Genomic DNA, 53153 nt, shown 5'->3' with positions numbered 1-53153 from the left:
TCGGCCAGCGACAGCGCGGGCGCGACCCTCACCTACAGCGCGAGCGGTCTGCCGACCGGCCTGTCGATCAGCAGCTCCACCGGTCTGATCTCCGGCACCGCGAGCACGGCGGGTACCTACAGCGTCACCGTCTCCGCCTCCGACAGCACGGGCGCCTCCGGCTCCGCCTCCTTCACCTGGACCGTCAGCACCTCCGGCGGCGGCACCTGCACCTCGGCGCAGCTGCTCGGCAACCCGGGCTTCGAGTCGGGCAACACGACCTGGAGCGCCAGCAGTGGCGTCATCACCAACTCCAGCAGTGAGGCCGCGCACGCCGGTTCGTACAAGGCCTGGCTGGACGGCTACGGCTCGACGCACACCGACACGCTCTCCCAGTCGGTGACGATCCCGTCCGGCTGCAAGGCCAGCTTCACCTTCTACCTGCACATCGACACCGCGGAGACCACCACCAGCAGCCAGTACGACAAGCTGACGGTCACCGCGGGATCGACCACCCTGGCGACGTACTCGAACCTCAACGCCGCCTCCGGCTACAGCCAGAAGACCTTCGACCTGTCCTCGTTCGCCGGGTCCACCGTCACCCTGAAGTTCAGCGGTGTCGAGGACTCCTCGCTCCAGACCAGCTTCGTCGTGGACGACACCGCCGTCACGACCAGCTGACCAGTGGGGCCCTGGCCGGCGTCGCGGTCAGGGCCCTGTGTGGATCCTGATGCGGGGGTGGCACGTCCAAGCGACAAGGAGGTGCCACCCCATGCGCCGTACGACCCACCATCGGATCCTCGCCCTCACGGCCCTGACGCTGCTCCTCGCCGGCTGCGGCACACAGGGCGGCGGTGACGCGGGCGGCAGCCGCACCGTGTCGCCGTCCCCCACGACGAGCCACCAGAGCTGCGACAAGGCTCCCGCGGAGCTCGGCGCCGCCGACACCGGCCATACGTACTGCCTCACGGCCGGCGGCGTACTCCGCCTCACCCTGGACGGCACCACCAGTCGGCCGTGGACCCCTGTCAAGGTCAGCGGCGCCGGGCTAGAGGCCACCAACAGCGGCGTCGTCCTCCAGGCGGGCGACGCGAGCTCCGCCTTCAAGGCGGTCTCGGCGGGAACCGTCCACCTCACCTCGTCCCGGCCGCTGTGCGCGACCGCCCCGGGCAAGGTGTCGTGCAAGGGCATTCAGGAGTGGACGGTCACGGTGCTGATCACGAAGTCCTAGCTGACGGTCGATGCGCCGCTCGTGGGCCGCGCCGATCAGCGCGGGCAGGGCCAGGACCACGAAGATCGCGAGGACGGTCAGGATTCCGGCGGTGGTGTCCATGAATGTCTTCATGAACACCACTGTCGTACCGCTCGCTCCTCGGCGTCAGTGGCAGGACTGCCGTAGACCCTCGATTTCCTGCCACTGACGAGGCACACTGGCGGGCATGCTGAAAAACGTGGCCGCGGTCCTGCTCGACGGTGTGCACCCCTTCGAACTCGGGGTCGTCTGCGAGGTGTTCGGCATCGACCGCAGCGACGACGGCCTGCCCGTCTACGACTTCGCGGTCGCCTCCGCCGAGGGCCCGACCCTGACCACCCACGCGGGGTTCTCGCTGACCATCGAGCACGGCCTGGAGCGCCTGGAGAGCGCCGACCTCATCGCTCTTCCCGCCGGGAACTCCTATGTGTCCCGGTCCTATCCGCCCGAACTGCTCGACGCCCTGCACCGCGCCACGGACCGCGGCGCCCGGGTGCTCAGCGTCTGCTCCGGCGTCTTCGTGCTCGGCGCGGCCGGGCTCCTCGACGGGCGGCGCTGCGCCGTGCACTGGCACCACGCCGAGGAGCTCACCCGGCAGTACCCGAAGGCGATCGTCGAACCGGACGTGCTGTACGTGGACGAGGACCCGGTGATCACCTCGGCCGGCACCGCCGCCGGAATCGACGCCTGTCTGCACATCGTCCGCAAGGAACAGGGCCCCGAGGTCGCCAACGCCATCGCCCGCCGCATGGTGGTGCCCCCGCACCGCGACGGCGGGCAGGCCCAGTACATCGAGCGCCCGCTGCCCCGCTCCACCTGCGACACGGTCGGCGAGGTACTGGTGTGGATGGAGCGCCACCTCGACCGGGAGGTGACCGTCGAGCAGCTCGCGGCCCGCGCCCACATGTCCCCGCGCACCTTCGCACGCCGCTTCCAGCAGGAGACCGGCACCACCCCGTACCGCTGGATCCTGCGCCAAAGGGTGCTGCTGGCACAGGAGTTGCTGGAGGCGTCGGACGAGACGATGGACGCGATCGCGGGACGCACCGGGTTCGGCACCGCGGCCGCGCTGCGCCACCAGTTCGTCCGGAGCCTGGGGACGACCCCGCAGGCCTACCGGCGCACGTTCAGGGGCCCGCGGGCCGCCTGAACGCGCACCGGTACGGACACCGGGTCACCGCGGACGACACCGCGCGGTCACCGCGGCAGGGCCCTCAGCAGCAGCCGGTACGGACGCAGCGTGATGCCGACGCGGGTCGCGTCATTGGACTCGGAGACCTGCTCGAACCGCCACCGGGACGCAACCGTCGCCGTGATCAGGCTGAGCTGCGCCATCGAGAAGTGATCGCTCGGGCACTTCCGGTTGCCCACACTGAAGGGGCTCATGGCGTACTTCGGGACGTCCTTGGCACGTTCCGGGAGCCAGCGGTCGGGGTCGAAATCCAGATGCCCGTCGTACGAGCGCGGATCACGCTGGATGGCGAACGGACTGTAGACGATGTCGGCACCGGCCGGAATCCGATAGCCGCCGAGTTCGGTTTCGGTCACCGCCCGCCGGGTCAAAATCCATACGGCGGGGCGCAGCCGCATCGACTCGACGACGACATTGTTGGTGTACGACAGCTTCCGGACGTCGTCGAATGCGACGGGTCGGTCCCCTACGACGGATTTGACCTCCTCGGCCACCCGTGCGGCGTGTTCCGGGTGTTCGGTGAGGACTTGCAGCAGCCACATGATCGTGGACGCCACGGTTTCACTGCCGGGCGTGAGTATCGCTACGACTTGGTCGTGGATCTCCTGTTCGCCGATCGGCTCGCCGTTCTCGTCCTTCGCTTCCAGCAATGCCGTCAGCAAATCGTCCGGCTTTTGACCGGATGCGCGGCGCTCGGCGACGATCTCGTCGACGAGGAGATGCAAATCGGCCAATGCGCGGTCGAATTTGCGGTTGGCCGGAAGCGGCAGCCGATAGAGCGGGCCCGCCGGGATCACCATGCGCCGGTACATGCCGCGGAACACGGTGGCGAGCGCCATGCTGAGGCGCTCGGCGCGCTCGTCCATGAACTCGCCGCGCAGCAGACAGCGGGCCGCGATACGCACGGCGACGCGGAACGACTCGGAGGTGCAGTCGACGGGCTCGCCCGACCCCATGCGCTCGGCGAGCGCCCGCGCCTCCTCCTCCATGATCGGTCCGTACTCGGGGATGATGTCGAGCCGGAACGCCGGCTGGATGGTGCGACGCTGGCGACGGTGCCTGGGGCCGTTCGCGGTGGCGACGCCCTCCTTGCCGAGCAGGCCTTCCAGGGACTCCCAGAGGGGTCCGTCGATCTTGAAGTCGGTGCTGAGCGCCATCGCTCCGGTGAGGGCCGGCGAGGTGAGCGCGTACACCGTCTTGGGGCCCAGCCTGAGCCGTACGACGTCGCCGTGGTCGCGGAGCCGGGCAAGGAAGCCCAGCGGGTCGCGGACCAGTTTCCAGCCGTGACCCAGGACCGGCAGGCCGCCTCCGGCGAGGGGTGGAACGGGCAGCTGCGGTGCCGCGGGTTGCGCGGGCTTCACTGACTCGACGGTCATGACTCACCTGCCGCTTCGTTGTTGACGTACGGGGGTGTGGAGCGGTCGTCCCAGCTGTCGACGGTGTACCGGCCGGACTCGTGGTGGAACCAGTACACGGAGCTGAACCAGTTCCGCATATTGCCGAGGCACGCTTTCACGGCGAGGCTCAATTCCTTGCCGTGCACGGTGCCGTCCGCGAGGGTGTCGGCGAACCGGTTGAGGTCCTTTTCCGCGTCGAGGAATTCGGCGATGCATTCCTCGATCCGCCGCCGGATGTCCTGGACCGCTTCTTCGAGTATCAGCCCCTCGTGGCGGATGAGGCTGATTCCGAGATTGTGGACCTCGTCGCCCGCGATTTCTTTCGGGAGCGAACAGAGGTCGTTGTACCAGGCGGCGAATTCCTGGCTCAGCAGAGCGGCCCGGCGATATGCGAAATGGTTCCGCACGGCGGTGGGAAGTTCACTGCCCGCGCTCGGCTCCAGAAGGTCGGTCCAGATCCAGTGCGCGAAGGTGAGCCGCCGCAGTTCCAGATATTCCTCGACCGTGGGCACGGTGACGTTGACACGGTTGCGGAATTCCCGGTCGTACGCCTCGATCACCGCGTGGAAATGCCGGGCGAAGCGTGCGTTCCACTTCTTGGTCAGGAACGAGTACAGGCGCACCATGCTGTCCGCGAACCCCGCGACCAGGGGATCCTGGTGGTGCAGATACTCCCTCGGGGAGTCGAGAGCCGCGTGCAGCTGGAACCTGAGGCTACGCCAGGCGCCGGGCCTGCCGTGGACGACATCGCGGTCGTGGCGGTCGTCCCAGACGAAGAACCACGCGCTGTAGTCGGCTATCGCCTGCATGACCTCGTCGGGGGCGCCAATGTAGTAGCCCGCCATCAGGTCCGTATAGCAAAGGCCGTCGGCATATTCGTCGACCTTGTCCGCCGGCATGAGGCGTTTTTCCCTCAGCCACGAACGTGTGTTCTCCTGGAGTCTCGGCCAATACGGGTGCAGTTGGCGGGGAAACGCGGACTCGATCACCGGGAGAGAGAGCGCCGGTGGAACCGCGACCACGGTCGGTGTCGATGAAGTGCCGTGTGAGAATGCATGCACGAACAAACCCCTCTCAGCCTGCAGTTGACGCTGCGCCCCTCCCGCTGTGCCGGGCGTGCGCCGTTGCGTATCCCCGCACTTCCCATTCAGCACCACAACTGACCGTTCTGGGAACGGATTTGCTCCACTCACTACCCCACAGTGCTGAGAATGTCCCCTTGTGTGACTGGATATGGATCACTAAGGGAGCACAAGGGATCGAACGTGCGACGCACATGCGAACGGCGCCTGGTCAGGGGATTCCCCTTGACCAGACGCCGCTCGGGCAGGCCCGCGAGTGCGCGCGAGCCCCAACTGTCCTGCCGCGACTCAGCCGTTCAAGTCGCTCACCAGATCCTGTCCCGGTGTCCTAGTCGTTCGCGACGATCGGGTAGCGGGGCTCGTTCTCGGCCATCTGCCGCAGGGCCTCCTTGCGCTCGCGCTTGGAGAGCCGGTCGATGTAGAGGTAGCCGTACAGGTGGTCGGTCTCGTGCTGGAGGCAGCGCGCGAAGTAGCCGGTGCCGCGCACCTTGATCGGGTTGCCCTTCCCGTCCTGCCCGGTGACCTCCGCGTAGTCGGGGCGGGCCAGCGGCGCGTACGCGGTCGGCACGGAGAGGCAGCCCTCGTTGCTGTCGTCGAGGCGGCGCTGCTCGGCGGGCAGTTCGACGAGGACAGGGTTGCAGACGACACCGACGTGCCGCTTGCCCTCGTCGTCCTGGCAGTCGTAGACGAAGACCTTGAGATCGACGCCGATCTGGTTGGCCGCCAGGCCCACGCCCTCGGCGGTGCGCTGGCTGGCGAACATGTCGGCGATCAGCTCGTCGAGCTCGGGCCCGAACTCGGTGACGTCCTTGCACTCCTTGTGCAGCACCGGGTTGCCGACGACCGTGATCGGCCGCGAGGTACCGCGCTCACGGTAGGCCGCCTCACGCTCCTCACCGTCCTCGGTGTCGATGACGAAGCCCTCGTCGTCCACGGGGAGCACTCCAGAGTGCTGCTGCTCGGTGTCCTGCTGCGCCATGACCGACGTACGCCTTCCTCGAAACCAGGGGTGTGGTGCTCTTACAGGGTACGGGGGTGGCGCCCCGCGAGAGCGCGGGACTGTGTTGATCTGCGGCTCCGCCGCGTGGGCGCGACAAGCCCCCGCCGGCCGGCAGCGCTCAGCACACCTCTTCGAGATCCCGCCAGTCCCGGGAGTCTGGGCTGTCCGCGACCCATCCGTCGAGCAACCCCCTGACCAGCGAAGCCGGCGCAGCGAGACCGCACTCCCGCTCCGGCACCCACAGCTGCCCGTCGGTGCGGTGACCGAGCGGTCCGGGATGCCCGGGCTCGCTGTGGTCGTGCGGGTCGAGGTGCTCACCGTCGCCCTCGTCGGACGGCATCCGCGACTCGGAACACATCCGGCACAGCAGCCGTACGGACGAGGACCAGTCCTCCGCGGCGAAGCCGGCGTCCGCCGCGAGCTGCTCCAGGGCGTCCCGGTCCTCCTCGGTGGCGGCCTCCAGGAGAACCACCCAGGTGGGTACCGGGGAGGGCGCCCACAGCTCGATCTCGTCGAAGACGGGATAGGCGTGCCCGGCGGCGGTCGTCCGCTCCCCGTGCGGGACACCGTCGTGCAGGACGACCTCGCCCCAGCGCCGCCCCGAGGACGGCAGCGGAATGGACAGGACCTCCACCCGGGCCGGATCGAGCCTGCGCCCCCACACGACCTCGGCCTCGCCCTCCGGCGACAGCCGTACGGCCGCGCTGCCGAGGTCCATGCCCACCGGTTCCCCGGAGACGGCGGCCCCGCCGGGCACCCGCAGCCCGTACGCCTGCCAGGCGCGGCGGGCCAGCGGCCAGTCCTGCAGGGCGGTGGCGGCGATCCCGACGTTCCACCAGTCGGGGGCGCCCGCCTCCCGTTCGAGGAGTGCGACGGCCCTGAGACCCGCGGCCCGTGCCTGCTCCCAGTCGTGCCGGAACTTGTGCAGCAGGGCCAGGTTGAACCAGGACTCCGACAGCCAGGGTTCCAGGTCCGCGGCGCGCGTCAGCAGCGCTCCCGCGTCCTCGTACCGGCCGTCGCCGATCAGCGTGAACGCGCGATCGGTGGCCTGCCGCCATGAGGCGGAGGGCCGGTGCCGTCCCTTGCCGAAGATCCTCACGATTCCCGCCTGCCAGTTCCTTGCGTTTCCCGCCTGCCGGTCCCTGAAGAGTTTCTTGAAGACAGCGCAGCCCCGGGCTGGCCCGTGCCCCCGAACACCCTCTTCCTCGCATCCAACCACGGACCGTTGGACGGGCGCTCATTACCCATGGGTTACCCAGCCTGGGGCAGGGTAAGGCTGCCTCGCAACAGGACCCTGGCCAGCGACTCCACGACCTCGGGCTGATAGTCGCGGGCGGTGGCCAGGCGCAGCTTCTCCAGGGCGGTGAGGGGCCCGCCCGGGCCTGCTTCCCTGGCCATCTCCTCGTACGCGTTGACGGCCCGCACGATCCGTGCCGTGACCGGCTGCTCCCGGTACGGATCGGCCTGCCGTTCCACGACCACGGCGACCTCGGCGTCCACGCCGGTCTGGCGCACGACGGCGCCGCCGAGGAGGGCGATGCGCCGCTGCTCGTCGGCCGAGAGCGCGGAGGTGGCTCCGGCGGGCACCGGGTCGACGAGGCTGAGCTGTCCGATGTCGTGCATGAGGGCCGCGTACTCCAGGATGGTCAGATCGGGCTCGGACAGCCCCAGCTCACGGCCGACGGCCCGGCTGAGCGCGGCGACCCGCCGGGCGTGCCCGGCGGGGGTGTACCCGGCGATCTCGGTCGCCCGCGCGAGTGAGGCGATCGTCTGCCGATAGGTGACGCGCACGGCGGCGAACCGCCGGACGGAGAGCTGGGTGAGCAGCAGGGGCAGTGAGAACACGGGCAGCGCCCACAGCCCGACGACCGCCACCGCGAGCGACATCACGGCCCCGGTCGCGCAGACCGCCGACCCGATGCCGAGCGTGGCCCGCAGCTCGTCCCTCAGCAGCGGTCCGAAGGGCCAGCGGGTCCGGGCGTGCGCCATCGCCGCCGCGAGCACGGCGTCGCACAGCGCGGTGAGCACCAGCAGGGAGACCAGCAGCAGGGCGTAGGAGGGACCGCTCCAGCCCGTCAACCTTCTCTGGTTGTAGAGGGGTTGGAAGCAGACGGCGGCGAAGGCGACGGTGAGGACGCGCCGGGTGAGGTGGTCGGCGGTGGGCCCGCGACCCCGGGCGACGTGCGGTACGCAGCCGATGAGGGCCGCGGCCACGACGACCGCGACGATCTCGAGGACGCCGTGGTCGGTATGGTGTCCGGCGTTCTCGCCGAGCAGCGCGTACGCGAGGGCTCCGGCGGCGGCGAGGGGCGCCGACTCCCGCTCCTCGGCCCCGCTCCAGCGGGTGAGCTCCCCCAGGGCGATGAGGATCCCGAAGGCGAGCGCGACTCCTCGTTCCTCGAGACCCTGCCACAAGACGACGGCCAGCGAGACGACCACGAGGAGCAGGGCGACCGCGTGAACGAGGGTGAGGGTGACCGGGGCTCGCCCGACGATCCCGTACCCGGGAATCTCCGCCCCGACGACACTCATGGACGCCTCCGCCCGACGGCGCCGCTCGACGGCGGGTCGCCACCCGCCGGGTCACGGTCCATGCGATGCCCGCCGGCGCCCGCCGGGGTCGGGTCTTTGTCTGTCGGGTTCGCTTCCGTCCGACTGGAAACGGGCGGAGCAGGCGGGTAAACCCCCGCGGTCACCGCAGGATGCCACCCGTGTCGGTCCAGCGCTCGTACCAGGGCCCGTACCATCCCGGGATCGAACTGCGCCCCCGCACACCGTTCCAGTTCCTCCAGCGCCACCGGCACCGGCCGGGCCCGCCGGTAGGACCGGGTCGACGTCATCGCGTCGAACGCGTCGGCGACGGCCACCACGCGCGCGAACTCCGGGATCTGGCGCCCCACCAGCCCGTACGGGTACCCGCTCCCGTCGATCCGCTCATGGTGGTGCAGGATCGCCGACCGCGCCTCTCCGAGGAAGCCGATGCCGCGCACCATCTCGTGCCCGTACTCGGGATGCAGCTCGATGATCCGCCGTTCCTCCGGCGTCAGCGGCCCGTCCTTGCGCAGGAGCCGGGTGGGCACGCCCAGCTTCCCCACGTCGTGCAGGATCCCGGCGAACCGCAGCACTTCGACGCGCTCGTCGTCCATGCCCAGCTCACGGGCGATCATCATGGACGCCTGCCCGACCCGCTCACTGTGCCCGCGCGTGTACCCGTCCTTGATGTCGACGGCCTGCACGAGGGCCCGGATGGTGGCCTGGTGGGCGGCCCGCTCCCGGTGGTACTGGGCGAACGCCCAGCAGGACACGTACATCGGCAGCAGGACGAGCAGCGCGGCGACAGGACCGTACGGACTGCGCCACAGCACCGCCATCATCAGCCCGGCGAGCCCGTGCACGGCGACGGAGGCGAGGGAGCGCGAGAAGAGCCCGCGCCAGGCGCCCCGCACCGGCACCCGCTCGGCGAGCGCCAGGATCCCGCCGTCGAGGGCAGTCAGCACCAGGCAGAAGGTGAGCACCGCGGCCCCGGCGGGTACGAGCGCGTACGGGAAGTGGGGCAGCGCGACCGCGTCCCCGCCACCCAGCGCCCAGTGCACCCGGGACGCCGCCCATACCGCGACGGCGAGCTGGGCCGCGCGCCAGACCCGGCGCAGCCACCGCGGCCGCTGTTCGACACGGGCGAGCAGCGCGCCCGGCAGCGCCACGAGCGCGGCGGCCGGCGGCGGCAGCAGAAAGGCCCCGGCGAGCAGCACGGGCAGGAAGGTGCCCAGCCCTCTGGGCGCGCCCCGCTCGGCGACGCGGGCGGCGGCACCCTTGGGGCCCTGCGGGAAGGGGATGCGCTCGCAGCCGGCGTACAGCGCGGCCAGCAGGGCGACGATCCACCAGGGTGCGTGAACGGCGGGCAGCGGAGCCAGGCAGGCCAGGGCGGCGGCGACGACACAGACGACGTAGAAACGCGCCCACGTCGGAATCGACCCCATCGCCTCGTTCCCTCCCCCGGACGTCCCCCGCCCCGGTCAGGCTCCGGAGCCTAGGACGATGGGAACGGCACGGGGGCGGCAATGGCCGAATCCGCGGGCTCGAAGCCCGCGGATTAGCACGTTCGGGTGATAACCGGACGATCTCCCCGGGGAGTTCAGGACTCCTGGGGTGTCGCGGTGACGTCGTGCTCGGGCACGGTCTGACCGGACCGGATCAGGTCGATGCGGCCCATGACCTTGGCGCGCAGATCGGTCGGCACGTCGTCCTGGCCGCAGCACCGCTTGACCAGCTTCTTCACGGCCTGCTCGAGTCCGTACTTCTCGAGACACGGGGAGCACTCCTCGAAGTGCACCTCGAACTTGGTGCAGTCCGAGTCCGGCATCTCATGATCGAGGAACTCGTACAGGTGATCGAGTACCTCACTGCAATCCGTCTCGTGCGGCTCTCCGCAGCTCATGAGCCCGAGCCTTTCGCTTCGTTCGACTCTCCGGCACCGGCTGGGACCAGCCCGCGGTCACGGGCGTAGTCCTCGAGCATGCCGCGCAGTTGGCGACGGCCCCGGTGCAGCCGGGACATCACCGTACCGATGGGTGTCCCCATGATGTCCGCGATCTCCTTGTACGCAAAGCCCTCTACATCAGCGAGATAGACCGCGATGCGGAATTCCTCGGGGATCGCCTGCAGCGCAGCCTTGACGTCCGAGTCGGGCAGGTGGTCGAGCGCCTGCGACTCCGCGGAGCGCAGACCGGTCGACATGTGCGACTCGGCACGCGCGAGCTGCCAGTCCTCGATCTCCTCGGCCGCACTGCGCTGGGGTTCGCGCTGCTTCTTGCGGTACGAGTTGATGAAGGTGTTGGTGAGAATGCGATACAGCCAAGCCTTGAGGTTGGTGCCCTCGCGGAACTGATGGAAGGACGCGTACGCCTTCGCGTACGTCTCCTGCACCAGGTCCTCGGCGTCGGCCGGGTTGCGCGTCATGCGCAGGGCGGCCGAGTACATCTGGTCGAGGAATTCGAGCGCGTCCCGCTCGAAGCGCGCGGTGCGCTCGGCGGACGATTCCGTGCTCGTGCCCTGGCCCTCGGGCTGCTCCGCCTGGCCGTGATCGGTCCCTGCGTCGGTCCCAGTGACCGGACCCACCTCCTCCAGCGACGTGGCAGGACCGAAACCGGTCCCACTCGAATCGGAGGATAGACGAACATCCACACCCGCCGCCGCTCGAACGGGGGCGGTCTTCGCCGCGTGCAGCACCGTCCAGTCCAGCTCAGGCCTACTGCTGCGGTTCGGGCAGATGGTCGAACCCATGCGGCGGACTTCCTCTCGTTCGAACGGTTCAGCACGCTCCGTGCTGTCTGCTCGGCACAACAGTGGTCCGCCGCCCGACATTCCCGTGCGTCACCCGAGTGACGCGATCCACCTCACGACGCCGTCGGTGATGATCTCCAGGGCCGCATCCTGGTCGATCGGTGCCCGTTTCGGCTCGGCGAAGCCATGATCGCCGTACGGCACCTCGATCAGCTCATACGAGCCCTGCGGGAACTCCGCCGGCTTGCCGAACGGATCGTTGCCTCCCTGGACCACGAGGGTGGGCACCCCGGCGCCGAGGAGTTCGTCGGCGCGGGACTTCTCGGGCTTGCCGGGTGGGTGCAGCGGGAAACTGAGGGCGAGGACGGCGGTGGCGCCGAGTTCCGTCGCCGTACGGCAGGCGACGCGGGCTCCGGCGCTGCGCCCGCCCGCGACCACCGGCAGTCCGGACTTCGCGACCGTGGGCCACAGGCCCCGCCATCCCACGTCCAGGGTCTTCGGCGCGGGCGCCACCTTCTTCCCGGCCACCCGCCAGGGCTGCTCGACGAGCGCGACGCTCACGCCGTGCCCGGGCAGCACCGCGGCCAGCGCCTGGAGATCGCGCGCCTCGATTCCGCCACCCGCGCCGTGACTCACGGCGAGCACGAGGCGTGGCTTCCCGGCCCTGTGCCAGGTGACGCGGGCGGTACCGGCGTCCGTCTCGATCGTCTCGATCGCGTCCATGATCTCCGTCACGTCAGGCTTGCAGGAGGTCCGTCACATCGGACTCCCATGAGCTCCGTCACGTCAGGCTTGCAGGAGGTCCGTCACATCGGACCCCCATGAGCTCCGTCACGCCAGGCTTGCAGAAGGTCCGTCACATCGGACCCCCATGAGCTCCGTCACGTCAGAAAAGTGTGCCCTCTTCGGGGCCCTCCAGCTCCTTCAGCAGCTCCGGCCCGTTGTTGCGGACGTTGCTGACGGCCGTGGAGACGGGATAGGCGCGCATCAGCCCGGCAGGCGGCGGCGCGAGCAGCTCGCGCAGGCCGTCGACATCCGTACGGGCCGGGTCGAGCCAGGTGTCCCAGCGGTCCGGGGTGAGCATCAGGGGCATCCGCGGGTGGATGTCGGCGAGAGCGTACGGCCCCTCGGCGGGCGCCACCGCGAGCGGCGAGGTCTCCGCCTCGGTCGTGATCACCGAGCAGGTCACCCACCAGGCCCGGGGGTGGTCGTCGGGGAGCGTCCTGTCGCGCCAGAACTCGTACAGCCCGGCCATCGCGAAGACCGAGCCGTCCGCGGGGAGCACGAAGTACGGCTGCTTGCGCGGCCGCTTCTTCTTGCCCTCGACCTCGAGATCGCGCTCGGCGGACCCGGTGACCCACTCGTAGTAGCCGTCGGCGGGGATGACGCAGCGCCGGGCGGCGAAGGCACGGCGGTACGAGGGCTTCTCGTGCACGGTCTCCGCGCGGGCGTTGATCATCCGGGCGCCGCCCTCGGGCGTCTTGGCCCAGGACGGGACGAGCCCCCACTTGAGTCTGCGCAGCTGGCGAACCGGCTTCGGGCTCTGCGCGTCCTTAAGTGGGCGGTCGAGGACGGCATAGACCTCCTTGGTCGGAGCCACGTTGTAGTCGGGGTCCAAGGTCTCCTCGGGCTCCCACTTCTCGACCTCAAAGATTCCTGCGAGATCCTCGGGCCTACGACTCGCTGCATACCGTCCGCACATACGTGCCACACTGCCAGATTCCGCGACACCAGAGGGAGCCACCGCAGACAATGGACAGCACCGCATCCACCTCGCTGGCCTCGCTCTGGGACCAGGTCTCCGGCACCCAGCCGGACCCCGATCTGTGGGTGGTGATAGCCACCATGGTCGCCGCCCTGGCGGTGATCGTCCCGCACGGCGTCTGGCGTGTCTCCCGCAACGCCATCACCATCGCGCACGAGGGCGGCCACGGGCTGGTGGCGCTGCTGACCGGGCGGAGCCTCAGTGGTATCCGGCTGCACTCCGACACCAGCGGCCTCACCGTCAGCCGCGGCAAGCCCACCGGCCTCGGCATGATCCTCACCGCGGCGGCCGGCTACGCGGCTCCCCCGCTGCTCGGCCTCGGCGGCGCCGCGCTGCTGGGCGTGGGCCGCATCACTCTGCTCCTGTGGCTGGCCACGGCCCTGCTCGTCGCGATGCTGGCGATGATCCGCAACGCCTACGGGGCACTCACGGTGGTCCTCACCGGCGGCACGTTCCTGGTGGTGTCCTGGCTCGCCGGACCCCAGGTGCAGGCGGCGTTCGCGTACGCCGTGGTGTGGTTCCTGCTGCTCGGCGGCGTCCGTCCGGCCTTCGAGCTCCAGGCCAAGCGCAGCCGGGGCGGCGCCGGCGACTCCGACGCCGACCAGCTCTCCCGCCTCACCCACGTCCCGGCGGGGCTGTGGCTGTTCCTGTTCCACGCGGTGTCCCTGTGCTCCCTGCTGGGCGGCGGCCGCTGGCTGCTGGGGCGTTGAGTGCCAGGGCATTGAGGTACCCCTGCAACTATCGCTCACATTCCGTCACTTTTGATCAAGATCTACCCCCACCCCCACCCACTAAAGTGGGCGCATGACCGCGAACCCCGCCCACACCGCCCTCTGGCCCGCCCCGCACGCGAGCGGAGCCGTCGACGCGACGGTCCACGTGCCGGGGTCCAAGTCGGTCACCAACCGCGCCCTGGTCCTCGCCGCGCTCGCCTCGGAGCCGGGCTGGCTGCGCCGCCCGCTGCGCTCCCGCGACACGCTGCTGATGGCGGGCGCGCTGCGCGCGATGGGCGTCGGCATCGAGGAGACGGTGGCGTCCAGCTCCACGGTCGCCGCGGGCCCGGACGCCTCCGGCGAGGCCTGGCGGGTCATCCCCTCGGGTCTTCAGGGCCCGGCCACGGTCGACGTCGGCAACGCCGGCACCGTGATGCGCTTCCTGCCCCCGGTCGCCGCCCTCGCGGACGGCCCCATCCGCTTCGACGGCGACCCGCGGTCGTACGAGCGCCCGTTGAACGGGGTGATCGACGCGCTGCGCCTGCTCGGCGCCCGCATCGACGACGACGGCCGCGGCGCGCTGCCGCTGACCGTGCACGGCGGCGGCGCTCTGGACGGCGGCCCGGTGGAGATCGACGCGTCCTCGTCGTCCCAGTTCGTGAGCGCCCTCCTCCTGTCCGGCCATCGCTTCAACCAGGGCGTCGAGGTCCGGCACACCGGCTCGACGCTGCCCTCGATGCCGCACATCCGGATGACGGTCGACATGCTGCGCGCGGTCGGCGCGCAGGTGGACACCCCGGAGTCGGGCGGCGAGCCCAACGTCTGGCGGGTCACGCCCGGCGCGCTGCTCGGCCGCGACCTGATCATCGAGCCGGACCTGTCGAACGCCCAGCCGTTCCTGGCGGCGGCCCTGGTGACCGGCGGCACGGTCGTCGTCCCCGACTGGCCCGCGCACACCACCCAGCCCGGTGACCGGCTGCGGGAGATCTTCACCGAGATGGGCGGTTCCTGCGAACTGACCGACAGCGGTCTGGAGTTCACCGGTTCGGGTGCGATCCGCGGCATCGACGTGGACCTGAGCGAGGTCGGCGAACTGACCCCGGGCATCGCGGCGGTCGCGGCCCTCGCCGACTCCCCGTCCACCCTGCGGGGCGTGGCCCATCTGCGCCTGCACGAGACGGACCGGCTGGCCGCGCTCACCAAGGAGATCAACGAACTCGGCGGTGACGTCACCGAGACCGCAGACGGCCTGCACATCCGCCCGCGCCGACTGCACGGCGGAATCTTCCACACCTACGACGACCACCGCATGGCGACCGCCGGCGCGATCATCGGGCTGGTGGTGGAGGGGGTGCAGATCGAGAACGTGGCGACGACGGCGAAGACCCTGCCGGACTTCCCCGATCTGTGGACCGGAATGCTCGGGAACTGACGGGCGGACCGGGATCATGCGCCGCTACGGCAAGCACACCGACGAGGACGACATCCGCCAGCGCCCCAACCGCAAGGGCAACCGTCCGCGTACGAACATCCGCCCCAAGCACGAGGAGGCGGTCGAGGGCATGGTCGTCACCGTCGACCGGGGCCGCCTGACCTGCCTCGTCGAGGACCGCCTCGTGACGGCGATGAAGGCCCGCGAGCTGGGCCGCAAGGCCGCCGTCGTCGGTGACCGTGTCGCGATCGTCGGCGATCTGTCCGGCGAGAAGGACACCCTTGCCCGCATCGTCCGCATCGAGCCGCGCAGCTCCGTACTGCGCCGCACGGCCGACGACGACGATCCCTACGAGCGCGTGGTCGTCGCCAACGCCGATCAGCTCGCCATCGTCACCGCCCTCGCCGACCCCGAGCCGCGCCCGCGCCTGATCGACCGCTGCCTGGTCGCGGCGTACGACGCCGGCCTGGAGCCTCTGCTGGTGCTGACCAAGTCGGACCTCGCGTCGCCCGACGATCTCCTCGCGCTGTACGGGGCGTTGGGCGTCCCCTACGTCGTGACGAGCCGTGAGGAGCTGGAGAGCGGCGCGGCGGTGGACCGGGTGCGCAAGCAGCTGGACGGCAAGATCACGGCGTTCGTCGGGCACTCCGGCGTCGGCAAGACGACCCTGGTGAACGCGCTGGTCTCGCAGGAGCGGCGGCGCAGCACCGGCCACGTGAACGCCGTCACGGGCCGCGGCCGGCACACCACGACCTCGGCGCGCGCGATCCCGCTGCCGGGCAGTGAGGGCTGGGTCATCGACACTCCGGGCGTCCGCTCCTTCGGCCTGCACCACGTCGACCCGTCCCGGGTCATCCACGCCTTCCCCGACCTCGAACCCGGTACCGAAGGCTGTCCGCGCGCGTGCAGCCACGACGAACCGGACTGCGCGCTGGACCAGTGGGTGGCGGACGGCCACGCGGACCCTCAGCGGCTCTACTCCCTGCGCCGGCTGCTGGCGACGCGCGAGCGCACGGAGGGTGACTGAGTCCCCTGAGCCCCCTTGTGACCTCCGCGTTGTTTGCGTGGGCGGCCCGTCGGTAAGTGCTTAGCCGGTCGGCAAATGCATAATCGCACCAAGCCGGACCCAGGCCAGACGAAGCAGTCGACGTGCGGACACGGGAGGACGAAACATGGCGTGGCTGCTGGTCGTTGTGGCGGGACTGCTCGAAACCGGCTTCGCCGTCTGTCTGAAACTCTCGCACGGCTTCACGAGACTGTGGCCGACGGTCGCCTTCTGCGTCTTCGCGCTCGGCAGCTTCGGTCTGCTGACCCTCTCCCTGCGGAAGCTCGACGTCGGCCCGGCGTACGCGGTGTGGACCGGCATCGGCGCGGCGGGCACCGCCATCTACGGAATGATCTTCCTCGGCGACCTGGTGTCGACCCTCAAGATCGTCTCCATCAGCTTCGTCATCATCGGCGTCATCGGCCTGCAGCTCTCGGGCTCCGCTCACTGAGGCGCCCCGTCAGGGGTGCGGGGAAGTCTTCTCGGGAGCGCGGGGAACTGCGCGGCCAGCCGTAACGACGTCGCACCCGCCCGCCCGGCGCCGAGGCACCCCGGAAGGCGTCACCTCAACTGCCGAGGCAACGCACTGCGCACCAGCTCCGTCACTTCCCCCTCCCCCGGCGGAGCCGCCACACACGACAACGACAGCCGCACCACCAACTCACACGCCCCGGCCAACTCCCCCACGTCCCCCCTCATCGCCCCGGGCCCGGACAATGCCGCGACGGCCCGGTCCCGTACGAGCGCCACGAAGTCCGCAGGCGAGGGCAACGGCCCGTCCGCCCTCCGCTGCGCGGGCACCGCGGACGACGATGGCACCGCCGAGAGCGTCGGCGACGGCAGCCGCTCACTCCAGCACCCGGTCAGCATGGCCCGTACGAGCGCGTTGGCCCGGGCCGCCGACGTGGTCCACTCGGCGGTCGCGACCAGCCGCTCGCGCGCGTCCGCGTGGGCGGCCAGCGCGCGCTCGACCCCGGCGAGATAGCCGTCGGCCTCCCGCCGTACGAGGGCGCGTGCGAGCCCTTCCTTGCTTCCGAACTCGTTGTACAGCGTCTGGCGGGACACACCGGCCACGGCGGCGACGTCGACCATCCGCACCGTGGACCACGGGCGGTGTGCGAGCGCCGTATAGGCGGCATCCAGAAGGGATTCCCGCGCTGCAGGCATCTTTCGCCTCCCTGGGGGCGAGCGGGCGGCACTGCAGCTCAGATTTGACGCGCACAGGGGCACTGTCAAGGGTTCGCGGCGGCGTCGAGGGGCGTACGCCGACCCCCGCGCGCCGAGGTGATCAGCCAGGCCGTGCGGCCCGCGCCCCGAGGCGCCCCGAGCCCCACGACCGTGCCCGATGATCCCCCGGGCCGTATGGCTGTGGCCCGAGTGGGCCATATACGGTGCAGTCATGCCCGACTATCGCGATGACCTGCGCCTGGCCCATGTCCTGGCGGACGCCGCCGACGCGGCGACGATGGACCGGTTCAAGGCGCTCGACCTCAAGGTCGAGACCAAGCCGGACATGACGCCGGTGAGCGAGGCGGACAAGGCCGCCGAGGAGCTGATCCGCGGCCACCTCCAGCGGGCACGGCCGCGCGACGCGATCCTCGGCGAGGAGTACGGCATCGAGGGCACCGGCCCGCGCCGCTGGGTGATCGACCCGATCGACGGCACCAAGAACTACGTCCGCGGGGTGCCCGTCTGGGCCACGCTGATCTCCCTGATGGAAGCGGGCGAGGGCGGCTACCAACCGGTGGTCGGGGTGGTCTCCGCGCCCGCGCTGGGCCGCCGCTGGTGGGCGGCGAAGGGGCACGGCGCGTTCACCGGCCGCAGCCTGTCCTCGGCCACGCGCCTGAAGGTCTCCCAGGTCTCGCGGATGGCCGACGCGTCCTTCGCGTACTCCTCGCTGTCAGGCTGGGAGGACCAGGGCCGCCTCGACGGCTTCCTTGACCTGACGAAGGCGGTCTGGCGCACGCGCGGGTACGGCGACTTCTGGCCGTACATGATGGTCGCGGAGGGTTCGGTGGACATCTGCGCGGAGCCCGAGCTGTCGCTGTGGGACATGGCGGCGAACGCGATCGTGGTGACCGAGGCGGGCGGATCCTTCACGGGCCTCGACGGCCGCCCGGGCCCGCACAGCGGCAACGCGGCCGCGTCGAACGGCATCCTCCACGACGAGCTGCTGGGTTATCTGAACCAGCGGTACTGAACCCAGCGGTACTGAGCCGACGAGCTGCCGGGATCCGAACCAGCGGTACTGAAGAGCCGGTGGCGCGCCCTTGTGACTCATGGGCGCCCCCGAAACTCACCGCACGCCCTCTTGTTGACCCTCCCTTTAACTGCGACTCTGAGAGTCCCCCCACTTGTGAACTTGTGAATCGCTTCTCTTGGCGCTTCACCAAGGAGGTGGCTCCAGCCCATGCTCGTCCGCGACGCCATGAGCACGGTGGTCCTGACCATCGGCCCGGCACACACTCTCCGTCAGGCGGCCTGCCTGATGTCCTCCCGCCGCGTAGGCGCGGCCGTCGTCCACGACGAGGACTCCTCCGGCCTCGGCATCCTCACCGAACGCGACATCCTCAACTCGATCGCCCTCGGACAGAACCCGGACACCGAGACCGCGGGCACCCACACCACGACCGACGTCGTCTTCGCCGCCCCCGTCTGGACCCTGGAGGAGGCCGCGGCGGCGATGGCACACGGCGGCTTCCGACACCTGATCGTGCTCGACGACAACGGCCCGGTCGGCATCGTCTCGGTCCGCGACATCATCCGCTGCTGGGCACCGAAGCGGCAGCGGGTACCCGCGTAGACGCCCGGAAGCCGCCGGGCCCGCACATGCCGACGGGCCGGACCCCCTCATCACTCAGGAGGATCCGGCCCACCGCCCACGACAAGCGATCCAGTGCTGGTTGTCAGCCGCGCAGGGCCTGGACCGCGGCCTCCAGCCGCTTGCCGAAGTCTTCGTCAGCCTGACGGAAGTTGTCGATCGCGCGCTCGGCGATGTCGTCACGGGAGACCTTGGCGATGAAACCCGCCAGGTTCGCGATCAGACGCCCCTGCTCGTCCTCCGACATCAGGCGGTACAGATTCCCCGCCTGCACGAAGTCGTCGTCCTCGGAGTGGGACGGCGCCTCGGTCTCACCGGTGTGGCCGGTCACCGCGATCGGCTGCCACAGCGGCCGGTCCGTCTGGAACGGACCGCCGAAGCTGTTCGGCTCGTAGTTCTTCGCGCCCCTGTGACGGCCGTCGTACAGGAAGCCGTCACGGGAGTTCGTGCGCGCCTCGGCGGCGTGCGGGCGGTTCACCGGCAGGTGGTCGGCGTTGATGCCGACGCGGTAGCGGTGCGCGTCGCCATAGGCGAAGAGCCGCCCCTGAAGCATCTTGTCGGGTGAAGGCCCGATGCCCGGCACGAAGTGCGCCGGCGAGAAGATGGACTGCTCGACCTCGGCGAAGATGTTCTCCGGGTTGCGGTTGAGCTCCAGCCTGCCGATCTCGATCGGCGGGTAGTCCTCGTGCGGCCACACCTTGGTGAGGTCGAACGGGTTGAACCGGTAGGTCGCCGCGTCGGCCGCCGGCATGATCTGCACCTGCACGGTCCAGGACGGGAACTCACCGCGCTCGATGGCCTCGCGCAGGTCGCGCTGGTGGGAGTCGGGGTCCTCACCGGCGAGCTTGTCGGCCTGTGCCTGGGTGAGGTTCTTGATGCCCTGGTCGGTCTTGAAGTGGTACTTCACCCAGAAGACCTCGCCGGCCTCGTTGTTCCACTGGTACGTGTGCGAGCCGTACCCGTTGAGATGCCGGTAGGAGGCCGGGATCCCCCGGTCACCGAAGAGCCAGGTCACCTGATGCGTGCTCTCGGGGCTGAGGCCCCAGAAATCCCACACATTGTCGGCCTCCTGCGAACCGGTGTACGGGTCGCGCTTCTGCGTGTGGATGAAGTCGGGGAACTTGATGGCGTCCTTGATGAAGAACACCGGGGTGTTGTTGCCGACGAGGTCGTAGTTGCCCTCTTCGGTGTAGAACTTCAGCGCGAAGCCGCGGGGGTCACGGACCGCGTCCGCGGAGCCGAGGTTGCCGGCCACCGTCGAGAACCGCAGAAAGGTCTCGGTCCGCTTGCCGACCTCGGAGAGGAACGTGGCGCGGGTGTACCGGGTGACATCCGCGGTGACCGTGAAGGTGCCGTAGGCGGCGGCGCCACGGGCGTGCACGACACGCTCCGGGATGCGCTCACGGTTGAAGTGGGCGAGCTTCTCGAGAAGCAGCTGGTCCTGAACGAGCACCGGCCCACCGACGCCCGCGCTCTCGCTGTTCTGGTTGTCGGCCACCGGCGCGCCGGCCTCCGTCGTAAGCGGTCCCTGCGTCACGTGCGCCTCCTGCGTCATTCCGGACCAGTCCTGCCCGGTCCCACCCAATGGCCAATGCCGAACCGATCCTACATTAGACAATATCTAAGTCAATCACTCGTCCAAATTCACACCTATTCAGAATCTGGTCACCTTGCTGTTAAGCTGGCCTGTATGAGTGACCTGTTGGAACGACTGCGCGGACGCGGATGGCGAATGACCGCGCAGCGGCGTGTCGTGGCCGAGGTCCTCGACGGCGATCACGTTCATCTGACGGCCGACGAGGTGCATGCCCGAGCCGTCGCCAAGCTGCCCGAGATCTCCCGGGCGACCGTCTACAACACGCTGGGTGAGCTGGTCTCGCTCGGCGAGGTGCTGGAAGTCGCGACGGACAAGCGCGCCAAGCGCTACGACCCGAACGCGCACCGTCCGCACCACCACCTGGTCTGCGCCCAGTGCGGCTCGATCCGCGACGTCCACCCGAGCGGCAACCCGCTCGCCGACCTCCCCGACTCGGAGCGCTTCGGCTTCACGGTCTCGGACGTAGAGGTGACTTACCGGGGCCTGTGCCCCACCTGCGCATCGGCCTGACTCCCCCGAAGCCCCGGCCTCCACGGACGCCGGGGCTTTCCCCTGCCCCTACATCCCCGAAAACGCCGAAGGACCCAGATCTGAATGATCTGGGTCCTTCGCCTTCAAGTAGCGGGGACAGGATTTGAACCTGCGACCTCTGGGTTATGAGCCCAGCGAGCTACCGAGCTGCTCCACCCCGCGTCGATGAACTGAACATTACGTCAACCAGGTGGACCAGCGCAAATCCCGTAGACGCCCCCCACAGAGCTTGAACACGCCCCCTTCGAGCGAAGGGGTCCACGGTCGCCCCCCGGACTACGACGAGAAGCCCCACGGGGTTCGAGGAGAGGGTCTCCGGGGTTCGGGGCGAAGCCCCACGGGGTTCGGGGAGGTCTACGGGGTTCGAGGAGAGGGTCTCCGGGGTTCAGGGCAGGAGCCCTCCGGGTTTCAGGTTGGAGGCCCTCCGGGCTTCGGGAGCGCAGGCCCTGACGGATGCGGGGGAGGCGGGGCTCCAGCGGGGTCCTGGGGCGCAGCCCCAGCGGGTGCATGGGCGCAGCGCCGCACGAGGCCAGGGCCAGCCCGATGGGGCGCAGGGGCGCAACCCCGCAGGACAGGGCCAGCCCGATGGGGCGCAGGGGCGCAACCCCGCAGGACAGGGCCAGCCCGGTGGGGCGCAGGGGCGCAACCCCGCAGGACAGGGCCAGCCCGGTGGGGGTCAGGGGCGCAGCCCCAGGGATGGGTCGGGTAGGGGCGGCGGGGGCGAGAACAAGCCAAGGCCAGCCCCCACCCACCGCCACACACTCACGCGGACAACTCCTGCCGCAACGCATCCCGCAACCGAGCCGCCCGCTCAGCCACCTCCGCAGGCCCCAGCGCAACCGCCCGATCAGCCCACCGCTGCCCCTCCGCCAGCTCCCCCCGTCGCGCATACACGAGCGCAAGCCGAAGCGCCGCCCGCCCATGCCCCGCATCCGCCGCCCGGGTCCACCACAACGCGGCCTCCGGCTCACTCCCCTCCCGAGCCAACAGCAGCCCCAGATTGAAGGCCCCGTTCCGAGACCCGGCCTCCGCGGCCGACCGGTACCACCGAGCCGCCTCCACCACATCACCCCGAGCCGCGGCGAGCATCCCGACCCGCACCTGCGCCCGCCGATGCCCGAGGGAGGCAGCCCGCTCGTACCACTCCTCGCACTCGCTCTTCTCCTGCGCCGGCTCCCCGAGCTCATGCGCGGGCGCCGGCGGCCGCCGGGCGTCGAGCACGGCGGCCAGCCGATACGCGGCCTCCGCGCTACCGCCCCCCGCCGCACACCTCAGATGCCGCTCCGCCTCCAGCTCGTCCCCGTCCCGCAGCCGCGCGATACCGACCTGCAGCGCCGCCTCGGTGTGCCCGGCGGAAGCCGCCCGCTCGTACCACCGCAGCGCCGCCTCCTCGTCGTCCTCGCTCCCCCGCCCGGCATGCAGGATCCCGAGGTTGAACGCGGCGTCCACACTCCCGGCCTCCGCGGCCTTGGAGAACCACGGCTCGGCCCCTGCCGAGTCACCGACCTGAAGCAACAGGATCGCCAGCGCGTTCGCGGCCTCACGGTGCCCCGCGTACGCGGCCCGCCGATACCACTGCTCGGCCTGCGCGGTCCGCCCCTGCTCGGCGCAGAGCAGCCCGAGGTTGTACGCGCCGTTGACATCACCGGCGTCCATGGCGGCCCGGTACCACCGCTCCGCGGTCTGCGTCTCGCCGCGCTCGGCGTGCAGCGCCCCCAGTGCGTTCGCGGCGTTCCCGTCCCCGTCCTGGGCGGCCCGCAGCCACCACACGGCCGCGCTCTCCGTGTCCCCCGCGTCCCGCAGCAGGAACCCGAGCGCGCAGGCGGCCCGCGCCTCTCCGTCCTTGGCGGACGTCAGATACCAGCGCCCCGCCTCCTTGAGGTGCCCCCGCTTCTCCAGGATCGCCCCGAGGTGCAGCGCGGCCCGCCGGTGCCCCCGCGCGGCGGCCTGCCGGTACCACTGCTCGGCCTCTTCACCGGCGGCTCCTATGACCCCGATGACACCGTTGTCGCCCCTGCCCTCGCTCGCGTCCGCGGCCTTGCGGTCGAGCGTGCGCGCGAGCCGGTACGCGGCCTCGCGGTGCCCCCGCTCGGCAGCCGCCCGCATCCACTGCTCCGCGCTGACGTCACTGCGGTGCTCCAGCAGATCGGCGAGCGCGTACGCCCCGAGGGCATGGCCCTGCTCTGCGGACTGGCGCAGCCAGTACTCGGCGGCAGGCTCGTCTCCCCGCTCCCGGTGATAGCGCCCGAGCGCGTGCGCGGCGGCCGCGGACCCGGCGACAGCGGCGATCCGCCACCACCCGGCGGCCTCGTCGGCGTACCCGCGCTGGTGCAGGAGGACACCAAGGTTGTTGGCCGCGGCGCGGTCACCGGCGGCGGTGGCAGCGCGCAACTGCGGCTCGGCTCCGTCGAGATCACCGCGGCGCAGCAGCATCGCTCCGAGGACACTCATCGCCTCGACGTCGCCGGCCTCGGCGGCGAGCCGCTGACGTGCTTCCTCGGCAGCCTCGCCGGTTTCGTCCCGGTCTGAAGGCTGCACAAAACGCCCTGTCTCCAACAGAGTTGCCTTGTCCCCCATAACGTCCATCGTCGCACCACCTGCAACCTGGGTACACCTGGTATACCGCAGTCAGTGAGGTCACTTCAGCGTTTTGTCGACATGCCCACAGAGAGACAAGTCAAACACAGTTTTCCCAACTCCCCACGGATGGCGCAGCCTTCGGCGCGTCGCCCATGGTCGCCGCACGTACCCGCGCACGCGTCCTGCTCAGGTCGCCATACGGGTGCAGTACACGTGTGCGCACACAGCGAAGGCCCGGATCCTGTGAGGATCCGGGCCTTCGCTTTTCAGTAGCGGGGACAGGATTTGAACCTGCGACCTCTGGGTTATGAGCCCAGCGAGCTACCGAGCTGCTCCACCCCGCGCCGTTGTGTTGCAACCGTACCACGGCGCGGAGGTGGCCTCTGACCAGCGGCTGATCCAAGAACCGGACAAGCCGTCGGACTGCCGGACGGGCGGCCGACGGGCCGGCCCTAGCCCGTACCGCCGCTGGGACTACTGCTGGCGCTGGGGCTCGGACTGCTGCTGCCGCTCGGGCTCGGACTACTGCTCGGACTGCTGCCCTTGTCGTTGCTCTTGCTGCCGCCGCTGCCACCAGTGGCGCTCTTGTCGGCCTTGGTCTGAGCGTCCTCGGCCCGCTTCAGCGCGTCCTGAAGATCCTTCTGCGCCTGCCCGTACGCCGTCCAGTCGCCCTTCTTGAGGGCGTCCTGGCCCTGGTCGAAGGCCTTCTGGGCGTCGGTGAGCGCCTGCTGGACCGTCGGGTTGCTCGACGTCGGCGGTGGCGTGGTCCCCGTGTCCGTCGGTGGACTGGGCGTACTCTCCGTCCCGAAGATCTTGTTGAGCGCCTGGTCGAGCGTGTCCTCGAAGGCGGTGTTGCCTCCGTAGGTCACCAACACCTTGCGCAACAAGGGGTACTTGAGGTCGCCACCGCGTACGTAGACGGGCTCCACGTAGAGCAGTCCTCCGTCGAGCGGAACCGTCAGCAGATTGCCGTACTCGACTTCCGAGTCCCCACCCTTCAGAAGTCTGATCGACTCGGCGATGTCCTGTTGGGAGTTGAACTGGCTCTGGACCTGTTTGGGACCGTCGACGGGTTCGCTGGTCGGCAGTTTCAGGATTCTGATCTTGCCGTAGTCACTGGTGCCCGCCTCGGAGTCGACCGACATGAAGGCGCTCAGGTTGTCCCGGCCGTTCGGAGTGAACGTCGTCGTCAGAGAGAACGTCTGCGCCTTCTGGTCGGGCATCTGCATGCTCAGGTAGTACGGCGGCACCGCGTTGCCCGACTTGTTGGTCGGGTCGTCCGGGACCTGCCACACCTCGCTGCCGCTGAGGAACGTCTGCGCGTCCTTCACGTGGTAGCGGGTGAGCAGCTCGCGCTGGACCTTGAACAGGTCCTGCGGGTACCGCAGATGGTCCATGAGCGACTGCGAGATGGACGTCTTCGGCTTCACCGTGTTCGGGAACGCCTTCATCCAGGTCTTGAGGACCGGGTCCTTGGTGTCCCACTGGTAGAGCTTGACCTCGCCGGTGTACGCGTCGACGGTCGCCTTCACCGAGTTGCGGATGTAGTTGACCTGGTTCTGCTGGGCCACCACCGCGCGCTGGTTGTTGGTCGCGGTGAGTGAGTCCGCCGTCGTGTCACCGAGGGTGGTGCGGGAGGCGTACGGGTAGCCGTTGGTCGTGGTGTAGGCGTCGACGATCCACTGGATCTTGCCGTCGACCACGGCCGGGTAGGCGTCGCCGTCGATGGTCAGCCAGGGGGCCACCGCCTCGACGCGGTCCTTCGGGGTGCGGTTGTAGAGGATCCGGGAACCCTCGCCGATCGCGCCCGAGTAGAGGATCTGCGGCTCGCCGAACGCCACGGCGTACGCGGCACGGTTGACCGGGCTGGAGAGGCTGACCCCGCTCTCGCCCTTGTAGCTGGTGGTCTTCTCACCGCTGTCGTCGGAGTAGTCGATCTCCTTCTGGGGACCGCCGACGATCGAGTACTGCGTGGTCTTCTCGCCGTAGTAGACCCGCTGCTCGTACGTCCCCAGGTCGCCCTTGGACGGCAGGTCGGACTCGGTGAAGACGGGCCGGCCACCGGAGGTCGCCGTGGTGCCCTTGGCGGCCACCACGCCGTATCCGTGCGTGTAGCGGAAGTGGTCGTTGATCCAGTTGTTCTTCGGAATGCCGTTCAGGTTCAGCTCGCGCAGTCCGATGACCGTGTCCTGGTCCTTGCCGTCCTTGCTGTACCGGTCGACGTCCAGGTTGGTCGGGAACGCGTAGTAGTTCTTCATCTGCTGCAACTGCTGGAACGTCGGCGAGACGATGTTCGGGTCCAGCAGACGGATGCTCGCCGTGGTGTCGGCGTCGTCGCGTTGCTTGGTCTTGTCCTTGGTGTCGCTCTTGCCCGCGTACTCCGAGACCTGGGTACCGTCGATGCCGTAGGCCTCGCGGGTCGCCTTCAGGTTCTTCTCGACGTACGGCGCTTCCTTGGCCTGCTCGTTCGGCTGAACCTGGAATTTCTGCACGATCGCCGGGTAGAGACCGCCGATCAGGATCGCCGAAAGGACCATCAGGCCGAAGCCGATGACGGGCAGCTGCCAGGTGCGCCGCCACAGGGTGGCGAAGAACAGCAGCGCGCAGATGACGGCGATGCAGAACAGGATTGTCTTGGCGGGCAGATACGCGTTGGCGTCGACGTACCTGAGGCCCGTCCAGTTGCCGGTCGCCTTGAAATCGCTGGACTTCACGGCGAGTCCATAGCGGTCGAGCCAGTAGGCGACCGCCTTCAGGGCGACGAAGATGCCCAGCAGCACCGACAGGTGCCCGGTCGCCGCGGCCGTGGCGCGCGCGCCCGGGGAGGTGATCCTGAGCCCTCCGTAGAGGTAGTGCGTGAGCGCGGCGGCGATCAGCGAGAGCACGGCGGCGGCGAAACCGAAGCCGAGCAGAAAGCGGTACCAGGGGAGATCGAAGGCATAGAAGGAGACGTCGAGGTGGAACTGGGGGTCCTTCTGGTGGAAGGGGACCCCGTTCACCCACATCAGCCACGTGCGCCACTGGCCCGACGCCGACGCGCCGGCGATCAGCCCCACCAGGGAGGTGATGCCGAGCAGCAGCCACCTCTTGTAGGGCGCGATCCCCATCCGGTACCGGTCGAGGCTCTGCTGCTCCATCGACATCGCGCTCAGCGGCGGTCGCAGCCGGTGTGCCAGCCAGATGTTCACGCCGACCGAGGCCGCCATGATCAGGCCGAACACGAAGAAGAGCCCGATCTTGGTCCACAGGGTGGTCGTGAAGACGGACGAGTAGTGAACCGACCGGTACCAGAGCCAGTCCGTCCAGAACCCCGCGAACATGACGAACGCCATGGCCAGCACGGCCAGCACGCCCAGTGTCATGAGCAGGGTCCGGACATGCCGGGACGGTCGGCCCACTCTGATCCGTGGCCCCGTCGGGCCTCCGCCGCGGTCCGGCATCTGGAAAGCCAAGGTGCGCACCTCGAAGTTCGCTGTTGATCCGTCAGGTCCCCCGTGAAGCGGACCATCCGTCAGGCTCCGTGATCGTGGAGCCTCATCTATGCAACTTACTCACGCTTTACTCGGTTCCCGGATCCGGGTACGAACGAGGCAGGATTGTGACCATGTCCAACACTCCCATGGCAGCGAGCCCGCTCACCCGGGCCGTACTCGAGATCGACGAGTACGCCTCCGGCCTCGGCTGGGACCAGCCCGCTCGCCTCTTCGCCCTCGTAGACACCGCGCGACTGCGGACCCAGGAACCCGGCCTCGCGGCCCAGCTCGGCCTGCAGGACGAGCCCGAGACCACCGGTCTCACCCCCATCGAGCAGGACGAGATCCCTGCCGACAAGCCGCTGGACGAGTTCCTCGGCACCATCGCCTGGCCCGACGCCGTGGTCGGCTGCGCGCTCACCGTGGAGCGGCTGATGCTGCCGCCGTCCGCGGAGGCCTCCGTCCCGGAGGGCCTGAGCGACAAGAAACTCGCGAAGTGGGTGGCCGAGCATCCGGACCGCCAGGAGGTCCGGATGACGGTCGGCGTCCTGCGCGACGGCACCCGCGACTCGGCACTGCGTCTGCGCGAGAAGGACGCGCCGACCGAGGTCCTCACGGGCGCGGGCCTGGTGCCGGGTCTGGCGGAGGCGCTGTCTGCGACGTTCGCGGACTGACGTCCTGGTGTACGTGGATGGGGGCGCCCCCGGACTTCCGGGGGCGCCCCCATCACGCCGTACGACCCCCGTGTGCCGCCGCCGGTCGGTCCCTCAGCCCTTGGTGGTGCACTTCGGCAGGTCGGCGGTCTTGCCGGAGCTGATGTCCTTCAGGGCGTTCATGGCGTCGTCGATGGTGTTGACCTTGACGAGGGTGAGCCCGTCGGGGGTGTCCTTGGCGGCGGACGCGCAGTTGTCCTTGGGCGTCAGGAAGTACTGGGCGCCCTTCTCGCGCGCTCCGATCGTCTTCAGCTCGATGCCGCCGATCGGGCCGACGGTTCCGCTGTCGTCGATGGTGCCGGTGCCGGCCACGAACTTGCCGCCGGTGAGGTCGCCCGGGGTCAGCTTGTCCACGATGCCCAGCGCGAACATCAGCCCGGCGCTCGGACCGCCGACGTCGGCGAGCTTGATGTCGATGCTGAACGGGAACGTGTGATCGGTCCCGGCCGAGATGCCGACGATGGCGCGGGACGCGCCGCTGTCGCTGGACTTCGCCGTGGTGATGGTCACGTCCGTGGTCACGGTGGCCGTCCTGCCCGCCTTCTCGGCGGCGGCCTGCTCCTTGGCGGGCACCACCGTGAAGACGACCTTCTCGCCGGGCTTGTGCTTGGTGACCAGCTTGGCGACGTCGCCGGGCGCCTTGACGGCCGTACCGTCGACGCTCTTGATCACGTCACCGGCGTGCAGCCGCCCCTCGGCCGGGGAGCCCTTGACGACGGTCGACACGATCACCCAGGACTTCACCGGGATGCCCAGCTCCTTCAGAGCGGCCACCTTGGCGCTCTCCTGGGACTGGCTGAACTCCTCGGCGTTCTCCTGCGTCGACTGCTGCTCGGTCTTGCCGTCCGGGTAGAGCGTGTCGTGCGGCACGACCTTGTTGTCATGCGCGAGCCACCCGTAAACGGCCTCTACAAGGTTCATGTTGTAGTCGGCGCTGGTGACCCGGACCGTGGTCATGTTCAGGTGCCCGGTGGCCGGGTACGTCTTGCGTCCGGAGATCTGCAGCACCGGCTCGCCGTCGTGCTCGCCCAGCGTGTTCACCGTCGGCCCCGGTGACATCTCCGAGTACGGCACTTTGATGAACACTCCCGCGCACAGGAGCGCGATCAGGATCAGGGTGGAGGCGAGCATCGTCGCGGTGCGGCGTGGCATGCCACGACAGTACGGGACGGTGCTGTCAGCGCACTGTCGGGGCCGTCCGTACGGGACCCGGGCGGCGCTGGCGGAGCCCCGGCCTCAGACCGCGTCGGATTGCGGCTTCTCCCCGCCACCGGGCCGCACCATGACTGCCTCGGAGCGCTCCATGGCCGCGCGGAAGCGCGCGTACCCCTCGAGCTCGACGCCGTCTCCCGCCGTCTTGCGGTTCCGGCTGGCCCAACTGCCCCACAGTCCGGCACCGATCGCGGCCAAAAGCGGAATCAGCAACCAGGCGAGCGACGCCATGCCGACCTCCCAACCCCACAAGCGACCGCAACTGACTGATCAGCAGATTAACCATCTGCCTTGTTAACGCTCATACCAGGGGGTCGGTTACGCAACCGGAGCAAGGGTGAGAACTCGGTGAGGCCGGACTCACACGTCCGGCCGATTCCCTCAACAGGCTCCGACCCACTCCTCCGTGCCGTCGGAGAACTTCTGGTGCTTCCAGATGGGCACCTCGTGCTTGAGGTCGTCGATCAGCTTGCGACACGCCTCGAAGGCCTCACCGCGGTGCGGACACGACACGGCGACGATCACCGCGAGATCGCCGACGGCCAGGTCACCGACCCGGTGCACGGCGGCCAGCGCCCGCACCGGATACTCGGCGACCACCTTCTCGGCGATCCGCCGCATCTCGGCTTCCGCGCTGGGATGACACGAATATCCGAGCCCCTCGACGTCGGCACCCCCGTCGTGATTGCGCACGGTCCCCACGAAGAGCGCGGTCCCCCCGGCGGCGTCGTCTCCGACGGCCCGGAAGACCTCGTCCAAGGAGAGCGGCTCGTCCCGAATCGCCAACAGCCGAATCGGATCCTGCGCGCCCAACTCACCGGGATGCTCAAAGGTAGGTGCCATAGCCCCATCGTGCCGCACCCCACAGCACCCACGAAATACACCTTTCACCCCGCACACGCGCGTGACCTTTTGGAGCCTCCTACAGAGACCAAGCCCACACCCCAGCCCGTCCAGCGCTTGAGGACGAGGCCGTTCAGTCCGCTTCCCTGGAGCGGGAGGAGCCCCGCGGTTCAGTCCGTCCGCTACCGGGGGTGGGCGGAGCCCCGCGGGGAGCGGGGGCACGGACCCGCCGAGACGCAGGGGCGGAGCCCTGCGGGGGGTTCAGGGGCGCAGCCCTGCCGCGGGTTCAGGAGCACGGCCCCGCCGGAGGTTCAGGAGCACGGCCCCGCCGGAGGTTCAGGGCCGCAGCCCGCCGGGGCGCAGGGGCGCAGCCCTGCCCGGGGTTCAGGGGCGCAGCCCTGCCGGGGTTCAGGAGCGCAGCCCTGCCGGGGTTCAGGAGCACGGCCCCGCCGGAGGTTCAGGGCCGCCGCCCGCCGGGGCGCAGGGGCGCAGGGGCGCAGGGGCGCAGCCCGCCAGGGTCCAGAGGCGCACCTCCGCCGGAGTCCAGGAGCTCAGCCCCGCCAGGGTTCAGGAGCTCAGCCCCGCCAGGGCGCAGGGGCGCAGCCCCGCCAGGGTTCAGGAGCTCAGCCCCGCCAGGGCGCAGGGGCGCAGCCCCGCCGGGGATGGGACGGGTAGGGGCGGCGGGGGCGAAACACCGGCCCCCAGCCACGGCGCACCCGCACACCCCCGGACTCAGATCCGTCGCCGAGCCTTCCGAGCCCGCCGAACCAACGCGGCCGTACCCAGAAGAGCGACCGTCGCCCCCGCGGCCCCCGCCGCCGTCGCGTCCTTCCGCCCCAGCCGCCGCCCGGCCACGGTGTGCCGCCCGGCAACCTCCTCCAGCAGCTCCGCGAGAACCTCCTCGTTGGTCCACTGCGGCCGCCACCCGGCGTCATGCATCCGGCTCCCACTCACCACCCAGGGATACATCGTGTACGCCAGATCCCCGGCGGGCGAAGGAGTGAGCCCGATCCGGTGAAGTCTCGCGGCAGCCCCCAGCGCGACGGCGGACGGCAACTCCATCCGCCGAATCCCACTGAGCTCCTCGACCTCCTCCTGCTCCAGCCACCCGTCGCACCCGACGGCCAGCTCCCCCTCCACCTTCTCCAGGACTGCGTACTCCAGAGCACTGCACAGATCCTCGACGTGGCAGAACTGCCAGGCAGGCCGTGACCCCGCCACCACAAGGAGTCGAGGAGACTCGAAGTACCTGGTCAGCGCGGTGTCGGTACCACCACCGACCAGGACCCCAGGCCGTACGACGGTGACATTGAGCCCTGGATGCGCGCGCGGCGCCCGCCGGGCGAGCCGCTCGATCTCCAGCAGGTCCCCGACCCCAGTGGCCTCGGCGGTCGCCCGCAGTTCGGCGTCTTCGGAGAGGGGCAGTTCGTTGTCGGGCAGCGCCCCGTAGACCATCGCGGACGTGCACAGCACGACCCGGTGCACCCCGGCCGCAGCGGCGGCCGTCAGCACGGTCTGCGTCCCCCGGACGTTGTACGCCGTGCGCGCCGCCGCGTCCGTCTCCAGGTCGAGGTCGAGCGCGAGATGCACCACGACGTCCGCGCCGCGCAGCTTCTCGGCGATCGCGGGGTCCCGGACGTCGAGGATCTGCCACTGGGCGCCCTCGCACTCGCCGCGACGCTCGTCGATGGCGATGACCTGCTTGATCTCCTCGCTGGCGGCAAGCCGCTCGGTCAGCATCGCGCCCACGCCGGACGCGGCGCCGGTGACCGCGACGACGGGTCCGCGCAAGGGCGGGCTGGTTGAGTGGTTTCGCGCTGCGCGAACCTGTGGATCTGGGGAACTCACCGGGCGTCTCCAGCGGTTGTCTTCAGTAACGGACGCGCGTGACGCGTCCGTACCAGGTGGCATCCATCCTGCCGCAGGCCAAGAGTCGGCGAAGCACCGAGGCCCGATCGGGTTCGGGTGTCTACGCTGGGTGGTGTTGTCGGGCAGTCGCCGTCGGAATGAACCGGCGGCCTTACCAGCCGAGGAATCCCGTGAGTGACACCCCATTCGGATTCGGCCTTCCGCCGGAGGAGCCGGAGAACGGCGACGAGGGCAAGAAGAAGGACCAGCAGAGCGGCGGTGGACAGGGACCGTTCGGTTTCGGGCCGCCCGGAGCCGGCGGCCCCGGCGCCGACAATCCGCTCGCAGCGATGTTCGGTTCCATGAACCCCAACGACCTGGGGGCCGCGTTCCAGCAGTTGGGCCAGATGCTCTCGTACGAGGGCGGTCCGGTGAATTGGGACATGGCCAAGCAGATCGCCCGCCAGACGGTCTCCCAGGGCACTTCTGACGGCACCAAGGACGCGAGCGTCGGTCCCGCCGAGCGCACCGCGGTTCAGGATGCCGTACGCCTGGCCGACCTGTGGCTGGACGACGCGACGTCCCTGCCGTCCGGCGCCGCTTCCGCCGTGGCCTGGAGCCGCGCGGAGTGGGTCGAGGCGACCCTGCCGGTGTGGAAGGAACTCGTCGACCCGGTCGCCGAGCGGGTCGGCGCGGCCATGGGTGATGTCCTGCCCGAGGAGATGCAGGCCATGGCGGGCCCGCTCATCGGCATGATGCGCTCCATGGGCGGCGCCATGTTCGGTACGCAGATCGGGCAGGCCGTCGGCGTGCTCGCGGGTGAGGTCGTCGGTTCCACCGACATCGGCCTGCCGCTCGGCCCGGCCGGCAAGGCCGCGCTGCTGCCGCTGAACATCGCGTCGTTCGGCAAGGACCTGGGCATCCCCCTGGAGGAGGTGCGGCTCTACCTCGCCCTGCGCGAGGCCGCCCACCAGCGTCTCTTCTCGCACGTGCCGTGGCTGCGCTCGCACCTGTTCGGCGCGGTCGAGGGCTACGCGCGCGGGATCAAGGTCGACACGGCCAAGCTGGAGGACGTGGTCGGCCAGCTCGACCCGCAGAACCCCGAGCAGCTGCAGGACGCTCTCCAGCAGGGTATGTTCCAGCCGGAGGACACGCCGGAGCAGAAGGCCGCGCTGGCCCGTCTGGAAACGGCGCTCGCGCTCGTCGAGGGCTGGGTGGACGCGGTCGTGCACGCGGCCGCGAAACCGCGTCTTTCCTCCGCGGACGCGCTGCGCGAGACGCTGCGCCGGCGCCGTGCCACGGGCGGTCCCGCCGAGCAGACGTTCGCCACGCTGATCGGCCTGGAGCTGCGCCCGCGCCGGCTGCGGGACGCCTCTCGCCTGTGGGCCTCGCTCACCGACGCGCGTGGTGTCGACGGCCGCGACGGCCTGTGGGCACACCCGGACATGCTGCCGACCGCGTCCGACCTCGACGACCCGGACGGCTTCGTGCACCGTGAGCAGCTGGACTTCTCCGAGCTTGACAAGATGCTCGGCGAGGCGGCGGGCGGCTCCGCCGAGAAGCCGAACCTGAAGAAGGACGACGCTCCCAAGGACGACGACAAGGGCGACGGCACCGAGTGACCCTTCACGACGACGCCGTCCTCGTACTGAAGCAGTACGAAGACCAGGAAGAACTGCGCCAGGTCTATCTGAACCATCTGTCCGAGCACCCCGACGGCATGTGGAAGGCCTGCACGGCGGGACACGTCACGGCTAGCGCCCTGGTCATCGACCCGGTCGGCGGCCGCGTCCTGCTGACGCTGCACCGCAAGCTACAGATGTGGCTGCAGATGGGCGGCCACTGCGAGCCGGGTGATCAGACGCTGGCGGCGGCCGCGCTGCGCGAGGCGACCGAGGAGTCGGGCATCGAGGGTCTGATCCTGCTGCCGGGCGGCCCGGTGACCCTGGACCGGCACGCCATCCCGGCGCCGTGCAACTGGCACCTGGACGTCCAGTACGCCGCGCTCGCTCCGGCCGAGGCCGTGGCGGCGATCAGCGACGAGTCCCTGGACCTGCGCTGGTTCCCCTACGAGGAGGTCGCGGACGTGGCGGACGCCTCGGTCGTACGGCTTCTGGAAGCGACCCGCGCACGATGCTCGGCCTGAGGCACGTGTAAGGGGCGACCGCCCGGGCGGTCGCCCCTTACGTTTGCTTCCCGGACCGTCACCCGGTCAGCTCCAGACGTTGCCCTGGTTCTGCGCCCGGGCCCCCTGCTGCCCCATGCCGTACTGGGCGCGCAGCCCCTGGCCGATCACCGCGTTCTGCGGCGGCAGCAGCTCGCTGGGCTGAACGAGCGCGAAGCCCTGGCCCAGGAAGCTGAGCTCCCAGCCCTCACCGGTGTTGCCACGCCGCCGCCACACCCCGGAGGAGTGCGTCTGGGCCTGCATCTGGACACGCAGGCCGGTGGACCAGGCGACGATCGCGTCGGCGTCACAGTTGACGTACTTGTCGGGCGTGACCTGCATCATCAGCGGCACACCCGAGGTCATCAGGGCGACCTTGCCACGGCCGGTGATGTTGAGCTGGTACTTGCCGGACCCGGAGATGCCGTACTGGCTGTCCACGGCGATGACCTCGTGGTGCAGCGAGGAGTCCATCGCCAGGACGTAGCTGCTGTCGACGGTCAGCCCGTCCTGCTCCACGTCGACCACGTGCACGTGCTGGGCGAGATTGGCCAGATAGACCGTCCCCTGCCCGTGGCACCGCATCAGGTCGAGGCCTTCACCGGTGTACGCACGTGCGCGGTGCTGGCTGTTGTTCTGGTACTCGGCGTCGAACTCCACGAGGCCCTGGTACGCGACCATGGTGCCCTTGCGGGCCAGGATGTCGTCGTGCCCCTCCATGACGACTCGCAGCATCTGCGAGTTCTGGAGGCTGTAGCGCTCCTGGGTCTGCTGCTCGTTGTAGCCGAAAAGCGGGCTCTGCATGATGTGGTGCTCCCCCTCAGCCCCGGATCCGGAGGCGGTCGGTGCTGTCCTCGCTGGGCTGGACGACGACGATGCCCTGTCCGGAGAACGCCATCTGGTAGGCCTCGCCGCTGCCGCGTCCGATCAGCGACTGCGCCTTGAAGCTGCGCTTGCCCTTCACCTTGAGGTTCGGGGACCAGGCGACGAGCGCGTCCGGGTCGACGTACGTCTCGTCCTCACCGCCGCCACAGTCGACCACGATCGGTTTGCCGCGCGAGGTCAGCGCGACCCAGCCCTGACCGGAGATCTTGGTGTTCCACAGGCCCTGTCCGGCGAACTTGGCGAGCCCCTTCACCCGCTCGACGCCCCACTGGAGATGGGCGTCGAAGGCGAGCAGGTTGGTGGCGTTGACGGAGATCGCGTCCCCGTTGAGGTTGATGACGACGACGTTCGCCCCGTAGTCGGCCAGGTAGAGCAGGCCGTCGCCGGTGCACTTCATGAGGGGCGCGCCCTCACCGGTCATCCAGTCCCGCGCGATCTGGCGTACGGCGGGCGGGTTGGGCTCGTACTGGACGAACCCTTCGTAGGCGACCATCGAGCCCACGCGCGCGAAGAGGTCGTTTCCGGTCTGCATGGCGACCTTCAGCATGTGGTTGCCGTGGTTCTCCATGCGGGCGGTGACCGGTGCCGGGGCGAAGCCCGCGAGTGGCTGGTTCATGACGGGCTCCCTCAGACCTCGTACGGCTGAACGACGATGAAATTGCCGGGCGCGCCGCGGAACTGGAGGTTCACGCTCTCCCCGGTGTCGCCGGGGTAGGCGTTGCGGCGCATCCGCACCTGGCTGGAGACGATCACCTGGGAGGCCGCGGACCAGGCGACCACGGCGTTGCAGTCGGCGAAGGTCGTCGGCGTCACGGGCAGCACGACGGGAGCACCGTGCGTCTTCACGACGATCGTTCCGGTCCCCTGGAACTGCATGGTGAACAGCGCGCCTCCGGGGATGCCGTGCCCCTCGATACGCCGGACCTCGTACTGGAGGGACTCGTCGAAGGCGAGCACGCTCTCCGCGGAGACACAGATCGCGTCGCCCTGGAGTTCGATGGGATGCACGTGGGTGGCGTTCTCGGCGAGGAACACCTGCCCCTGGCCGGTACAGCGCATGAGCTGCATCTCCTGGCCGGTCGCGTTGCCCACGATCCGCCCGGCGAAGCCGGCGCCCTTGTAGCTGAAGTCGACCTTGCCCTGGTAGAGCACCATGCTGCCCTGGCGGGCCAGCACGGGCTGGCCGCCGATGCCGAGGTCGACGCGGATCAGCTTCTTGTTCTGCTGGGTCCACCGCTGACCGGTGGGCGTCTCCTTGTAGGCCCCCAGCGCGGCGGCCACACCGGCACCGCCCTGCGGGGCGCCCTGGGGAACACCGTAGGGGGACGGCGCGCCGGGCTGACCCGGCGCCTGGCCCGGAACCTGCCCGTACGGCGGCTGCTGGCCGTAGCCCGGAGGCGCCGTCGGAGCCTGCTGCCCGTAACCGGGCGGCGCGGGCGGTGCCTGCTGCCCGTAACCGGGCGGCAGGGGAGCGGTCTGACCGGGAGGCTGCTGTCCGTAGCCCGGCGGCGGACCGGGCGGACCGGGCGGCTGGATGTGCGGAGCGGGGCCCGGCGGCGGCACGGTGCCGCCCGGCGGGGTGTGCAGCGGGGCGATGATGGTCGGCGCGGCGTGCACCGAGGGCGCGGCGGGCTGCTGCGCGAACCCCTGCGCGGCGGGCTGCGGCGCGGGAACCGGGGCCGGCGCGCCGAACGCGGGGGGTGCGGTGGCCTGGACGGGCGGCGCGAAGGACGGTGCGGCAGTCGCCTGCGGCTCCTGCGCGGCGGGCTGCTCGTCGGCGACCTCACCACCGAAGTTCTTGAGCAGCGCCTCGAGGCCGCCGTCGAAGCCCTGCCCCACGGCGGCGAACCGCCAGACGTCCTTCAGGTAGAAGTCGCCCAGCATCACGGCACGCTCGGTGGAGAACTCCGCGCCACTGAACGAGTACCGGGCCACCTCCTCGCCGCCCGCGACAACACGGAGGTATCCGGGGGCGATCTGCGACATCTGCCCGGCGCCGTCGATCGTCGCCGTGAACGACAGCTTCTGGATCTGCGCCGGGATCCGGTCGAGTGTGACGCGGAAGGACTCCGTGTCGCCCGACTGGGTGCCGAGGAGTTGGATGGATTCTTCGGGGGTCTTCGGCTGGTTGAAGAAGACGAAGTACCGGTCGTCCGAAAGCCTTTCGTCGGCGTCCAGACCGAAGCAGCTGATGTCGAAGGTCAGTCCGGGACCGGTGATCTGCACACCTACGTACAGATCCGTGCCCGCGGTGAGGTCACTGATCCTGGCCTTGTGGCCGCGTTGGAATTCCCTGGCCATGCGTAACGACCGTCCCCCATCCCGAGTGCGATTGCGTCGCGTCAGGCTAACGGGAAACTCTGGGAGTGAACGCCGCCGGTACAGACCCGGTACACAATCGCCCCCCGGCGAGGACGGTCCGCCGCCGCCCGCCCGCTACTCGTCGCTCGCCACGGGCAGATGGGGCAGCCGTTCGGCCGCGACCACCCCTTCGAGATAGCCGCGGGCGCGTTCCGTACGCGGATACGCCTCCAGCAGCCGCCAGAAGCGGGGTCCGTGACCGGGCACCAGAAGGTGCGCGAGTTCGTGGACGAGGACGTAGTCGACCACGTACTCGGGCATGCCCTGGAGGCGGTGCGAAAGACGGATACTGCCCTCGGCCGGGGTACAGGAACCCCAGCGCGTGTTCTGATTGGTGACCCAGCGGACCGAGGCGGGGCGGGCCCGGCCGTCGAAGTACTGCTCCGACAGCCGCGCGGCGCGTTCGGTCAGCTCGGTGTCGCCGAGCACCCGTTTGCTTTCCTGGGCGGCCAGCTTGTCGAGCATGACGGTGACCCAGCGCTGTTCCTCCGCCTCGGACATACGGGCGGGGATGAGCACGACGGTGCGATCGCCCTCGCGGTACGCGGAGACCGTTCTGCGCCGGCGCGCGCTCCTGCGAACCTCGATCGCGCTCGCCCCCGAGCCGCTTGGCGGCAGGCTCGTCGTGCTGCGCTGTGGCTTTCCGGCGCGGTGCAGTGGGTCGGCGGGCACGCCCCGACGTTACCCGCTGCACATGGGGGAAGTCCCGTCCCCTGGACGGTTCAATGCCGATCCGCACCCCGTGCGCTTGATTTATACGACGAACACCACCGCCTGTGGACAACTTTCGGCACGGTTCGGCCGGGCCGGGCATGCTGGCATTCGATCGGCGGGCCCGGGACGGACCGCGCCGACACACGGGGATGCTCTACGGGTACGGGGGTCGGTCATGCATCCGATGGTGAAGCCCGCGCTGCGGCGCGGCTGGCGGGATCTCAACACCGTGCAGTTCGGAATGGCGCCCGCGCACGCGATGGTGCTGGGACCGGTGGACACGGCGACAGGCAGCTTTCTCGACCTTCTCAACGGAACACGCGGGCTGCCGCTCCTTCGCGACCTGGGACGCGCGATGGGCCTGCCCGCCGGTCATGTCGACGCACTTGTGGAGCGGCTGGCCCGCTCCGGTCTGCTGGACGACACGACGGGCGGCGGCCGGGCCGCGGACGCCCTGCGCGAGAAGAAGGCGGTCCTGGACCGGCTCCGCCCCGACCTCGCGTCCCTGTCCCTCGTCGCCCGCGCGCCGGGCGACGCCATGAAGCAGCTGGCCGCCCGCCGCTCCCTGCGCGTGCAGGTGCGGGGCGCCGGCCGAGTGGGAGTCGTCCTGGCCTCCCTCCTGGCCGGCGCGGGTGTCGGCCAGGTCGAGGTGCGCGACGTCGGCAGCGTCGAACCCTGGGACGTGGCACCGGGCGGGCTGCCCCCGGCGTCCGTCGGCGAGCGCCGGGAGGAAGCCGCCCGGCGCGCGGTGCGCCGAGCGGCACCGGATCGACCACCCCGGCCCGCCGCCGAAGGAGAGGAGCTCGGTTTCTCCCTGGTGATCCTCGCGCCCAGGGACGGCCTGGCGGTGCACGCCCCCGATCCCGCCGTCGCCGAGCCCCTGATCACCTCCGGCACACCCCATCTGTACGCGGGAGTCGTGGAGGGAACAGGTGTCGTCGGCCCCCTGGTGCTGCCTGGCGACACCGGCTGCGCGGGCTGCCTGGACCAGCAACGCATCGACCGGGACCCGACCTGGCCACGCCTGATCGCCCAGTGGCGCTCCGGCGCCTCGCACCAGGTCCCGGCGTGCGACCTCGCTCTGGCGACCGGCGTCGCCGGACTCGCGGCAGGACACGCCCTCGCCTACCTCGACGGACGGCTGCCCTCCAGCGCCGGGGCACGCTGGGAGTCCTCCGTTCCGGGCTTCGACTGGCACGCGAAGCCGGTGTGGTCGCATCCCGAATGCCCGTGCGGCGCAGCGGAGAAAAGTAAGAAGGGGGAGCGCGCCGCCGAGGACGGGCACCCGCACGAGACAATGGCGGGGCAACAGCCGCACGCGGCACGGCTGTCTGGGACTTGGAGGGCGCATGTCTGATCTTCCCCGGAAGGCGGTCACCCGTACTGCCAAACTCGCCGCACTACCGCTCGGCTTCGCCGGGCGAGCGACCTGGGGGCTGGGCAAGAGGATCGGCGGGAAGTCCGCGGAGATCGTCGGCCGCGAGCTGCAGCAGCGCACGGCGGAGCAGCTCTTCAAGGTTCTCGGCGAGCTGAAGGGGGGTGCCATGAAGTTCGGGCAGGCGCTGTCCGTCTTCGAGTCGGCGCTGCCCGAGGAGGTCGCGGGACCCTATCGCGCGGCGCTGACGAAGCTCCAGGAAGCGGCGCCGCCGATGCCGACGCGCACGGTGCACTCCGTTCTGCGGGAGCGCCTCGGCGAGGACTGGTCCGAGCTGTTCCAGAAGTTCGAGGACAAGCCGTCCGCGGCGGCCTCGATCGGCCAGGTGCACCGGGCGGTGTGGCACGACGGACGCGAGGTCGCCGTCAAGGTGCAGTACCCGGGGGCGGGTGAGGCCCTGCTGTCCGATCTGACCCAGCTCAGCCGATTCGCCAGGCTCCTGGGTCCCCTGATCCCCGGCATGGACATCAAGCCGCTCATCTCGGAGCTGCGCGACCGGGTGTCCGAGGAGCTCGACTACGCGCTGGAGGCAGAGGCCCAGGAGACGCATGCCACGGAGTTCGCGGGTGATCCGGACGTGCTCGTCCCGGCGGTGGTCCACCAGTGCGACCAGGTCCTGGTGACCGAGTGGATCGACGGGATACCGCTGTCGGAGGTGATCGCCGAGGGCACCCAGGAGCAGCGGGACCGTGCGGGCCAGCTGTTGGCCCGGTTCCTCTTCTCGGGCCCCGCCCGCACCGGACTGCTGCACGCCGATCCGCATCCGGGCAACTTCCGCCTCCTGCCGGACGAGAAGAGCGGCTGGCGGCTGGGCGTCCTGGACTTCGGCACCGTCGACCGTCTTCCCGGCGGTCTGCCCTCGACGATCGGCTACTCCCTCCGGATGACTCTCGCGGACGAAGCCGAAGCGGTCTACGAGCTGCTGTGTGAGGAGGGCTTCGTCAAGGAGTCCATAGAGCTCGAACCCGGCGCGGTCCTGGACTATCTCCTGCCGATCATCGAACCGGCCCAGGCCGACGAGTTCACGTTCACCCGCGGCTGGATGCGCAGTCAGGCCGCGCGCATCGCCGACCCCCGCTCCCCCGCACACCAGTTGGGCAGGCTCCTCAACCTGCCACCGTCGTATCTCCTGATACACCGTGTGACCCTGAGCACCATCGGAGTCCTGTGCCAGCTGGGCGCGACGGTCCGGCTGCGCGACGAACTGGAGGAGTGGCTGCCGGGTTTCGTACCGGGAGAGGACCCGACGCAGGAGCTGCTGGACACGGAGGAGCTGCTGGACGAGGAGGGATCAGCGGCCGAAGCATGACTCGGGCAGCCTTCGCCCTCCGGGGCCGGGCCGGGCCGGGCGGGCCGGGCCGGGCCGGGCCGGGCGGGCCGGGCCGGGCCGGGCGGGCCGGGCCGGGCCGGGCGGGCCGGGCCGGGCCGGGCCGGGCCGGGCGGGCCTACCACCAGGCCGAGTCCAGCCGTCCCTCGATCGCCCTGAGGTTGCTGCGGGCACAGTTGTCGCAGAAGTAGTGGCGGGTGCCGTTCTCCATGGAGCAGGTCCACGTCAGTGGCGGACCATCGGCCGGGGTGCCGCAGCGGGCACACACGATGTGCCGGGCCTCGGCCGTGTCGGGCCGCGGCATGGAGCCGGTGCTGTCACTGTCCCCGGGAAGACTCGTCACTCGGCGACGATAACGCCGTGGTCGGCGGATCGCCCGGCACAACGCACCGCGGGGGCCGGTCCGTTCGGACCGGCCCCCGCGAGGAGTTGCTTACTGATACTGCCGCGACTGCTTTCGGCTAGTGCATGACCGCCATGGCCAGCGCGCGCCGGGCGCGCATGGAGGCGCGCTCGGCTCGACGCTGCATCCGGCGGGCGGAGGCCAGGCGCACGGCCAGGCGTTCCCGCTCGGCCTCGTGCAGTCGCTCGTGCATATGCGCACGAGCCAGGGCTTCTGGGATGAGTTGCATCTCGCGGGTCCTGTTCTGACGCGAGTCGTTCGCGCCGGTGGTGGTGAAGTCTGGGATGGCGGAGCCTGCGGGCTCGCTGGCGGACGGCTTCATCGGGGCCTGTTTCTTGGGGTCGTGCGTCAGGGGGCGATCGATCGTTCCTACGGTGTTCATGCCGCAACCGGGTTCTTGCGCGGGCGGCCACGCGGCCGCTTGCGGGCCACGACAACACCCTGGACGAAGAGCTCGCCGCCCCAGACACCCCAGGGCTCGCGCCGCTCCTTGGCGCCGGCGAGGCAGGCCTCGATCAGCGGGCAGGTGCGGCAGAGGGACTTGGCGTACTCGACATCGGCCGGCGACTCGGCGAAGAAGACCTCCGGGTCGTAGGAGCGGCAGGGGACGGGTACGCCGAGGTTCTCGATGGCGTCGTCGAGCGCGGTGAGCGCAGTGAGCGGGATCAAGGTGGAGTCCTCCGTGAGGCCGGGCGGGGGGATCGTTTCGGAAGGCGGTACGGACGGGGCGTGCGCTTCGAGTTGCACGGTTGGTCTTCCTCGTCTGGTCGTGCCGGCCGGGTTGGCCGGTTGGCGGCTGGTACCGGGTTCTTTTCTTGTCCCGAGGCCCCTTCGCTCTGCCGTCCCCGGTCGGGGACAAACAGAAGGGCCGCGGATCCCGGGTGGGGTTCCGCGGCCCTGAAGGCGCCGACCTGATCGAAGATCAGGCTGGATCACTCCAGGGTTCAGGCCCACGGAAGGCCCACATCGTGTGGTGCTGCTTCGTCTGCTTCAGGGATCCGGCACCGGCTGCCGCAAAGGCATAGGCCTGGGCCTCTGCCACTACTGCCGCTTCCAGTGCCTTCATCGGTCGCTCATTGCGCTCACGGATGGGAAGAACCGCGAGAGACAGAGGGGAGGCCGGCCGGACGGCAGCGATGCCGGACAGACCGGTGCCCAGGTTCGAGACGCCGAGCAGGCACGTGGAGACGACCGAGCGATCGGTCATTTTGGCGGTGCTGATGGAGCTGGTGTTGATGCTGATCACTGGAATCGCCTCCTCTCGGCGTCTTGGGGGACTGGGGTGAGCCAGTCCGACGGCTATTAAGTACAGCACGGAACCAGGGCCTCGGAGAAGGCCGCTGCTGCCGTGGTTAAGAACCTATGGGGATTGCCGGGGCATGCGCAAACTATTTTTTCGACGAGTTTGCATCAGCCATCCTCGCCGCCCCCCACGCGCTCCTGACCAGCACAGATGGCCAGAACATCGGCCCCGAACCGGTTGAACTTGCGCACGCCGACCCCGGGGATCCGCGCCAACTCGCCCTCGTCGTCCGGTGCGGCCTCGGCGATCGCCATGAGTGTCTTGTCGGTGAAGACGCAGAACGCGGGCTGCCCACTGCGCTGCGCCTGTACCGCCCGCCACTCCCGCAGCCGCTCGTAGAGGCCTTCGTCCATGTCGGAGGGGCAGTCCTCACAACGCATCAGTTTCATCTCACCGGCGTCGGTCAGCGTGCGCCCGCAGACCCGGCAGCGGGCCGGGGTCCGGCTCGTCCGCCGTACGACCGTGCCTCCACTGCTTCCAATACCGCGCTCGATGCCTCCTGGACCACCGCCGGCGCTGCGGCCCGCGGTGGCGACGGAGCCGGGGCGCAGCCCGTCGAGGAAGCGGCTGGGCCGGCGGTTGGGCCTGCCGCCGGGTGAGCGGGACAGGGCCCAGGAGACGAGGAGGTGTTCTCTGGCGCGGGTGACTCCGACGTAGAGGAGGCGGCGTTCTTCCTCGATCTGCTCGTCGGTCTTTGCGTAGGTGATCGGCATCATGCCCTCCGCGACGCCGACCAGGAAGACGACGTCCCACTCCAGCCCCTTGGCGGAGTGCAGGGAGGCGAGGGTGACGCCCTGGACGGTCGGGGCGTGCTGGGCGCTCGCGCGCTCGTCGAGCTCGGCCACCAGGTCGCCGAGGGTGGCGCCCTGTTTGGCGGCGGCGAAGTCCTGGGCGAGATGGACGAGGGCGGCCAGTGATTCCCAGCGCTCTCTGACGGCGCCGGATCCGGCCGGGGGTTGGCTGGTCCAGCCCTCGCCGGAGAGCACCGCGCGGACCTGGGAGGGCAGGTCGACGGCGTCGTCGAGGAGGGAGTCGTTGGCACCGAAGCGGGCGGCCGCGCGCAGGGCGGCACCTGCTTTGCGCACCTCAGGGCGGTCGAAGAACCGCTCGGCGCCGCGCAGCTGGTAGGGCACTCCGGCGTCGGCGAGCGCCTGTTCGTAGATCTCGGACTGGGAGTTCGTGCGGAAGAGGATGGCGATCTCGCCCGCGGGGATGCCGGACGCGATGAGGTCGCGGATACGGCGGGCGGCGCCCTCGGCCTCGGCGGGTTCGTCCGTGTATTCGGCGTAGACGGGCTCGGGGCCCGGGGCGCGCTGGGAGATCAGTTCCAGACGGTGGTCGGCGGCCCGGCCGCGGGCCTGGGAGAGGAGGCCGTTGGCGAGGTGCACCACTTGGGGTGAGGAGCGGTAGTCGCGCACGAGCTTGACGACGGTGGCCCCGGGGTGGCGGGTGCGGAAGTCGAGCAGGTGGTCGGGAGTTGCACCGGTGAACGAATAGATCGTCTGGCTGGCGTCGCCGACGACGCAGAGGCTGTCGCGCTCGCCGAGCCACAGTTCCAGGAGTCGCTGCTGGAGGGGGCTGACGTCCTGGTACTCGTCGACCACGAAGTGCTGGTACTGGGAGCGGACTTGTTCGGCGATGTCGTGCCGGTCCTGGAGGATCCCGACGGTCAGCAGCAGGACGTCCTCGAAGTCGATGACGGCGCGGTCGCGCTTGAGGTCCTCGTACGTGGCGTAGAGCTGGGCGATCTCGGCCGGGTCGCGGGGCGAGAGACGGCCGGTCTTGGCCGCGGCGGCCGCGTACTCGGCGGGGATGGTCTGGGTGACCTTGGACCATTCGATCTCGGCCGTGACGTCGCGCAGCTCGCCCCGGTCGAGGCGGATGCGGCAGGCGGCTGCCGCGTCGGCGACGAGCTGGATCTTGCGGTCGATCAGCCGGGGCAGGCCGCCGCCGACCGCTTTCGGCCAGAAGTACTGGAGTTGGCGCAGTGCGGCGGAGTGGAAGGTGCGTGCCTGGACGCCACCGGCGCCGAGCTGGCGGAGCCGGCCGCGCATCTCGCCTGCGGCCCTGTTGGTGAAGGTGACGGCGAGCACACTGGAGGGCTGGAGGATCCCGGCACGCACCCCGTAGGCGATGCGGTGGGTGATCGCTCGTGTCTTGCCCGTGCCGGCGCCTGCCAGCACGCACACCGGACCGTGCAGGGCGGTGGCGACCTCACGCTGCTCGGGGTCGAGCCCGTCGAGCACCGCGTCGGCCGTGTCCGGTGCCTGCGGGAAGAGGGTGGAGTGCGTTGCTGCTGTCACCCCGCCATGCTGCCAGGTCGGCGGGGACGCACGAGCCGGTTGTCCACAGGGAGGCCCTTGCAGTCGTACTAATGCGGCAGGCGGTGGGCGTGCTCTTGCTCACGCGTCTGCCGCCAGGTGCCCTCGTGTACCGGGCCGGGGTACCCGGGCACGGGAATGGTGGCCCGCTCGCGTACGTTCCACCTCTGCGACGACGCACCCCCAGCAGCAAAGGAGCGCGAGAGACATGCCGGGCACTGTGACGATGTACAGCACCACGTGGTGCGGATACTGCACGCGACTGAAGGGCCAGATGGACCGCGCGGGCATCGCGTACAACGAGATCAACATCGAGCAGGACCCGGAGTCCGCGGCCTTCGTGGAGAAGGCGAATGGCGGGAACCAGACGGTTCCGACCGTTCTGTTCGCGGACGGCTCGACGCTCACCAACCCTTCGCTGGCGCAGGTCAAGCAGAAGATCGGCGCGTAAGCGGTTCACCATCGGTGCGCTCCCGGCGGTTGCCGCGGGCAGCTACAGGGGCGGTCCTTGAGTCTGACTCAAGGACCGCCCCTGTCGTGTGACTTGCGCCACTCGTGCGAGTGGTGTGGTGTGTGTCGGTCAGGCGGCAGCCGCCCCCGGGCGCGGCAGGGGCTTGCCGTACCAGAGTTCGATCAGGCGGGCGGCGATGGAAATGCCGAACGGAGGCAGTACCTCGCCGGACTCGAAGGCGGTGCGCAGGTCCTCGCGGGAGAACCAGCGGGCCTCGTGGATCTCCTCGCCGTCGACGTTGATCTCGGACGAGGTGGCGCGGGCCATGAAGCCGAGCATGAGGCTGGAGGGGAACGGCCAGGGCTGGCTGGCGACGTACTCGACCTCGCCGACCGTGACGCCCGCCTCCTCGAAGACCTCGCGGCGCACGGACTGCTCGATGGACTCGCCGGGTTCGACGAAGCCGGCGAGCGTGGAGAAGCGGCCCTCGGGCCAGTGCACCTGGCGGCCGAGCAGGATGCGGTCCTCGTCGTCCGTCACCGCCATGATCACTGCCGGGTCGGTGCGCGGGTAGTGCTCGGCGCCGCAGGCGGGGCAGCGTCGGATGTGTCCGGCCGCCGCGATCACGGTGCGCTCGCCGCAGCGTGAGCAGAAGCGGTGCAGCCGCTGCCAGTTCTCCAGAGCGACGGCGTGCACCATCAGGCCCGCGTCGCGGGGTGAGAGCAGGAGTCCCGCCTCGCGCAGGCCCGCCGGGCGGGCGGACTGGTCGATGCGGCCGGGCAGTGCGTCCTTCTGGAGTGCGAAATAGCTCACACCGTCGTCGTCCGTGCCGAGGAAGTAGCGGTGCGCTTCGGTGAGGGGGGCCTCGAAGGAGGGGGTCATGAGGAGCTCGGTGGTGCCGTCCGCCGTCTCGTCGATGAGCACCTGACCGCCGGAGACCACGAAGACGCGGGTGGTGGGGTGGCTCCAGGCCGCCGCGAGCCAGGCCTCGTCGAGCCGGTGGTGGGCGGCCCGGTCGATGCCACTCGGGGCTGTGAGCGAGATGGGACGGTCGGCGGTTCGGTCGGTCCAGGTGGTCACGGGTGCTTCCAACTCCCCCGGTGGAACGGTTGTTTCGGCGGGCGGTTCAGCAGGTCGGGTGCGAAGGGCGCTGTTCGAGGTGGGGACGGACTTTTCAGAAACGGTGGAGACGGGCTTTTTCAGTGTGCCTCGCGCCAGTTCTCGGCCAGGTCGCCCCACAGGTAGGCGCTGGTTTCGACGCCCTTCATGAGGAGGTCGAGTTCGACCTTCTCGTTGGGGGCGTGCCAGCCGTCGGAGGGGACGGAGATGCCCAGGAAGAGCACGGGGGCGCCGAGGACTTCCTGAAGGTCGGCCGCGGGTCCCGAGCCACCCTCGCGGGTGAAGCGGATCGGCTGTTCGAAGGCGCGACCCATGGCGCGTACGACGGACTGCAGGGCGGGGTGGTCCAGCGGTGTGAGACAGGGGCGGGTGGCGGCACCGAACGTGATCTCGTGCCGGATGCCGGCGGGCAGCCGGTCGGCGGCCCAGGCGCGGACCGCCTTCTCGATGTGGTCCGGGTCCTGGCCCGCCACCAGCCGGAACGAGAGTTTCACGGTGGCCGATGACGGGATGATCGTCTTGCTGCCGGGGCCTTGGTAGCCGCCGCCGATGCCGTTGACCTCGGCGGTGGGGCGGGCCCAGACGCGCTCCAGGGTGGTGTGTCCGGCCTCTCCGTAGGTGGCCGTCGACTTGGCCGTGCTCAGCCAGCGCTCCTCGTCGAAGGGCAGTTCGGCGAAGAGCTCACGCTCGCGTTCGGTGAGTTCGGTGATGCCGTCGTAGAAGCCGGGGACGGCCACGCGCGCGTGCTCGTCGTGGAGGGCCGCGACGAGGCGGGCGGCGGCGGTGGCCGGGTTGGGCACGGCGCCGCCGAAGGAGCCGGAGTGGATGTCCTGCTGCGGCCCGTACAGCTCGATCTCGCACTCGGCGAGGCCTCGCATGCCGGTGCACACGGTGGGAGTGTCCTCGGACCACATGCCGGTGTCGGAGACGATCACCGCGTCGGCGGCGAGCCGGTCGGCATGGCTCTCGACGAGGTCGCGGAAATGCGGGGAGCCGGACTCCTCCTCGCCCTCGATCAGGAGCTTGAGGTTCACGGCCGGTGCGCCGCGTCCGGTGGCGGCGAGGTGGGCGCGGACGCCGAGTGTGTGGAAGAACACTTGGCCCTTGTCGTCGGCGGCACCGCGCGCGTGGAGGCGGTTACCGCGGATCACCGGTTCGAAGGGGTCGGTGTCCCAGCCGTCCTCGCGGGCTGCGGGCTGCACGTCGTGGTGTCCGTAGACGAGAACCGTAGGGGCCCCGGGGTCCTCGGAGGGCCATTCGGCGAAGACGGCGGGGGCGCCCTCGGTCGCCCAGACCTCGGTGGTCGGGAAGCCGGTCTCCTGCAGCTTGGCGGCAAGCCAGTCGGCGCTGCGCGCCACGTCCGCGGCGTGGCCGGGCTGGGCCGACACCGAGGGGATGCGCAGCCACTCCGCGAGGTCGTCGAGGAAGGCCGTGCGGTGGTTCTGGATGTACGTGCGGACGGTGCTGACGGCGTTGTCAACGGGCTTGCTCATGCTCACGAGCCTATCCGCCCACGGAGGCGTGTTCGTCCGGCGGATCCCCGGCAGACGCTTCCCGTGGGTCCGCCGGGTCCTGTGTGAGCAGTCGTTCCAGTGCCGCACGGTCCGGGAGCTCGTCCGGGTGGACCACCTCACCGCTGCGGACGTACAGGAACGCGGCCTTGACGGACTCCAGGGGCACGCCCTGCTGTTCGGCCCAGGCGAGGCGGTACAGGGCGAGCTGGAGGGGGTCGGCGGTGCCGGTGCGACTGGTCTTCCAGTCGACGATCTCGTACGTCGTGCCGGCGCCGTCCTCCGCCCGGTAGACGGCGTCGATCCGGCCCCGTACGACGCGTCCCGCGATGGCGAGCTGGAACGGTGCCTCGACGCGGTGAGGGGTGCGGTGCGCGTAGGGAGTGCGCTCGAAGGCGTCCTTGAGCTCCTCCAGGTCGCGTTCGTCGGCGATCTCGGCGTCGCTGCCGGGCAGCTCCTCCGGTTCCAGCATCGGCAGCCGCAGTTCCTCGAAGCGGGACTCCAGCCAGGCGTGGAAGCGCGTTCCGCGGCGCGCGGCGGGCTGTGGGGGGCGTGGCATGGGGCGCGCGAGCTCCTGCGCGAAGCCGTCCGGGTCGGCGGCCAGGCGCATGAGCTGCGTCACGGTGAGCGAGGCCGGCAGGGGGACGTCGGTGACGCTCGCGCGGGCTCGCAGGAGCTCTCCGGTGAGGGCGTCGAGGTCGCGGTCCCAGGAGACGAGGGTGCGGGCCTCCTCCGGGGTGAGATGCGCGGGTTCCTCAGAGTGCGGTTCCTGAGAGTGCGGTTTCGCAGGGTGCGGTTTCGCAGGGTGCGGTTTCGCAGGGTGCGGGCCAGCCTCCGGAGCCGATGCCTGGTGCGGGACCGTCGGGCGGTCCTGCGGGGGTCGCGTCGGCCGGTTCTCGGGGCGGTCGGTCGACCAGGAGTCCCAGTCGGAGTCGTCCCCGCCGGGGAAGCCGTCGTCCCCGTAGACCACGTCGTCGTACGCGGGGTCGTCGTCCTCCGGCGGGGGTGGCCAGTCCGGATCGTCGTACGAGGTGGGGTCGTGGTCGGCCGCGTGCCCGGCTCCCTCCGCCCCGGGGTGGGGCTCTTCGTGGGACGCCACGCGCTCCAGGTGGGCGAGTACGGTCTCGGCGGCGGCGCGGCGGCGGGCCAGTGCCGCGTCGTCGAGCGGGAGCGGCCACGCGTGGTCGGCTGCCGCCTCGCGCAGGGCGGGGTTCTCCTCGTCCTCGGCGGGCTCCTCGGCCCAGACCTCGATCTCGCCGTGTCCGGCGGCGCAGTGCTCGTAGAGGGCGTGCAGGAAGTCCGAGGGGCCGCGCGGCTTCTTCTGGGAGGGGCCCCACCAGTGGCCGGAACCGAGCAGGAGCGAGCGGGGGCGGGTGAAGGTGACGTAGCCGAGGCGGAGCTCTTCGGTGTGCTGGTGGTCCTTCATGGCCTCGTGGAAGGCCTTGATGCCCTTGGCGTCCCAGGTGGCGATCTCGGGGAGCGTGTCGGCGTCGCCGCGCAGCTCGTGCGGCAGGACCTTGCCCTGGGCGGTCCACTTCTCGCGGCCCTGGCCGCTGGGAAAGGTGCCGGTGACGAGTCCGGGGACCGCGACGACGTCCCACTCCAGGCCCTTGGACTTGTGCGCGGTGAGCACCTTGACGGTGTTCTCGCCGCCGGGCAGGGCATTGTCGAGGCCCTTCTCGTACTGGGCGGCGGTGCGCAGGAAGCCGAGGAAGGCCAGCAGGGTGGCCTCGCCGTCGCCCGCGGCGAAGGACGCGGCGACGTCGAGGAAGTTCGACAGGGTCTCTCGGCGGCGGGCGGCCAGCGCGTGCGGGGACGCGGAGAGCTCGACCTCGAGGCCGGTGACGGCGAGCACCCGGTGCAGGACGTCCATCAGGGGGTCGGCGAGCGAGCGGCGCAGGTCGCGCAGCTCGGCGGCGAGCCGCGCGAACCGTACCCGCGCGTCCGGCGAGAAGGGCAGCCCGTCGTCGTCCCCTTCGGCCTCGATGGGCATCTCCAGGAACGTGTCGAGGGCGTCGGCGAGCGATATCACCTCGGCCGGGTCGACCCCCTCCACGGCCGCGGCGAGCCGACGGTCCATGTCCTCGTCGGCGCCCACACGCGCGTGGGACACGAGCAGGCGGGCGCGCCTCCCCAGGAGGGCGAGGTCGCGCGGGCCGATCCGCCAGCGGGGGCCGGTGAGCAGGCGGACCAGGGAGGCGTTCGCCCCGGGATCCTGAAGGACTTCGCAGACGGCGACGAGGTCGGCGACCTCAGGCAGGTGCAGCAGCCCGGAGAGGCCCACCACCTCGACCGGGATGTCCCGGGCGACGAGCGCGCCCTGGATCTCGGCGAAGTCGCCCGCCGTACGGCACAGCACGGCGATCTCGCCGGGTGCCTTTCCGGTGCGTACGAGGTGGGCGATCGAATCGGCGAGCCAGTCGATCTCCTCGGCGTGGGTACGCAGCAGCGCGCAGCGGACCTGGCCGTCGTGCTCGGCTCCTGGGGCCGGGCGGAGGGCTTCCACGCCCTCGTGCATGGCGCGCAGGGGCTCCGCGAGGCCGTTGGCGAGGTCGAGGAGGCGGCCGCCGCTCCGGCGGTTCTCGCTGAGCGCCTGGCGGGCCGCGGGGCGGCCGTCGGCGTGTGCGAAGTGTTCGGGGAAGTCGTCGAGGTTGGCGACGGAGGCTCCGCGCCAGCCGTAGATGGCCTGGCACGGGTCGCCGACCGCGGTCACTGGGTGGCCGGTGCCGCCGCCGAAGAGTCCGGCGAGCAGGATGCGCTGGGCCACCGAGGTGTCCTGGTACTCGTCCAGCAGCACCACCCGGAACTCGTCGCGGAGGATTTCCCCGACCTCGGGGCGGGTGCTGGCCAGGGTGGCCGAGAGGGCGATCTGGTCGCCGAAGTCGAGGAGGTCGCGCTCGCGCTTGGCCGACCGGTAGCGGCCCACCAGCTCGGTCAGTTCACGCCGGGCCGCGGCCGCCTCGGGGACCTTCCGCAGATCGGCGTTGGTGAGTTTGGCGCCCTCCAGGGAGCGCAGCAGCTCGGCGTCGTAGGCGCGCAGGTCCTCGGGCCGCACGAGGTGCTCGGCGAGTTCGGAGTCGAGTGTGAGGAGGTCGCCGACGAGGTCCGGGAAGGAGCGGGTCAGCGCCGGGTACGGTCCCGGGGCCTCGCGCAGTACGCGGGCGGCGAGCTGGTAGCGGGTGGCGTCGGCGAGCAGGCGGGAGGTCGGTTCGAGTCCGATGCGCAGGCCGTGGTCGGTCAGCAGGCGGCCCGCGAAGGCGTGGTAGGTGGAGATCACCGGCTCACCCGGCGGGTTGTCGGGGTCGATCACTTCCGGGTCGGTGACTCCGGCCTTGATCAGTGCCTTGCGGACGCGCTCGGCGAGTTCGCCCGCCGCCTTGTTGGTGAACGTGAGACCGAGGACCTGCTCGGGGGCGACCTGTCCGGTGCCGACGAGCCACACCACGCGTGCCGCCATCACCGTGGTCTTGCCCGATCCGGCTCCGGCCACGATCACCTGCGGGGCGGGCGGTGCGGTGATGCAGACCGTCTGCTCCGGGGTGAACGGGATGCCGAGGAGCTCCTTGAGCTGCTCGGGGTCGGTGATACGGGCGGGCATGTCGGAGAGGCTAGCGGCGCCCACTGACAGCGGAGGCCACATCGGCCGCCGGGACGGAAGAAGTGCTGGTCAACACGTGTGGTGCCGTATGTCACTCGCTGACGTGACGTCCTCTTGGGCCCCTCACTCGACCACGTGGCGCCCCTCGGGCCGAGCGCTGCACGATGCCCGGAAAGCGCAGTGTGTGCAGTGTTGTCCCGTGGTCGGGGAGAACCGTTCGTCGAGGACCTTCCCGGCGGCGGTGGCCAGCAGGTCGCCGACCCACTCGCCCTCCAGGGGTTCCTGGGCCTGCACCTTGGGGAGGGTCTCGCCGCCGTTCTTCTTGGCGGCACCCTGGCGCAGCTGGACGAGTTCCGCGCCGCCCGGCTCGGGGCGTACGCCGTCGAAGGTGTCGTCCACGGCCCCCTCACGGACGGCGAGCTGGTAGACGGCGAGCTGCGGGTGGTGCGCCACCTCCGCGGCGCTGGGCGCGTGTTTGCCGGTCTTGAAGTCGACCACGTAGGCGCGGCCCTCGGTGTCCGTCTCGACGCGGTCCATCGAGCCCCGGATGCGCACCTCGTAGTCGCCAGCCTCCAGGGTCACGTCGAAGTCGTGCTCACTGGCCACCGGCACACGTCCCGCACGGACGCCGTTGGAGTCGACGTGCCACTTCAGGAAGCGTTCGAGCGCCACGCGCGCGTGCTCCTTCTCCTGCGCGGACTTCCAGGGCGCGTCGAAGGCGAGCGCGTTCCACACGGAGTCCAGACGTTCCATGAGGACGGCGAGATCGGCGGGGGTGCGTCCGGAGGCGACCTCGTCGGCGAGAACGTGCACGACGTTGCCGAAGCCCTGAGCGGCGGTCGCGGGCGCGTCTGCCTTGACCTCGCGGCCCAGGAACCACTGCAGGGCGCAGGTGTTGGCGAGCTGGTCGAGGGCGCTTCCGGAGAGCACGACGGGCTGGTCGCGGTCGCGCAGCGGCACCTTGCTCTCGGTCGGCTCGTACATGCCCCACCAGCGGTAGGGGTGCGCCGATGGCACGAGGGGGCGGCCGTCCTCGTCGCCGAGGGCGGCGAGCTTGGCCAGGCGGTGGGCCGCGGCCTGCCGGAGGGCGTCCGAGACCCGCGGGTCGACCGTGGTGGCGCGCAGTTCGGCGACCAGGGCGGCGACGGACAGCGGGCGGCGGGGGCGGCCGGTGACGTCCCTGGGTTCGACGCCGAGTTCGGTGAGGAAGCGGGAGGGCTGGTCGCCGTCGTCGGCGGGGGCCTTCACGGCGGTGACGACCAGGCGTTCACGCGCGCGTGTGGCGGCCACGTAGAACAGACGGCGCTCTTCGGAGAGGAGCGCTCCGGGGGTGAGGGGTTCGGCGAGGCCGTCGCGTCCGATGCGGTCGGCCTCCAGCAGGGAGCCGCGACGGCGCAGGTCCGGCCACAGGCCCTCCTGGACCCCCGCGACGACGACGACGCGCCACTGAAGGCCCTTGGAGCGGTGTGCGGTCATCAGGCGCACGGCGGCGGGGCGCACCGCCCTGCGGGTGAGGGTGTCGGCGGCGATGTCCTGGGCCTCGATCTCCTCCAGGAAGTTGAGGGCACCGCGCCCGCCGGTGCGTTCCTCGGCGCGGGCCGCGGTCGCGAACAGCGCGCAGACGGCGTCGAGGTCGCGGTCGGCGTTGCGTCCGGCCGCACCACCGCGCCGGGCGGCCCGCTCCAGGCGCTGCGGCCACGGTGTTCCCTCCCAGAGGTCCCAGAGCGCCTCCTCGGCCGTCCCGCCGCCCGCCAGGCGCTCCCGCGCCTTGCGCAGCAGCGCGCCGAGGCGCTGAGCTCCCCGGGC

At 70.4% G+C, this 53153-nt stretch carries 47 protein-coding genes and 2 tRNA genes; 16 read left to right on the top strand and 33 right to left on the bottom strand.

What is annotated here, in order from left to right:
- The 3 genes from ABZ656_RS23655 to ABZ656_RS23645 form a co-directional block, all read left to right on the top strand.
- Positions 1–660, top strand: a 660-nt coding sequence (locus ABZ656_RS23655) for a putative Ig domain-containing protein (protein WP_360270283.1), incomplete at its 5' end; no start/stop codon positions are given.
- Between the two features lie 91 nt (positions 661–751).
- A complete protein-coding gene (locus ABZ656_RS23650; protein WP_360270281.1) occupies positions 752–1210 on the top strand; it encodes a hypothetical protein in 459 nt (152 codons plus the stop codon).
- A 208-nt stretch (positions 1211–1418) separates the two neighbouring features.
- A complete protein-coding gene (locus ABZ656_RS23645; protein WP_101400567.1) occupies positions 1419–2381 on the top strand; it encodes a helix-turn-helix domain-containing protein in 963 nt (320 codons plus the stop codon).
- A gap of 47 nt (positions 2382–2428) precedes the next feature.
- On the opposite strand, the gene ABZ656_RS23640 is transcribed toward ABZ656_RS23645, so the two are convergent.
- The 10 genes from ABZ656_RS23640 to ABZ656_RS23595 form a co-directional block, all read right to left on the bottom strand.
- Complete coding sequence (locus ABZ656_RS23640; protein ID WP_360270278.1) at positions 2429–3799, bottom strand: cytochrome P450; 1371 nt, start codon at positions 3797–3799, stop codon at positions 2429–2431.
- Positions 3796–4881: an epi-isozizaene synthase gene (cyc1, locus tag ABZ656_RS23635; RefSeq protein ID WP_101403731.1), complete on the bottom strand. Its 1086-nt coding sequence runs from the start codon at positions 4879–4881 to the stop codon at positions 3796–3798. The genes ABZ656_RS23640 and cyc1 overlap by 4 nt, the downstream gene beginning before the upstream one ends.
- Before the next feature lie 349 nt (positions 4882–5230).
- Positions 5231–5881, bottom strand: coding sequence for a peptide deformylase (gene def / locus ABZ656_RS23630; RefSeq protein WP_101400565.1), 651 nt, complete (start codon positions 5879–5881; stop codon positions 5231–5233).
- 139 nt (positions 5882–6020) lie between these two features.
- Positions 6021–7001 (bottom strand): hypothetical protein, encoded by a 981-nt coding sequence (locus ABZ656_RS23625; protein WP_101400564.1) that lies wholly within the window; start codon positions 6999–7001, stop codon positions 6021–6023.
- Between the two features lie 152 nt (positions 7002–7153).
- On the bottom strand, positions 7154–8434 hold the full coding sequence (locus ABZ656_RS23620; RefSeq protein ID WP_360270275.1) for an HD domain-containing protein: 1281 nt from the start codon (positions 8432–8434) through the stop codon (positions 7154–7156).
- On the bottom strand, positions 8431–9879 hold the full coding sequence (locus tag ABZ656_RS23615) for an HD-GYP domain-containing protein (protein WP_360270273.1): 1449 nt from the start codon (positions 9877–9879) through the stop codon (positions 8431–8433). Before ABZ656_RS23615 ends, ABZ656_RS23620 begins: the two co-directional genes overlap by 4 nt.
- Before the next feature lie 155 nt (positions 9880–10034).
- Complete coding sequence (gene rsrA / locus ABZ656_RS23610; protein ID WP_054228151.1) at positions 10035–10337, bottom strand: mycothiol system anti-sigma-R factor; 303 nt, start codon at positions 10335–10337, stop codon at positions 10035–10037.
- On the bottom strand, positions 10334–11017 hold the full coding sequence (gene sigR / locus ABZ656_RS23605; RefSeq protein ID WP_054228152.1) for an RNA polymerase sigma factor SigR: 684 nt from the start codon (positions 11015–11017) through the stop codon (positions 10334–10336). Before sigR ends, rsrA begins: the two co-directional genes overlap by 4 nt.
- A 255-nt stretch (positions 11018–11272) precedes the next feature.
- The gene (locus tag ABZ656_RS23600; protein ID WP_180362361.1) at positions 11273–11905 is read right to left on the bottom strand and encodes an alpha/beta family hydrolase; all 633 of its coding nucleotides are present in this window, start codon (positions 11903–11905) and stop codon (positions 11273–11275) included.
- A 163-nt stretch (positions 11906–12068) separates the two neighbouring features.
- Positions 12069–12884: an SOS response-associated peptidase gene (locus tag ABZ656_RS23595; protein ID WP_101400559.1), complete on the bottom strand. Its 816-nt coding sequence runs from the start codon at positions 12882–12884 to the stop codon at positions 12069–12071.
- Positions 12885–12934: 50 nt separating this feature from the next.
- On the opposite strand from ABZ656_RS23595, the gene ABZ656_RS23590 reads away from it, so the two are divergent.
- The 4 genes from ABZ656_RS23590 to ABZ656_RS23575 all read left to right on the top strand — a co-directional run bounded on the left by ABZ656_RS23590 (position 12935) and on the right by ABZ656_RS23575 (position 16588).
- Positions 12935–13657, top strand: a complete 723-nt coding sequence (locus ABZ656_RS23590) for a M50 family metallopeptidase (RefSeq protein WP_360270270.1) — start codon at positions 12935–12937, stop codon at positions 13655–13657.
- Between the two features lie 94 nt (positions 13658–13751).
- Positions 13752–15092, top strand: a complete 1341-nt coding sequence (gene aroA / locus ABZ656_RS23585; RefSeq protein ID WP_101400557.1) for a 3-phosphoshikimate 1-carboxyvinyltransferase — start codon at positions 13752–13754, stop codon at positions 15090–15092.
- A 16-nt stretch (positions 15093–15108) separates the two neighbouring features.
- On the top strand, positions 15109–16119 hold the full coding sequence (rsgA, locus tag ABZ656_RS23580) for a ribosome small subunit-dependent GTPase A (protein ID WP_101400556.1): 1011 nt from the start codon (positions 15109–15111) through the stop codon (positions 16117–16119).
- A 145-nt stretch (positions 16120–16264) separates the two neighbouring features.
- Entirely contained in the window at positions 16265–16588 is a 324-nt protein-coding gene (locus ABZ656_RS23575; RefSeq protein WP_101400555.1) for a multidrug efflux SMR transporter, read from the top strand.
- Positions 16589–16698: 110 nt separating this feature from the next.
- On the opposite strand, the gene ABZ656_RS23570 is transcribed toward ABZ656_RS23575, so the two are convergent.
- A complete protein-coding gene (locus ABZ656_RS23570) occupies positions 16699–17304 on the bottom strand; it encodes a TetR/AcrR family transcriptional regulator (RefSeq protein ID WP_101400554.1) in 606 nt (201 codons plus the stop codon).
- Between the two features lie 232 nt (positions 17305–17536).
- Here ABZ656_RS23570 and hisN point away from each other — a divergent pair, with 232 nt between their 5' ends.
- Together hisN and ABZ656_RS23560 are read left to right on the top strand one after the other, a co-directional pair.
- Entirely contained in the window at positions 17537–18337 is an 801-nt protein-coding gene (gene hisN, locus ABZ656_RS23565; protein WP_067369310.1) for a histidinol-phosphatase, read from the top strand.
- A 210-nt stretch (positions 18338–18547) separates the two neighbouring features.
- Positions 18548–18940 carry a CBS domain-containing protein gene (locus ABZ656_RS23560; protein ID WP_067368643.1) on the top strand — a complete coding sequence of 131 codons (393 nt, stop codon included), beginning with the start codon at positions 18548–18550 and terminating at the stop codon, positions 18938–18940.
- Positions 18941–19043: 103 nt separating this feature from the next.
- Here the strand turns inward: ABZ656_RS23560 and ABZ656_RS23555 are convergent, their stop codons facing one another.
- A complete protein-coding gene (locus ABZ656_RS23555) occupies positions 19044–20513 on the bottom strand; it encodes a catalase (protein WP_360270267.1) in 1470 nt (489 codons plus the stop codon).
- Positions 20514–20648: 135 nt separating this feature from the next.
- Here ABZ656_RS23555 and ABZ656_RS23550 point away from each other — a divergent pair, with 135 nt between their 5' ends.
- A complete protein-coding gene (locus ABZ656_RS23550; RefSeq protein WP_054228161.1) occupies positions 20649–21065 on the top strand; it encodes a Fur family transcriptional regulator in 417 nt (138 codons plus the stop codon).
- Between the two features lie 109 nt (positions 21066–21174).
- Here the strand turns inward: ABZ656_RS23550 and ABZ656_RS23545 are convergent.
- From ABZ656_RS23545 to ABZ656_RS23530, 4 genes are all read right to left on the bottom strand, one after another.
- Positions 21175–21248: transfer RNA gene (locus tag ABZ656_RS23545), tRNA-Met, on the bottom strand.
- Between the two features lie 600 nt (positions 21249–21848).
- Positions 21849–23672, bottom strand: a complete 1824-nt coding sequence (locus ABZ656_RS23540; RefSeq protein ID WP_101400552.1) for an SEL1-like repeat protein — start codon at positions 23670–23672, stop codon at positions 21849–21851.
- 264 nt (positions 23673–23936) lie between these two features.
- Positions 23937–24010: transfer RNA gene (locus ABZ656_RS23535), tRNA-Met, on the bottom strand.
- Positions 24011–24118: 108 nt separating this feature from the next.
- Positions 24119–27106, bottom strand: coding sequence for a UPF0182 family protein (locus tag ABZ656_RS23530; RefSeq protein ID WP_101403730.1), 2988 nt, complete (start codon positions 27104–27106; stop codon positions 24119–24121).
- A gap of 164 nt (positions 27107–27270) precedes the next feature.
- Here ABZ656_RS23530 and ABZ656_RS23525 point away from each other — a divergent pair, with 164 nt between their 5' ends.
- Complete coding sequence (locus ABZ656_RS23525) at positions 27271–27813, top strand: PPA1309 family protein (RefSeq protein WP_101400551.1); 543 nt, start codon at positions 27271–27273, stop codon at positions 27811–27813.
- A gap of 93 nt (positions 27814–27906) precedes the next feature.
- Here ABZ656_RS23525 and ABZ656_RS23520 read toward each other — a convergent pair whose 3' ends face one another.
- From ABZ656_RS23520 to ABZ656_RS23505, 4 genes are all read right to left on the bottom strand, one after another.
- Positions 27907–29004 (bottom strand): PDZ domain-containing protein, encoded by a 1098-nt coding sequence (locus ABZ656_RS23520; RefSeq protein WP_101400550.1) that lies wholly within the window; start codon positions 29002–29004, stop codon positions 27907–27909.
- 84 nt (positions 29005–29088) lie between these two features.
- Entirely contained in the window at positions 29089–29295 is a 207-nt protein-coding gene (locus ABZ656_RS23515; protein WP_101400549.1) for a hypothetical protein, read from the bottom strand.
- Positions 29296–29445: 150 nt separating this feature from the next.
- Positions 29446–29907, bottom strand: coding sequence for a molybdenum cofactor biosynthesis protein MoaE (locus ABZ656_RS23510; protein ID WP_101400548.1), 462 nt, complete (start codon positions 29905–29907; stop codon positions 29446–29448).
- A 732-nt stretch (positions 29908–30639) separates the two neighbouring features.
- Entirely contained in the window at positions 30640–31755 is a 1116-nt protein-coding gene (locus ABZ656_RS23505) for an SDR family oxidoreductase (RefSeq protein ID WP_079065022.1), read from the bottom strand.
- 191 nt (positions 31756–31946) lie between these two features.
- On the opposite strand from ABZ656_RS23505, the gene ABZ656_RS23500 reads away from it, so the two are divergent.
- Together ABZ656_RS23500 and ABZ656_RS23495 are read left to right on the top strand one after the other, a co-directional pair.
- Positions 31947–33377 (top strand): zinc-dependent metalloprotease, encoded by a 1431-nt coding sequence (locus ABZ656_RS23500; RefSeq protein ID WP_101400547.1) that lies wholly within the window; start codon positions 31947–31949, stop codon positions 33375–33377.
- Complete coding sequence (locus ABZ656_RS23495) at positions 33374–33901, top strand: NUDIX hydrolase (protein WP_360270263.1); 528 nt, start codon at positions 33374–33376, stop codon at positions 33899–33901. The genes ABZ656_RS23500 and ABZ656_RS23495 overlap by 4 nt, the downstream gene beginning before the upstream one ends.
- A 66-nt stretch (positions 33902–33967) precedes the next feature.
- On the opposite strand, the gene ABZ656_RS23490 is transcribed toward ABZ656_RS23495, so the two are convergent.
- From ABZ656_RS23490 to ABZ656_RS23475, 4 genes are all read right to left on the bottom strand, one after another.
- Complete coding sequence (locus tag ABZ656_RS23490) at positions 33968–34723, bottom strand: AIM24 family protein (RefSeq protein ID WP_360270261.1); 756 nt, start codon at positions 34721–34723, stop codon at positions 33968–33970.
- Positions 34724–34739: 16 nt separating this feature from the next.
- Complete coding sequence (locus ABZ656_RS23485; protein WP_054228171.1) at positions 34740–35420, bottom strand: AIM24 family protein; 681 nt, start codon at positions 35418–35420, stop codon at positions 34740–34742.
- A gap of 11 nt (positions 35421–35431) precedes the next feature.
- Complete coding sequence (locus ABZ656_RS23480; protein WP_360270259.1) at positions 35432–37105, bottom strand: TerD family protein; 1674 nt, start codon at positions 37103–37105, stop codon at positions 35432–35434.
- Positions 37106–37240: 135 nt separating this feature from the next.
- Complete coding sequence (locus tag ABZ656_RS23475; RefSeq protein WP_101400543.1) at positions 37241–37837, bottom strand: M48 family metallopeptidase; 597 nt, start codon at positions 37835–37837, stop codon at positions 37241–37243.
- 217 nt (positions 37838–38054) lie between these two features.
- Here ABZ656_RS23475 and ABZ656_RS23470 point away from each other — a divergent pair, with 217 nt between their 5' ends.
- Complete coding sequence (locus tag ABZ656_RS23470; protein ID WP_101400542.1) at positions 38055–39236, top strand: TOMM precursor leader peptide-binding protein; 1182 nt, start codon at positions 38055–38057, stop codon at positions 39234–39236.
- Positions 39229–40623 (top strand): AarF/ABC1/UbiB kinase family protein, encoded by a 1395-nt coding sequence (locus tag ABZ656_RS23465; protein WP_360270256.1) that lies wholly within the window; start codon positions 39229–39231, stop codon positions 40621–40623. The genes ABZ656_RS23470 and ABZ656_RS23465 overlap by 8 nt, the downstream gene beginning before the upstream one ends.
- Before the next feature lie 136 nt (positions 40624–40759).
- Here the strand turns inward: ABZ656_RS23465 and ABZ656_RS23460 are convergent, their stop codons facing one another.
- The 5 genes from ABZ656_RS23460 to ABZ656_RS23440 form a co-directional block, all read right to left on the bottom strand.
- Positions 40760–40945, bottom strand: coding sequence for a hypothetical protein (locus tag ABZ656_RS23460; protein ID WP_060901343.1), 186 nt, complete (start codon positions 40943–40945; stop codon positions 40760–40762).
- A gap of 157 nt (positions 40946–41102) precedes the next feature.
- On the bottom strand, positions 41103–41426 hold the full coding sequence (locus tag ABZ656_RS23455; RefSeq protein WP_101400540.1) for a hypothetical protein: 324 nt from the start codon (positions 41424–41426) through the stop codon (positions 41103–41105).
- Positions 41423–41791, bottom strand: coding sequence for a WhiB family transcriptional regulator (locus tag ABZ656_RS23450; protein WP_054228178.1), 369 nt, complete (start codon positions 41789–41791; stop codon positions 41423–41425). The genes ABZ656_RS23455 and ABZ656_RS23450 overlap by 4 nt, the downstream gene beginning before the upstream one ends.
- A gap of 175 nt (positions 41792–41966) precedes the next feature.
- The gene (locus ABZ656_RS23445) at positions 41967–42290 is read right to left on the bottom strand and encodes a hypothetical protein (RefSeq protein ID WP_168510998.1); all 324 of its coding nucleotides are present in this window, start codon (positions 42288–42290) and stop codon (positions 41967–41969) included.
- Positions 42291–42454: 164 nt separating this feature from the next.
- On the bottom strand, positions 42455–44650 hold the full coding sequence (locus ABZ656_RS23440; protein ID WP_101400538.1) for an ATP-dependent DNA helicase UvrD2: 2196 nt from the start codon (positions 44648–44650) through the stop codon (positions 42455–42457).
- A 226-nt stretch (positions 44651–44876) separates the two neighbouring features.
- Here ABZ656_RS23440 and ABZ656_RS23435 point away from each other — a divergent pair, with 226 nt between their 5' ends.
- Positions 44877–45119, top strand: coding sequence for a mycoredoxin (locus ABZ656_RS23435; protein WP_054228181.1), 243 nt, complete (start codon positions 44877–44879; stop codon positions 45117–45119).
- Positions 45120–45248: 129 nt separating this feature from the next.
- On the opposite strand, the gene nudC is transcribed toward ABZ656_RS23435, so the two are convergent.
- The 4 genes from nudC to ABZ656_RS23415 form a co-directional block, all read right to left on the bottom strand.
- Complete coding sequence (gene nudC / locus ABZ656_RS23430) at positions 45249–46199, bottom strand: NAD(+) diphosphatase (protein WP_180362056.1); 951 nt, start codon at positions 46197–46199, stop codon at positions 45249–45251.
- A gap of 119 nt (positions 46200–46318) precedes the next feature.
- Positions 46319–47731, bottom strand: coding sequence for a dipeptidase (locus ABZ656_RS23425; RefSeq protein WP_101400537.1), 1413 nt, complete (start codon positions 47729–47731; stop codon positions 46319–46321).
- 10 nt (positions 47732–47741) lie between these two features.
- Positions 47742–51347, bottom strand: coding sequence for a UvrD-helicase domain-containing protein (locus ABZ656_RS23420; RefSeq protein ID WP_360270252.1), 3606 nt, complete (start codon positions 51345–51347; stop codon positions 47742–47744).
- A gap of 123 nt (positions 51348–51470) precedes the next feature.
- Positions 51471–53153: PD-(D/E)XK nuclease family protein (locus ABZ656_RS23415; RefSeq protein ID WP_360270250.1), on the bottom strand; the 1683-nt coding region annotated here is incomplete at its 5' end.

It is taken from the genome of Streptomyces sp. NPDC007095 (genome assembly GCF_040634475.1).
Lineage (GTDB): Bacteria > Actinomycetota > Actinomycetes > Streptomycetales > Streptomycetaceae > Streptomyces.
The sequence above is the reverse complement of the archived record's forward strand: the minus strand, read 5'-3'. Positions and strand labels throughout refer to the sequence as shown.

Coding starts and splice junctions, on each gene's coding strand:
- ABZ656_RS23650 (WP_360270281.1), top strand. CDS start 752: ATGCGCCGTACGACCCACCATCGGATCCTCGCCCTCACGGCCCTGACG.
- ABZ656_RS23645 (WP_101400567.1), top strand. CDS start 1,419: ATGCTGAAAAACGTGGCCGCGGTCCTGCTCGACGGTGTGCACCCCTTC.
- ABZ656_RS23640 (WP_360270278.1), bottom strand. CDS start 3,799: ATGACCGTCGAGTCAGTGAAGCCCGCGCAACCCGCGGCACCGCAGCTG.
- def (WP_101400565.1), bottom strand. CDS start 5,881: ATGGCGCAGCAGGACACCGAGCAGCAGCACTCTGGAGTGCTCCCCGTG.
- ABZ656_RS23620 (WP_360270275.1), bottom strand. CDS start 8,434: ATGAGTGTCGTCGGGGCGGAGATTCCCGGGTACGGGATCGTCGGGCGA.
- ABZ656_RS23615 (WP_360270273.1), bottom strand. CDS start 9,879: ATGGGGTCGATTCCGACGTGGGCGCGTTTCTACGTCGTCTGTGTCGTC.
- rsrA (WP_054228151.1), bottom strand. CDS start 10,337: ATGAGCTGCGGAGAGCCGCACGAGACGGATTGCAGTGAGGTACTCGAT.
- ABZ656_RS23600 (WP_180362361.1), bottom strand. CDS start 11,905: ATGGACGCGATCGAGACGATCGAGACGGACGCCGGTACCGCCCGCGTC.
- ABZ656_RS23595 (WP_101400559.1), bottom strand. CDS start 12,884: ATGTGCGGACGGTATGCAGCGAGTCGTAGGCCCGAGGATCTCGCAGGA.
- ABZ656_RS23590 (WP_360270270.1), top strand. CDS start 12,935: ATGGACAGCACCGCATCCACCTCGCTGGCCTCGCTCTGGGACCAGGTC.
- aroA (WP_101400557.1), top strand. CDS start 13,752: ATGACCGCGAACCCCGCCCACACCGCCCTCTGGCCCGCCCCGCACGCG.
- rsgA (WP_101400556.1), top strand. CDS start 15,109: ATGCGCCGCTACGGCAAGCACACCGACGAGGACGACATCCGCCAGCGC.
- ABZ656_RS23575 (WP_101400555.1), top strand. CDS start 16,265: ATGGCGTGGCTGCTGGTCGTTGTGGCGGGACTGCTCGAAACCGGCTTC.
- ABZ656_RS23570 (WP_101400554.1), bottom strand. CDS start 17,304: ATGCCTGCAGCGCGGGAATCCCTTCTGGATGCCGCCTATACGGCGCTC.
- hisN (WP_067369310.1), top strand. CDS start 17,537: ATGCCCGACTATCGCGATGACCTGCGCCTGGCCCATGTCCTGGCGGAC.
- ABZ656_RS23560 (WP_067368643.1), top strand. CDS start 18,548: ATGCTCGTCCGCGACGCCATGAGCACGGTGGTCCTGACCATCGGCCCG.
- ABZ656_RS23555 (WP_360270267.1), bottom strand. CDS start 20,513: ATGACGCAGGAGGCGCACGTGACGCAGGGACCGCTTACGACGGAGGCC.
- ABZ656_RS23550 (WP_054228161.1), top strand. CDS start 20,649: ATGAGTGACCTGTTGGAACGACTGCGCGGACGCGGATGGCGAATGACC.
- ABZ656_RS23540 (WP_101400552.1), bottom strand. CDS start 23,672: ATGGACGTTATGGGGGACAAGGCAACTCTGTTGGAGACAGGGCGTTTT.
- ABZ656_RS23530 (WP_101403730.1), bottom strand. CDS start 27,106: ATGCCGGACCGCGGCGGAGGCCCGACGGGGCCACGGATCAGAGTGGGC.
- ABZ656_RS23525 (WP_101400551.1), top strand. CDS start 27,271: ATGTCCAACACTCCCATGGCAGCGAGCCCGCTCACCCGGGCCGTACTC.
- ABZ656_RS23520 (WP_101400550.1), bottom strand. CDS start 29,004: ATGCCACGCCGCACCGCGACGATGCTCGCCTCCACCCTGATCCTGATC.
- ABZ656_RS23515 (WP_101400549.1), bottom strand. CDS start 29,295: ATGGCGTCGCTCGCCTGGTTGCTGATTCCGCTTTTGGCCGCGATCGGT.
- ABZ656_RS23510 (WP_101400548.1), bottom strand. CDS start 29,907: ATGGCACCTACCTTTGAGCATCCCGGTGAGTTGGGCGCGCAGGATCCG.
- ABZ656_RS23490 (WP_360270261.1), bottom strand. CDS start 34,723: ATGCAGAGCCCGCTTTTCGGCTACAACGAGCAGCAGACCCAGGAGCGC.
- ABZ656_RS23485 (WP_054228171.1), bottom strand. CDS start 35,420: ATGAACCAGCCACTCGCGGGCTTCGCCCCGGCACCGGTCACCGCCCGC.
- ABZ656_RS23480 (WP_360270259.1), bottom strand. CDS start 37,105: ATGGCCAGGGAATTCCAACGCGGCCACAAGGCCAGGATCAGTGACCTC.
- ABZ656_RS23470 (WP_101400542.1), top strand. CDS start 38,055: ATGCATCCGATGGTGAAGCCCGCGCTGCGGCGCGGCTGGCGGGATCTC.
- ABZ656_RS23465 (WP_360270256.1), top strand. CDS start 39,229: ATGTCTGATCTTCCCCGGAAGGCGGTCACCCGTACTGCCAAACTCGCC.
- ABZ656_RS23460 (WP_060901343.1), bottom strand. CDS start 40,945: ATGCCGCGGCCCGACACGGCCGAGGCCCGGCACATCGTGTGTGCCCGC.
- ABZ656_RS23455 (WP_101400540.1), bottom strand. CDS start 41,426: ATGAACACCGTAGGAACGATCGATCGCCCCCTGACGCACGACCCCAAG.
- ABZ656_RS23435 (WP_054228181.1), top strand. CDS start 44,877: ATGCCGGGCACTGTGACGATGTACAGCACCACGTGGTGCGGATACTGC.
- ABZ656_RS23425 (WP_101400537.1), bottom strand. CDS start 47,731: ATGAGCAAGCCCGTTGACAACGCCGTCAGCACCGTCCGCACGTACATC.
- ABZ656_RS23420 (WP_360270252.1), bottom strand. CDS start 51,347: ATGCCCGCCCGTATCACCGACCCCGAGCAGCTCAAGGAGCTCCTCGGC.